The following is a 57,671-nucleotide window of genomic DNA, read 5'->3' on the forward strand; positions in this document are numbered from 1 at the left end:
TGATGCACCAACTACAATTAAATTAATTAATATTAATAGGTTGTGTAACTATTTTGGTGGGAGAATGACGGCTATAAATTCGATGTTATGCAACTTTCCAATGCTTTCTCCCGGTAGTTAACAAGTTTGTCCACAGATATTGTGGATAGTGTGATAGACATAGGAAGCGGCGTAATTGATGTGCATAAAGTGGCGACAGATAGCGAAAGCTTTGATAACTGCTAATTGCTGCCACGCAAGCTTTGTGAAACAATCGATGCATTGAAATTTCTGAAGTTTTCGGAGTCCATGTGATTGACGGCGATGGCTTTCGCGCAAATGTGGGCATAATCATCTGTAATAAAATTGGGCAAGTGATGTGGGCTCGCCGTTTTGGCCAACATTCATGGCAATTTCCACAAGGTGGCGTGGATGAAGGCGAATCGGTAGAAGAAGCTATGTACCGGGAACTCTATGAAGAGGTCGGTCTGAAACCTGAACATGTACAGATCCTCATGTCTACCCGCTCCTGGCTCAGGTATCGCTTACCCAAACGACTGGTACGACAGGATAGTCAGCCTGTGTGTATTGGACAGAAGCAAAAGTGGTTTTTGCTACAGTTGAAAAGCCAAGACAGCACGGTAAATCTGAACGCATCAGGTCACCCTGAATTTGATGATTGGCGCTGGGTCAGTTACTGGTACCCGGTGCGGCAGGTGGTGTCGTTTAAACGTGATGTTTATCGGAAGGTGATGAAGGAGTTTGCTGCAACAACGTTGGCACTGCAGCAGCAACGGGAACCCTATCGCCGCAAGGGCCGAAGTCGGCCGTCTCGCTGACAGGAATAGCGTGGGAGGGAAGCGTTGTTAAATACACTCAGGGATATTACTCAGGCAGTTGCCAGTGCCGGAGATTTAGATACAGCGCTGGAATTACTGGTTAAGCAGATAAAAACTGCCATCGCAACCGAGTGTTGCTCTATCTATATTCTTGATAAAGACGAATTGGTTCTGTCTGCAACCGACGGTTTGGAGCCTGCTGCTGTTGGCAATGTGCGAATGTCAATTACTGAAGGGCTGGTAGGATTGGTCGCGCAAAGAGAAGAAGCCATCAATCTGGCCGATGCTCGTCAACACCCGCGTTTTAAATTGTTCCCCGAAGCTGCCGAAGAGGAGTATCGCGCTTTTCTTGCGGTTCCTATCATCTATCAAAAACAGCTGCTGGGTGTCATTGTGGTGCAGCAAGCCAGTGCTCGCCAATTTAGCGAAGGCGAAGAAGCGTTCCTGATGACGCTGGCGGCGCAATTGGCCATGGCGGTGCGAGGCTTGAAACAGAAAGCCAGCGTTAAAGGGCGGGAGAAACAGATCCTGTTTCAGGGAACCCCGGCGTCTAACGGTATTGCTATTGCTCATGCGCTGGTACTTGGTGGCGAAATCTCGTTGCAACAGCCTAACCGCAAAGCCGCCGATATTAAGGTTGAATTGGAACGTTTAAGCACGGCGGTGAGCCGCTGTCGCAATAATCTGGGCAATCTGTCACAACGTTTTGATCGAGAGCAAGATCAGGAAGTGGTGGCAATCTTTTCGGCGTTAACGCTGCTGTTGGATGACTCCAGTCTCGGCGGTGAATATATCCGGGAAGTGGAGCAGGGCTGGAGTGCCGAGTCGGCTATCAGCCGGGTTTCGTTGCGGTACATCGAACAGTTTCAGTCGATGGATGATCCCTACATCAAAGAGCGCGCCAGTGATATCCGGGATCTTGGGCAGAAAGTCCTGCGTCAGTTAATTGAACCTGACAGGTTAGTACTGGATTCTGATAAGCCGGTGATCCTGGTAACCAAGGAAGCGGATACAACCTTACTGGCCGAATTCCCTCGCGCTAAGTTGGCGGGCATTGTGACTGAACTTGGCGGTGTCAATTCCCATGCGGCAATTTTGGCTCGCGCCTTGGGACTACCGGCATTGACCGGTGTACAGCAAGTGCTGGCCTCCAATATTGATAAAAAAATGGTGGTGTTGAACGCGACGCGTGGGCAGTTGATGGTGTCACCGTCAGTTGCAGTCGTAAGTGAATATCGCAGTTTGCTCAACGCTGAAAAAGCGCTACAACGGCAGTATATGCAGGAGGTGCATCTACCGGCGCAAACACTGGATGGTGAGCGGGTTAATCTGTTTATCAATGCCGGATTGCTCAGTGGCTTGGCCTCGGAACTGGCGGAGGGGGCGGACGGTGTCGGGCTTTATCGCACCGAGATCCCGTTTATGTTGCAGCAGCGTTTTCCCAGCGAATCGGAGCAGATCAAGGTTTATTCCCAAGTTTTCAAGTTGGTTGCCGGCCGTCCGGTGGTGATGCGGACATTGGATGTTGGCGGTGACAAACCTTTACCTTATTTCCCCATTAAAGAAGACAACCCTTTCCTCGGTTGGCGCGGTATTCGTATGTCGCTGGATCATCCTGAGCTATTTCTGGTACAGATCCGCGCGATGTTGCAGGCTAATGGCAATAGTGAGCAGTTGAAAATCCTGTTGCCGATGGTCAGCAACATCGAAGAGATTGATCATGCGTTGGAGTATTTTGAACAGGCCTATCAGGAGCTAAAATCCGATGTTAATCCTGACTTGTCCAAGCCACAATTTGGGGTGATGTTAGAGGTACCTGCGCTGTTGTACCAGTTAGATGAAGTCGCCAAACGGGTGGATTTTGTTTCGGTAGGTTCTAACGATTTGACTCAGTATCTGCTCGCGGTAGATCGCAATAACCCACGGGTCAGCTCGCTGTTTGATAGCTATCATCCCGGGGTCTTGCGTTATCTAAAATCAGCGTTGGAGCTTTGCCAACAGTATGGGTTGGGGATCAGCGTCTGTGGTGAAATGGCTGGCGAGCCGAGCGGCGCTTTGCTGCTGTCGGCTATGGGGTATCGTGAACTCAGTATGAATCAGGGGGCGTTGGCGAAAATTAACTACCTGATGCGGCGCGTTCGTATGGATGAACTGCAGGCGCTATTGCAGCAGGCGCTCAACATGCGTTGTGGCGCTGACGTCAGGGAATTGTTACGTGATTATCTTGGCGAAAAAGGGCTGGCGGCCATTCTTAACTAGCCATTGGTCCGTTTTTATCACTCAAAGTGAAAGTGAGGCGTTAGTGGAAAGCCTGTTATTGTTGCTAGGAGCCTGTTTGTTGCTGGGGATTGCCGTCGGTTTTTCGGCCGGATTATTGGGCATTGGCGGCGGCTTGATTGCGGTACCAGCATTAATCTATCTGCTACCGATGGTGGATGTTCCCGCTAATAACTTGCCTCATGTCGCTATTGCCACATCTTTAGCCGCGATTATTCTTACCTCTTTTGCATCCGCCAGAGCTCATCATCAGCGTGGCAACATCGATTGGTCGCTGTTTAAGCCAATGTTGCCAGGGACTATGTTGGGCGCATTGGGCGCCGGCTTTATTGCTGAATTTATCTCTGGGGCGGATTTGAAGCGTGGCTTTGCCGTATTCGTGATCCTCATGTCAATTAATATGGCGTTTCCTTATAAACCCGTTTCCACGGAAAAAAAAATGCCGCCAGCGCTGGTTTTGTTCCTCGTCTCAGCGCTGATAGCGGTGGTTTCAGGCTTGATGGGCATCGGCGGCGGGACGTTGACGGTACCTTTCCTGTGTTGGTGTGGGTTGCAGATGCGACAGGCCGTTGGGTTCTCCTCGGCTAATGGTCTGGTCATCGCGCTTTGGGGCAGTTTAGGGTATGTTATTGCGGGCTGGGATGTTCAAGGAATGCCGTTCGGTTCGCTCGGGTATGTCTATATTCCCGCTCTGGTTGGCATTGTGATAACGTCAATGCTGATGGCGCCGGTTGGCGCCAAGGCCGCCAGTACCTGGCCAACCCCCGTGTTAAAGAAAATCTTCGCGGCCCTGCTGCTTGTGGTAGGTCTCAAGCTGATGCTGGGCTAACAATAATCATAATTTCCAGGATGTAATCTTCTGTTATGGCGTTGCAATTTCCCAATATCGATCCTGTGATCGTTTCTTTTGGCCCGTTTGAACTTTTCGGCCAGACATTCCATCCAGCACTGCGCTGGTATGGTTTCATGTATCTTGTAGGCTTTATGGCGGCGATGTTTTTGCTTAACCGTAAAGCTGATCGATCTCATGGGTTGTGGAGCCGTGAACAGGTATCTGACTTGTTGTTCTACGCCTTTTTAGGGGTGATTCTCGGTGGCCGTATTGGCTATGTGCTGGTATATCATCTGGATTATTTTCTGGCTGACCCTTTGTATATATTTAAGATCACTGAAGGTGGAATGTCTTTCCACGGTGGTCTTGTCGGTGTCATTCTGGCGATGTTGTATATTGCCTATAAGCAGCAGCGCAGCTTTTTTGCGGTGGCGGATATCGTGGCACCAGTCGTTCCCATCGGTCTAGGGGCTGGGCGTATCGGTAACTTTATCAATGGTGAGTTGTGGGGCCGAGTAACGGATTTGCCTTGGGGCATGGTATTTCCCTCTGGTGGCCCGTTGCCGCGTCATCCTTCGCAACTGTATCAGTTTGCCCTCGAAGGCGTGGCGTTATTTATTCTGTTGCAGTGGTATAGCCGTAAAACTGACAAACGCGGTGCCGTGTCAGGTATGTTCCTATTAGGTTACGGTATTTTCCGCTGTGTTGCTGAATTGGTTCGTCAGCCAGATCCTCAATTGGGATTTTTCTTGGGTGATATTACCATGGGGCAGATCTTATCTGTGCCAATGATTATTTTTGGTATTTATCTGCTGGTTCGTAAGGCTCCGGCAAACACTCCGGTAAAAGGAAAACAGTAATGCAGCAATATCTTGACTTGATGCGCCACATACTGGAAAACGGCACGGAAAAGACCGATCGCACTGGTACCGGTACCTTGTCGGTTTTTGGTTACCAGATGCGCTTTGATTTGAGCAAGGGCTTTCCACTGGTGACCACCAAGAAATGTCATCTAAGATCGATTATCCATGAACTGTTGTGGTTTTTGAAAGGTGATACCAACGTCAGTTACCTCCGTGATAACAAGGTTTCTATCTGGGACGAATGGGCTGACGAAAACGGCAATCTTGGCCCAGTCTATGGTGCCCAGTGGCGTAGCTGGCCAACCCCCGACGGGCAGCATATCGATCAGATCAGCCAGGTCATCAATCAGATTAAACAGCAACCAGATTCACGGCGACTCATCGTGTCAGCGTGGAATGTTGCGGAGTTGGACAAAATGGCGCTGGCACCTTGTCATGCCTTTTTTCAATTTTATGTTGCTGATGGCAAGTTGTCCTGCCAACTGTATCAACGTAGTTGTGATGTTTTTCTCGGGTTGCCATTCAATATCGCCAGTTATGCTTTGCTGACGATGATGGTGGCGCAGCAGTGTGAGCTGGCGCTGGAAGATTTTGTCTGGACGGGCGGCGATACCCATCTTTATTCCAACCATCTGGAACAGACCCGCTTGCAGCTTACACGTGCGCCTCGGGCTTTGCCGACTATGAAGATAACCAGAAAACCAGCATCGATATTTGATTATCAATTCGAAGATTTCGAATTATCAGGGTATGACCCGCATCCCCATATCAAGGCTCCAGTTGCCATCTAGCCATGTTGATTTTTGCTATTAAACTCGGTAATTCCGAGTTTAATAGCAATTACTTTCGATTTTTCTTACTTTAAACTATCGACTACACTTTGACGAATTACGGTTTTTTGGAGTTTGTCATGGAGAAAGTGATTCGGGATTTCCTGAGCCAGGAATCTGCTGGTGGTATTTTGCTGCTGGTTGCTGTGGTGTTGGCGATGGTATTAGCTAATTCTCCTTTAGTCGGCATCTATCAGGGACTTCTGGATATGCCGTTACAGCTGCGAGTCGGTGCGCTGGATATTCATAAGCCCTTGTTACTGTGGATCAATGACGGTCTTATGGCATTGTTTTTCCTCCTTATTGGTCTGGAAGTAAAACGCGAGCTGGTGGAGGGCGCATTATCCAGTGTGGCGAAGGCGTCACTCCCTACTTTTGCGGCAATTGGTGGCATGATTGCGCCCGCGGCCATCTATCTATTATTCAACTATCATGACCCAGTGACCTCCGGCGGCTGGGCGATTCCGGCTGCTACCGATATAGCCTTTGCTCTGGGGATCATGGCGTTACTTGGTAGCCGGGTGCCCGTTGCCCTGAAAGTATTCCTGCTAGCGTTGGCAATCATTGATGATCTTGGCGTGATTGTCATCATCGCGCTGTTTTATAGCAGCGATTTATCTGTTATCAGTCTGATGGTGGCGGCGTTTGCGGTGCTGGGACTTATTTTGCTTAACCGTAAAGGTGTCACTGCGCTAGCTGCTTATGGTGTGTTGGGTGCCATATTGTGGGTTGCGGTACTTAAATCCGGCGTACACGCCACCCTAGCGGGCGTGATTATCGCCTTTGCCATTCCGTTGCGGGCGGCCGATGGTACGTCTCCTTCTCGTCATCTTGAACACGCTTTGCATCCCTGGAGTACATTCCTGATTTTGCCAGTGTTCGCCTTTGCTAACGCGGGGGTGTCACTGGTTGGCATGTCAGTGCAGAGTGTGTTATCGCCGGTACCTATCGGTATCGCATTGGGATTGCTACTGGGTAAACCGCTCGGCGTCATGTTGTTCAGCTATGTCGCGGTGAAGCTGCATCTGGCAGAGTTACCAGTCGGTATAGGTTGGCGGCATATCGCGCCGGTAGCCGTTATGTGTGGTATCGGTTTTACCATGTCGATGTTTATTGCGTCGCTGGCATTTGAACACGGGGGCGTGCTGTATGGCGATTTGGCCCGACTCGGTATTCTGCTCGGCTCAATGATGGCAGCAACATTGGGGTATTTATGGCTATCGAAGGTTTTACCTGAAACAGGAGATAACACATGAGAACTATCTATTTAACCAGCATTTTGCTCGTGAGTATGATACCGGCAGCGAACGCTTCACCCATCGAAAATTGCAAAGCCGCCAGTGATAATGCGTTATGTCAGAGTTACCTAAAAGGTGTGGTGGAAGGGGCATTGATGTATAAACCGCTGGCCGTTGGGGCGCGGCTTGAAAGCAACGATTATCAGTCGCGAGCGCTGAAATATCGTGGGGGCAAACGTTTTCAGGAAGCCAATCGACAATTCTGTTTAGAGCGATTGCCAGACCCAGAGCAGCTGGTGACCGGACTTACAGAGGCTTTTGATAGTGGCGAGGTGACCGACAGTGCTAGCTTGCAGGTCGCGGTATTTAGCTTACTGGATTGCCAGCGCTTGCAATAATAGGAGTGTCTGACACCTATGTCCCATCTTAACTACAACCATTTGTATTATTTTTGGATGGTGCAGAAAAAGGGCTCGGTGACCAAAGCGGCAGAAGCTTTATGTTTAACCCCGCAGACGGTCACCGGTCAGATCCGGGCCTTTGAAGAACGGCTGAAAGGCAATTTGTTTAAACGTAACGGTCGCCGCCTAGAACCCACTGAGTTGGGGGAATTGGTCTTTCGTTATGCCGACAAGATGTTTGCCTTGTCCTATGAAATGTTGGATGTGCTTAATTACACCAAGGATGACAGCCTATTGTTTGAAGTAGGCATTGCTGATGCGTTATCTAAAACCCTTGCCAGTCGCGTATTAATGTCGGTGATCCCGCGTGATGGCACGATGCAGCTTGCCTGTTATGAGGCGACTCACGAGAGCTTAATGGCGCGGTTGCGGGAACATAAACTAGACATGATCTTGTCTGATTGTGCCGGTGAGTCGCTAAAATATCCTGAGATCCTCTCGAAAAAACTGGGGGAGTGTGGCGTGGCTTTTTTTTCCGCCATGCCATTGCAGCGACCTTTCCCCGCATGTCTCGAAGAGGTACCGATTTTGTTGCCAAGCAAACGTTCATCTTTGGGACAACAACTATACCGCTGGTTTGACGAAAAGAATCTCAATGTGACCATTCTTGGCGAGTTTGATGATGCCGCCATGATGAAGGCCTTTGGCTATTTTGGCCGCGGCATTTTTGTGGCACCGGCCATCTATCAGCAGGATATTCTCAATCATGATGTCCGATTGTTAGGGGTGACGCGGGAGGTACGTGAAGAGTATCACGTGATGTTCGCCGAGCGGATGATCCAGCACCCTGCAGTAAAGAGTCTACTCAATACTGATTTTGACGAGCTTTTTTCGGGAATGGATGTGCAACTTCAGAAACTTTAGTGATTCGACAGTTCCTAGCGCAAGCGGTAAACTTGCTGCTGCATTCATTTTGGGGAGTTAACTGGTGGCTGATTTGATGAATTTTGCCCGGGTCAAGTGGGCATGCCGTCGTGGTATGTTGGAACTGGATGTGTTGTTCCAGCCGTTTGTGGAACAGTATTATCAGGATTTGAGTGACACCGACAAAGCCTGTTTTGTGCGTCTGCTGGAATGTGAAGACCCACAGTTATTTGCTTGGTTTATGGGACACGAAAAATGTCCTGATCCATTGTTGGCGGACATGGTTGCCAAGGTTCGCGGGCGTGCAGCGCCATAGATTTACTGCGAAATCTTCAGTGGGTCAATATTTGGCTCTAGGTGTGCTAGCAGTCATCTGTTTGCTGAGTTTTAGGTTGTGGCCAGCGCTGGATTTTCGTTATTACCAACCGCTGCGTTGGGGACTGATGTTATCTGTGATCAGTTATTTCGCTTATCAGTTATGGCAGTTACGTGATTGGTCGGTAAGTTTCTGGCTTAACGGCAAAGGTCAGGGGCTGTTTGATGCTGACCAGATGTTTACCGTAGGTGAGCCTGTGCTCGTAACCCCTTGGCTAGTGAGTTTCAAATGTATACAAGCGAACAGGTTTCAGCGTTTATACCTGTTTCGCGATATGTTTGACGACACAGATTATCGCCATCTGTGTCGTCTACTGCTCAATCGTGATAGCCCCTATTCCGGCTGAAGAATGGTGGGCAGTGGCTGTGGTAGTTTATCAGGGTAGTCAATATTGTAATGTAACCCACGGCTTTCTTTACGGTGCATAGCGCAGCGAATAATTAACTCCGCCACTTGCACTAGGTTGCGCAATTCCAGCAGATTATTACTGACCCGGAAGTTGCTATAGTACTCTTCAATTTCTTGCTGCAGCATTGAGACTCGCCGTAACGCACGTTCGAGCCGCTTGTTAGAGCGGACAATCCCCACATAGTCCCACATAAATAATCGTAGTTCGTGCCAATTGTGGGCAATTACCACTTCTTCGTCAGAATTAGATACTTGACTTTCATCCCAGGGCGGAATTGCACCGGGCATCTGCAGTTTATGCAACTGACCGACAATATCGCTGGCAGCAGCGCGGGCAAATACCAGACATTCCAACAGCGAATTAGATGCTAGACGATTGGCACCATGCAAACCGGTATAAGCCACTTCACCAATTGCGTACAGTCCGTTAAGGTCGGTTTGCCCATGTAAGTCAGTCATCACACCACCACAGGTATAATGCGCTGCAGGCACCACGGGGATAGGTTGCTTGGTGATATCAATAGACAGTGCTAGGCAGCGACGATAAATCGTCGGGAAGTGCTTGATAATGAACTCTGGATCCTTATGGGAAATATCCAGAAATACACAGTCAGCGCCAAGTTTTTTCATCTCGTGGTCGATGGCTCTAGCGACAATGTCTCGCGGCGCCAACTCGGCACGTTCGTCATATTCCGGCATAAAGCGACTGCCATCGGGCCGTTTGAGTAACGCACCTTCCCCACGGAGTGCTTCGGTCAGCAGGAAGTTACGAGCATCGGCGTGATAGAGACAGGTGGGATGAAACTGATTGAATTCCATATTGGCAACCCGGCAACCGGCGCGCCAAGCCATAGCGATGCCGTCACCCGATGATACATCGGGATTAGAAGTATATTGATATACTTTGGAACTGCCTCCCGTTGCTAATGCGACAAAACGGGCTTTAATCGTTTCGACCTGTTCCTGGGCGCGGTTCCAGACATACGCGCCTAGCACTCGGTTACCTGGTCGACCGAGTTTTCTGGTGGTGATCAGATCAACCGCGTTATAACGCTCCAGCACAGTGATATTGGGATGTGCCAATATTTGCTGTTGTAACGTTGTCTGCACTTCCTTACCGGTGGCATCTGCGGCATGCAGTATGCGGCGGTGGCTATGACCGCCTTCTCGGGTCAGATGATAGCTGGTTTCATCTACGCTGCCGTCTGGTCGCTCATCTTTATCGAAGGCAACACCACATTCAATGAGCCACTTCATTGCGGCTTTGGCGTTTTGGGCGGTAAAGGTCACAGCTGTTTCATCGCAAAGACCCGCGCCTGCAACCAAGGTGTCAGCAACATGGGATTCTATGGTATCCTCCTCATCGAAAACCGACGCTATGCCTCCCTGGGCATAATAGGTTGAGCCTTCGCTGAGAGCGCCTTTGGAGAGTACGATAATATTGCCATGTGCAGCCAAGTGCAGCGCTAATGTCAGGCCAGCGGCGCCACTGCCGATAATCAAGATGTCGGCTTGGTGTTCAACTGCTTGTTTCATAGGGTATCATGAGCCGATTGGTGGAGGGCATATCCTAAACCAACTGTTTTATGTTGGGTATAAATTTTGACCTAAAACACATTTCTGGTGAGATTTTAAAATTTCATTAAGAACTTTTCATAAAGGCGCTGGTCTACATATGTGAATATGATTCGAGCGACTGAAAAATCAGCATTATAAGAGTTGGGAGAAGTCGGCTCGGATGAGTGGACAGACTAGTGATCAACAATTAGTTGAGCGCGTACAACGGGGCGATAAAAACGCATTTAACCTTTTGGTGCAGAAGTACCAAGGGAAAGTGATAAATCTGATTTCCCGCTATGTGAGAAATCAGGCCGATGTAGCAGACGTAGCGCAAGAAGCTTTTATTAAAGCCTATCGCGCGTTACCGAATTTCCGCGGTGAAAGTGCGTTTTATACTTGGTTGTACCGCATAGCCGTGAACACGGCGAAGAATCATCTGGTATCGCAAGGGCGCAGAGCGCCAGCTAACGATGTCGATGCCGATGAAGCAGAATATTATGATGGTAGTGATGCGTTAAAGGAGTTTGCGTCTCCTGAGCGGCTGATGTTATCGGATGAGATAAAAAAGGTTGTCTTCGAAACATTAGAGTCACTGCCCGAAGAGTTGAAGATGGCAATTTCTCTGCGGGAACTCGATGGTATGAGTTATGAGGATATTGCGAACGTGATGGATTGTCCGGTCGGTACTGTGAGATCGCGGATTTTCCGGGCTCGTGAAGCCATCGACAAAAAGCTCCAGCCGTTGCTGGAAAGATGACCCTTAAACTAACAGGTGAGTTGAGTAATGGATAAATTAGGTCAGGAGTGGGTTTCCGCTGCAGTGGACGGTGAAGCCGGCCCTCAGGCTCTGGCAGATTTGGCCAGTGATAAATCTTCTCATGATAAATGGCGTAACTACCATCTTATCGGTGATGCCATGCGGGGTGAATTGCCGCAGACACTGCAACTGGACCTGTCCGACAGTATTGCTGCCGCTCTGGAGCGGGAACCTGCCATTTTGGCACCTGTTGCGCAGCCTCAGGAATCGGTATCGCGTCCGGCGAATGTGGTTCCCTTATTTAAACAGTTTGGTCAGTATGCGATTGCAGCCGCTGTAGCTCTGGTTGCTGTTGTTGGTGTACAGAACTATTCGGGGTCAGGCAGCAGTGATGAAGCCGCCTCACCCGTGTTGATGACTCGACCATTAGTGGGCGGTGCGTCTCCCGTGAGTTATCAGGAAGGCGAGTTTCAGCAACAGCGTCCCGGTTATACTAATGAGCAATTGAATGAACAGCGTCGTCGTATAAACAGTTATATTCAGGACCACATGTTGCAACAGAGATTGAATGCTGGTGTGGTTATGGATAACAATAACGAGGTCGTTACTGTTCCGCTGAATCAATAAGGAAGTCTTTTGCGCCTCATCCTGTTGGCTTTCCTGGCCTTTGCTCTGCCTGCGTTTGCGCAGGAACAACTCTCCGCTAAGGCTTGGCTCGAAAATATGAGTCAAGCCTTACGCGAAAAACAGTTCAAAATTTCCCTTATCCAGTTACAGGTAGATAGCATCCGGCCGCTGATCTATATCCATGGCAAAGTGGAAGGAAAAGAGGTGGCGTTTCTTGAACACCTCAATGGCCCTATCAAAAATGCAGTGCGTGTTGGTAATATTGTGACCTTTATTGAACATGACCAGCCTGCCTACAGCATGTTGGCTAATCGTATTCAAGGGGTCATTCCTGCGGCTTTTGCCGGCGATGTTGCCGAGTTGGAACAGGGCTATAATCTGGTTCTCGGTGGCCGTACACGTATAGCCGGACGTACCGGACAAATGATCCGCCTCGTTCCTAATGATGAGTATCGCTATGCGTTCCAGGTTTGGATCGACACTGATACTTATTTGCCGTTACGTTATGACATGTTGTCACAAGACAAACAGTTGCTGGAGCAGTTATTGGTTATCGAATTGGTAGAAACCAAAACGCCAGCGCCCATTCTGGAAGAGGCTTATAAGCAAGAATGGCCTCCGGTGATGAGTCCATCTGAGCGTGAAGATGGGCAGAACTGGCAGTTTAACTGGCTTCCAGCCGGGTTTAAGGTGATTGTGCGAGATCATCATCGTTTGATAGGCACACACGAACCCGTTGAATATATTGCGCTGACTGACGGCTTGAGCAATATTTCGATATACGTTGCACGCTCTGGTGATGCCCCCATACCAGAAGAGTTGATGACTCGTGATGGTATTTCGATGGCGTCAGAACGGGTAGGAAACTTAGAAGTGGTTGCCGTGGGTAAAGTGCCAACGCAGACGCTGGTGCGTATCGCTTCTGGATTAAGACTCGATTGAGGATCCGCTTATGATGGAGCAGGTAGCTAAAGTCATTGGTTCTGATTCCGACGGTTGGGTAACCGTACAGGTGGAAATGAAAAGCGCCTGTAGCCATTGTTCTCAGGGCGAAAGTTGTGGCACATCGGCGGTTGCCAAAGCATTCAGCAGTAAGTTTCAGGTATTTTCTTTAGCGACGACAGAATCCTATCCTAATGGTACGCTGTTGCGTTTGGGGTTACCTGAAAGCGTGGTGTTGAAGGCCGCAGCCTTGGTCTATCTGTTACCGCTGATTGGCATGTTTGTCGGCGGCACCTTAGGTAATATTCTGGCAACAGCGCTCGACGCTAACCATGATGCGATAAGCCTACTGCTGGCGGTACTGGTGGCGGTGTTCGCCTGGTCTCTTGGCAAACGTCAGGCGCGCGCGCTGGAAGCTACTGCGCAGCCGGTGATATTGGCCAATCTTGGGCGACCATTGGCAACGGAGAACGCTGATGCTAATGGTTGTTGTCATCCCTGATGCCCCCTGGCGATATCGCCGATTCTGATTGGTATTGGCTCCGCGATCAGTTACAATTCCGCACCTTTAACTGACACATTTAACCAAGAGCTTAGTCACTGCAGCATGATGAATCACATCAGAAACTTCTCGATTATTGCCCACATTGACCATGGTAAGTCCACGCTTTCCGACCGTTTGATCCAAGTTTGTGGTGGTCTGACTGACCGCGAAATGGCGGAACAGGTATTGGACTCAATGGATCTTGAGCGGGAACGCGGGATCACCATTAAAGCCCAGAGCGTAACGCTAGAATACAAGGCTAAAGACGGTGAAACCTACCAGCTCAACTTCATTGATACGCCCGGGCATGTTGACTTTTCCTATGAAGTTTCACGTTCATTGGCCGCTTGTGAAGGTGCACTCTTGGTGGTTGACGCTGGGCAAGGCGTTGAAGCGCAGACGCTGGCGAACTGTTACACCGCGCTGGACATGAACCTAGATGTGGTGCCAGTGTTGAATAAAATCGATTTACCGCAGGCCGATCCTGATCGGGTTGCTGCTGAAATCGAAGATATTGTCGGTATTGAAGCCAAGAATGCTGTGCGCTGTTCGGCCAAAACCGGTGTCGGTGTAGATGAAGTGCTGGAGATGATAGTCGCACAAATCCCGTCACCCAAGGGCGACCCTGAGGCACCGTTACAGGCATTGATCATCGACTCCTGGTTTGACTCTTATCTCGGCGTGGTGTCTTTGGTGCGCATCAAGAACGGCAGCCTGAAAAAGGGTGACAAGTTTAAGGTGATGTCCACGGGGCAAAACCATATTGCGGAGCGGGTCGGGATCTTTACCCCAAAACAAACAGATAAAGATGAGTTGAAAACCGGCGAAGTAGGTTTTGTTGTCGCGGGTATCAAGGAGATCCACGGTGCCCCGGTAGGGGATACCTTAACACACGCTAAAAATGGTGCTGATAAACCACTGCCTGGCTTTAAAAAAGTTAAGCCGCAAGTGTACGCCGGGGTGTTTACTGTATCGACCGATGACTATGAAAGCTTCCGTGATGCACTGAACAAACTGAGCCTCAATGATGCGTCACTGCAATTCGAGCCAGAAACCTCTTCGGCTCTCGGTTTTGGGTTCCGTATAGGCTATCTTGGTCTGCTACATATGGAGATCATTCAGGAGCGTCTGGAACGTGAATATGACCTGGATCTGATCACAACAGCACCGACAGTAGAGTATGAAGTGGTGATGACAAACGGTGATACCGTCTATGTAGATAACCCATCAGAACTACCACCGATTAATAATATTGAAGAAATTCATGAACCAATTGTTGAAGCCAACATTCTGGTACCGAAGGACTACTTAGGGAATGTGATTACCCTGTGTGTGGAAAAACGTGGTGTACAGAAAAACATGGTGTATCACGGCAATCAGGTGGCATTGACGTATCATATTCCCGCTGCTGAAGTGGTGATGGATTTCTTTGATAAACTGAAGTCTACCAGTCGAGGCTATGCGTCACTGGAATATAATTTTGTGTATTTCCAACCGGCGGACATGGTGCGTCTGGATGTACTGATTAATGGCGACCGTGTTGACGCCTTGGCGATGATCCTTCATCGCTCCAATATCCGCCACCGCGGTATTGCGTTGGTAGACAAAATGAAAGAGCTGATCCCGCGGCAAATGTTTGATATTGCTATTCAAGCAGCGGTTGGCAGTCAGGTAGTCGCACGTTCAACTGTCAAAGCATTGCGTAAGGATGTGACTGCCAAATGTTATGGTGGTGACGTTTCCCGTAAGAAAAAACTGCTGCAGAAGCAGAAAGAAGGTAAAAAGCGGATGAAGCAATTGGGTAACGTTGAAGTGCCACAGGAAGCTTTCCTAGCAGTATTGAAACTCAACGAGTGACCTCGGTATTGCTTTGCGGATAATATCGTTTGTCCTGGCGCCGCAATATGCGGCGCTTTGGTTAGTATGCCTGATGGGGGACTCCCCGGCCGCTGCAGGTACACTAACCAAAGTTGACAGGAATGGTTTGTATTTATTGAATTCAAGGCAGGAGTATAACTGACCCATGGCAGCCTACTTTTCGATTTTCCTGGTTTTAGTTACTTTGGTTACTGGCATCATTTGGGCGTTGGATGCTTGGCTGCTGGCGCCGAAACGCCGGGCACGTTTAGCGTTAGCAGAAGCGCAGGGCGAATTGCCGGAACCAGCCAAAGCGCAGATGTTACAAGAACCTGCATTTGTCGAAACCGCGAAATCTATATTCCCGGTTATCGCGTTCGTGATGATCTTGCGCTCTTTTCTGTACGAGCCTTTTCAAATCCCATCTGGCTCGATGATGCCGACGCTGTTAGTAGGCGATTTTATTCTGGTTGAAAAGTTTGCCTACGGCCTTAAAGACCCAGTATGGCGTACCAAAATGATCAGTACTGGAGAGCCAAAGCGAGGCGATATTATTGTCTTTAAATACCCCAAAGATGAGTCCATTGACTACATCAAACGGGTGGTTGGTTTACCCGGTGATCGTATTATTTACCGCAATAAACAGCTGTATATTCAGGAGGCTTGCCAGCAGCAGAGTCCATGTCCTGAACCGCGGTTGGTTGCCCGAGCTGAGGTGAATCGTGGTGAATTTAGTTTAGATGGTGTGCCGCAGATCCGTTATCGCGAGCAATTAGGGGATGTGACGCACGATATTCTTATTGATCCGGCGCGTGGTGAGCCTACAGCATTTTATTTCCGTGACGGTGATTTACCTGCTGGAGAGTTTGTAGTGCCTCAAGGTGAGTATTTTGCCATGGGTGATAACCGCGATAACAGCACTGACAGCCGCTTCTGGGGCTTTGTTCCCGAAAAGAATCTGGTTGGGCGTGCCGTATGTATCTGGATAAGCTTTGAGTTCGATCGTAAGCCGGATGACTTTTTGCCAACCTGGATCCCGACCGGTGTGCGTTTTAACCGTGTTGGGGGCTTACAGTGATGGAACCTATCAAGAATCTTCCCAGATTGTGTCGAACACTTGGCTATGAGTTTAAAGATCTGTCATTGCTGGAACAGGCGCTGACGCATCGTAGCGCCGCCAACAAACATAACGAACGTCTGGAGTTTCTCGGTGACTCCATCCTGTCAGTGGTGATTTCCGACAAACTGTTTCACCAGTTTCCGAAGGTGACTGAAGGTGATCTCAGCCGTATGCGGGCCACATTAGTCCGTGGCGATACATTGGCCAAAATGGCGAAAGAGTTCAAACTGGGCGATTATCTAACATTAGGCCCAGGTGAGTTGAAAAGCGGTGGCTTCCGACGCGAGTCCATTCTCGCGGATGCTGTAGAAGCGATTATCGGCGCTATTTATCTGGATTCTGATCTGGAAGTCGTGCGAGGGTTATTGCTTGGCTGGTATGAACAGCGTTTGCTGATGATTAAACCGGGGGAAGGGCAGAAGGATGCCAAGACCCAACTGCAAGAGTTGCTGCAGGGCCATAAAAAGCCGTTACCGGAATATTTGGTGCTGAAGGTCGAAGGCGAAGCGCATGATCAGACCTTTACTGTTGAGTGTCGGGTGGCTGAATTGTCTGTAGCGGTGACCGGTACTGGCAGTTCACGACGCAAGGCTGAGCAGCAGGCCGCAGCCCAGGTACTGGAGTTAATGAAACATGAGTAAACCCCCACAAGTGCCACAACAGGAACCGAGCCTGGATGAGTTGCTGGCAAAATTGCAACAGCCACAAGCCCAGCATTTTGATAAAACCTACTGCGGCATGGTGGCAATTGTTGGTCGGCCTAACGTGGGTAAGTCCACATTATTGAATCGGCTGCTGGGGCAGAAGGTCAGTATCACTTCCCGTAAACCGCAAACGACACGGCACCGGATTATGGGGATCCATACTGAGGGTGATTCTCAGGTGGTTTTTATCGATACGCCAGGGCTGCATATGGAAGAGAAGCGGGCTATCAACCGCTTGATGAACCGTGCGGCTGCTAGCTCAATTGCTGATGTGTGCATGGTGATCTTTGTGGTCGATGGTTTGAGCTGGACCGCCGATGATGAAATGGTATTGAACAAATTACGGCGTGGTGCCGATGAGCGTAAAACTATTCTGGCCGTTAACAAAGTCGACCACATTAAAGACAAAGAAGCGCTGTTCCCGCATTTGCAGGAACTGGCTCAAAAATTCCCGTTTGATGACATAGTGCCGATTTCCGCCAAGTCAGGTACCAATGTTGGCAAATTGATGTCGCTGGCGCGCCAGAGTTTGCCTGAGAGCGTGCATTTCTTTCCCGAGGACTACATTACTGACCGTTCACAGCGGTTTATGGCGTCGGAGATTGTGCGTGAAAAACTGATGCGTTATCTAGGTGATGAGCTTCCCTATGATGCCACGGTTGAAATCGAGCAGTTCAAATTGATGGAAAATGGTGTCTATCAGATTAACGCCTTGATCCTGGTTGAACGTGAAGGCCAAAAGCGCATGGTGATTGGTAAAAATGGTGAACGTATCCGTACTATTGCGACTGAATCCCGTTTAGACATGGAGAAACTCTTTGAGAATAAAGTGTTTCTTGAAGTATGGGTGAAAGTGAAATCCGGTTGGGCGGATGATGAACGGGCACTTCGTAGTCTGGGATATGGCGACGATTGACCTTTTATGTATCGGGGATATGTGCTGCATGCTAAACCTTATCAAGAAAACAGTGCACTGCTGAAACTGTTGGTTGATGGTTTAGGAAGAGTTGATGCCGTTGCCAGATTAGGTAGTGGCAAACGCTCACTGAAGAGCATAGTGCAGCCATTTCAACCTCTGCTATTTGCATTATCTGGCCGAAGCGAACTGCGTAACCTAAATCAGATTGAAACTGCTTCCCCAGCGGTACCTCTGAGTGGGGATGCGTTATATTCGGCAATCTATCTTAACGAATTGCTGGTTAGAGCGTTGGCTCAGGTACAAAGCGGCGAATCTCTATTTGTGCCCTATCATCAAACATTGATAGCGCTGGCACGCGAATTCAGTCAAACACCACTGCGCTTTTTTGAGCTGACGTTACTGGAAGAGCTGGGTTGTATGCCATCGCTGACCCATGACGCCAATGGGGTAGCATTGGACGCAGCTCAGCTATATCGCTGGTTGCCTGAATCGGGTTTTTTACCGGGCGATGGCGTGTTCCCAGGACGGGTGTTGCTAGCACTTGCGGCCAGAGAACTTGATGCCGCAGACTGGTCATATGCCAAGCGCTTAACCCGAGTATTGTTGCAACCAGTGGTAGGTGAGCGGCCACTGCTGAGCCGACAGTTGTTCAGCAACAGAGCATTACCGAAGAATCAAGAATAACAGATGCTAATGGCATAGCATTGTGATCAGGAGTGAAAGGTTATGGGAAGAATTCTGTTAGGCGTTAATATTGACCATATCGCCACGCTGCGTAATGCCCGCGGTACGGATTTCCCGGATCCGGTACATGCAGCGGCAGTCGCGGAACACGCCGGGGCCGAAGGCATTACCGTCCATCTGCGGGAAGATCGCCGTCATATTAAAGATCGCGATATTTATCTGCTGGCAAAAACCTTACAGACGCGCATGAATCTTGAGATGGCTGTTACCGAAGAGATGCTGGCAATCGCCTGTGATATTAAGCCGCCACATTGTTGTCTGGTCCCAGAAAAACGCGAAGAGCTGACCACTGAAGGTGGGTTGGATGTTGCTGGACAGCTAGATAAGATGAGTGCGGCGGTGCGGCGGTTAAACGAGGCGGGTATCTGTGTGTCACTATTTATCGATGCTGATAAACGGCAGATTGATGCTGCTGTCGCCGTTGGAGCGCCGGTGATAGAGATCCATACCGGGCATTACGCCGATGCAAAAACGGCAACAGAAGCCAACAATGAACTGCGCCGGATAAGCGACATGGCGGCTTATGCGCACAGTAAAGGGTTGGTAGTGAATGCCGGGCACGGCCTGCATTATCACAATGTGAAGCCCATTGCTGCTATCCCAGAATTGTATGAGCTGAACATCGGTCATGCCATTATTGCTAGAGCGGCCATTGATGGTTTGGCTAAGGCTGTCACTGATATGAAACAACTGATGTTGGAAGGGCGCAGAGGCGAATAATGGCAATTTTGGGACTGGGGACGGATATTGTCGAGATTAGCCGCTTCAGTGACATGTCGGCAGCGGCGTTGCAGCGTTTGGCGGCACGGGTGCTGACCCCTGTCGAGCTGCAACAATTCAGTGCTCACAAACAACCCGCGCGTTTTCTTGCGAAGCGTTTTGCTGCCAAAGAAGCTGCCGCCAAAGCGTTGGGCACTGGTATTGGTCGCGGCGTCTCATTTCAGCATCTACAAGTATCCAACAATGGCGCTGGTGCGCCGCAGCTCAGTTTATCTGATGGTGCGGCGGCACAGTTACAGTTATTGGGTGCGACAACAGCGTTGCTTTCTATTGCGGATGAACGCCACTACGCGGTTGCTACTGTGATCCTGAGTTAATAAACTCACTATCGACAATTAACAAAGGGCCTAGAGGCCCTTCTGAATTGGGCAAGTGTCAATCCGCACCGTTATACAGTTGTCCACCATTAGCCACATAGCTTTCAAGCACTGCGCGCCCCTCTGCCTGTAACAGCTGGCGTTGTACTTGAACACCCGCATTTTGCAGGTAGTCATATGAGCTCTCAAAAACTGGACCTTCATCAAAGCCTATGGCTCTGGCATCATCGCCGGTGGCGGCACACACTAGGCGTTTTACACCTGACCATAATACGGCGCCCATACACATGGCACAGGGCTCACAGGAGGTAAACAATTCGTACTCTTCCGCAAGCCCGAGGCTGAATTGTTGCAAACGCTGTTCTCCGAACATAATCGCCAGTACTTCTCCGTGCAGGGTCGAGTTATTTTGTGGCACCACCTGATTAACGCCCACACTCAGTAACAGCCCTGAGTGCCGATGGACGATGATACTGGCGAATGGACCACCGGTTTTGCGCCTGACATTTTCTTGGGCCAGCGTCAGTGTTAACGCCATTTTTTCCTGATCTGATGTTAATGGACGTTGCCACTCCACCCGCTCGTTTATCCACTCCGGCAGATGGATGCTGACAGTGGTTGCCGGAGACCGAGAAAAAATGTGGGAATGCGAACCACACATGTTATTACCTCTAACTATCGTTCAGCCGCTCAGTTTAACATGCAGCCAAGCCTGGTAAAGCGCGGGCGGATTATTTCCTGTTTCACTTTGCTTTAGTTAGAGGATTACCGCTATGGTATATATCACGGCTAAATAATAAATCGGCAGGTGATGGATGAAATCGGCAATTGAACAGCTTTCAGATTATAAAAGCGTACATCTCAACGCGACCAATTTGAAAACCCATTTTGTGGGAATTCCGCTGATTATTTGGTCGATATTTCTGTTGTTATCGCTGCTGCGACTCGAAATAGCCGGGCTTGTGGTCGGCGGTAGTGTACTGCTGTTAATACCTGTGATGCTGTATTACCTGTTATTGCATTGGCGTCTGGCGATTGGCATGGCAGTGTTTATGGTACCGATCGTTGCCAGTACTGAATGGCTTTACCATTCAGGAGAGGCCTCCGTTTGGCTGGCGTTGTTGGTCTTTGCTGTGGGCTGGGTGTTTCAGTTTATTGGACATTATTATGAAAAAGCCAAACCTGCTTTTCTGGACGACATTTCACAGCTATTCATTGGTCCTTTTTTTCTGATGGCTGAAATCTACTTTATGCTAGGTTGGGCAAAGAGTTTGGAACACAGTATTACGCCCTTGGCCAAAGATAAGCGCTTATTGCTGGAACAAACTAAAGCAGTTCGAGCGACGAACTGATAGTGGCAAAAATTAAGGCACCTAGGGTGCCTTAATTTTTATGCTGTGGGGTTACTGTGGGCGGTAATACTGCGGCATAACCCGGACTGTTTTTATCATATTGTCTGCAACTTCCATGATCTCCATTGGATAACCCGCCAAACGCAGCCCGGTGTTGGCTGCAGGAATATCTTCTAGGTACTCCAAGATCAGCCCGTTAAGCGTTTTAGGACCATCAGTGGGAAAATTCCAATGCTTTTCTTTGTTCAGATCACGGATATTGATGGTGGCATCTATCAGGAAAGTGCCATCCTGCTGCGGCGTAATTTCCTCACTAGCCGTTGGGATCATTGACGTAGTGAAATCACCAACAATCTCCTCCAGAATATCCTCCAGGGTCACTAAGCCCTGGATGTCGCCATATTCGTCAACCACCAGTCCGATGCGTTCTTTATTTTTCTGGAAATTAGCCAACTGCACACTCAAGGGGGTGCCTTCCGGCACGTAGTAAATCTCTTTCACTGCGCGTAGCAAAGAAGATTTACTGAATTGGCCTTTAGATTGTAATCGCAACGCATCTCGCAGATGCACAAAGCCAACGGTGTCGTCGATGTTATCGCGGTAAAGTAGCACCCGCGTGTGGGGACTTTGGATAATCTGTTTGTTGATGCTTTTAAAGTCATCGTTGATATTGATGGCGTATAACTCGTTACGTGGCACCATAATATCTTCTACCGAGACATTGCCCAGATCCAATACTGACAGCAGCATATCACGGTTACGACGGGGGATTAGCGCCCCGGCTTCATGCACAACTGTTGCAAGCTCTTCCTGACTCAACGCATCACTGTGCTTAACCGATTTCACGCCAATCAGTCTTAATATGAAAGAGGTGATCCAGTTCATCACCTTCACGAGTGGCAACATCACCCATAACAGCCACTTCAGTACAATGCTGGAGGGGAAAGCCACTGGTTCTGGTCGCAATGCGGCAAGGGTTTTGGGAGTGACTTCTGCGAATACCAGCACCACAAAAGTTAATACGCCGGTGGCAATAGCGATGCCAACATCACCATACAAGCGCATCCCTAACACTGTGGCCACCGCTGATGCAAGGATGTTGACTAGGTTGTTACCGATCAAGATCAGCCCAATAAGTCGGTCAGGACGTTCCAGTAGTTTCAGCGCCCGTTGGGCACCTTTATGGCCATTGCTAGCGAGGTGACGTAAGCGATAACGGTTCAGCGTCATCATAGCGGTTTCTGAACCGGAGAAATAAGCTGAAATCAAGATCAGGACTAGCAGGATCAGTAGCAGCGCGCCGGTCGATATAGCGTCCAAAAATGGGCTCCGTAAAGAATAATAAGCCTAGTAAATACTGGGAATTATTTGAGGTGTCAAGACAACCGATAGCAGATTGACTGCCATCGGTCATTTCCTATCAGTTGAGGATGAGTTCTTTTACCGCGCGGGCGCCAAAATAAGCGAGTGACAACAACACTGCTCCAGAAATGGTATAAACCACTGCGGTTTTAATACGGCAACCCACGGTGTATTGCTGCCACAACATGGCGATATAAACAAACCATGCGATGATGGACAACACCGCTTTGTGTCCTTGCCCGCTAGCGAACATAGAGTCCATAAAGATGAACCCCGTTGCCAGTGCCAGACTGAGCAAAATAAGACCGATGATCACCAGATGGTACAGTTGTTTCTCAACCGTCAGTAATGGCGGAATCGCATGGGTCATCAAAGGCTGTTTCTTTTTCAGTTTGTTCTGGATGAACATCAACTGTACTGCGTACAATGCTGCGATCAATAAAGTGCTGTAGGCCATCAATGACAGCACCACATGTACCAGCACTTCTGGATGTTGGCCGAAGTGCAGAATGTACTGTGGTGGTACCAACCACAGCAACGCTACCCCAATGATGGAACAGGCAAACACCACAGGTACCAGCACTATTACCCTGATATGCGGCATTACTATGGTGAACGTCAGCGCAATAATCCAGCACACCATAGAGATTACATTGGTCAGACTGAAATTCTGTCCATGATCAGTGAAAATAGCGGGATACAGGGCAAAAGCATGTAATACCACACCAATGGCGGCAAAAATTGTCACTAGTTTCCTGTTCGGGCCTTCTGGATGAAAAAGGCGACTAGTCACCAAAATCAGTGCCACGGCGTAAAACACCATTGCAACAGCAGGAAGAATGACCATTAGACGTTACCCTATTCCTTTATTGATAAAGATTACTGCGGTAATCCGCAAGAAATTGCTGCCGTAAGAATAACATGAGTGATATATGCTTGGGCAGTGACATAACCAACAAAAATTAAGTTGCTCGCAATCTTTAGTGGCAGATTTGCGCGATAAGTTCCGCCTTTAGCGATTATGCTTACTGCTACCACCTTGCTTGGTGGCATCTTGGCCGCACATAGTTATAATACGCCCCAACTGCAGAAATTGAAAAACGGAACAGGTCACACCATGTTTGAGAATCTTTCTGACCGCCTTTCCCGGACGTTGAAGAATATCAGCGGCCGCGGTCGTCTCACTGAAGACAACGTCAAGGACACCTTGCGCGAGGTGCGGATGGCGCTGCTAGAAGCAGACGTTGCGCTGCCCGTGGTGCGGGAATTTGTTAACAGCGTTAAAGAACGCGCTGTGGGGCAAGAAGTTAGCAAGAGCCTGACGCCGGGACAAGTGTTTATCAAAATCGTCCAGAGTGAGCTTGAAAAAGCCATGGGCGAAGCCAATGAAGCGCTGAATTTAGCAACCCAACCGCCAGCCGTATTGATGATGGCGGGCTTACAAGGGGCCGGGAAAACCACCAGCGTTGCTAAGCTGGCAAAATTTCTGCGAACACGTCAGAAAAAATCAGTGATGGTTGTCAGTGCTGACGTTTACCGCCCGGCCGCTATTAAACAGTTGGAAACCTTGGCGCAGGAAGTGGAAGTGGAGTTCTTCCCCTCGGATGTCAGCCAAAAGCCGGTTGATATAGCGCTCGCCGCTATTGCGCATGCTAAGCGTAAGTTCATTGATGTCATCATTGTCGATACTGCCGGACGCTTGCATGTTGATGAAGCGATGATGGATGAGATCAAAGCGTTACATGCGGCAGTTAATCCTATCGAGACCTTGTTTGTGGTAGATGCCATGACGGGGCAGGATGCGGCTAATACTGCCAAAGCGTTTAACGATGCGCTACCTCTCACCGGGGTAATTCTCACTAAAGTTGATGGTGATGCTCGCGGTGGCGCGGCACTGTCTATTCGCCACATTACGGGCAAACCGATTAAATTCCTTGGCGTTGGCGAAAAGACTGATGCATTGGAGCCGTTCCATCCTGATCGTGTTGCTTCGCGTATCCTGGGTATGGGCGATGTGTTGTCGCTAATTGAGCAGGTGGAACGTGGTGTTGATAAAGAGAAAGCGCTGAAACTGGCGCAAAAAGTAAAATCAGGTGGTGGTTTCGATCTGGAAGACTTCCGTGAGCAACTGCAGCAAATGAAGAACATGGGCGGCATGATGAGCATGATTGAAAAAATGCCCGGTATTGGCAAACTGCCACCTGATGCTATGGCGCAACTGCAAGGCGGTAAGCTGACAGGGCAAATGGAGGCTATTATTAACTCCATGACTCCGGGCGAACGCCGCAATCCCGATGTTATTAAAGGGTCTCGTAAACGCCGTATTGCTGTGGGTTCTGGGACGCAAATCCAAGACGTTAACCGTTTGCTGAAGCAGTTTACCCAGATGCAGAAAATGATGAAGAAAATGTCTGCCAAAGGCGGTGTCAGCAAGATGATGCGCGGCTTGGGGGGAATGATGCCGCCAGGAATGCGTTTCCCTGGGCGTTAAACACGCTTGAAATAAAGGTTTTAACGGGGAGTATTTTGGCCTGATGCGGTTGCAATTGGCTAAAAGTCAGGTAAAATTCCCCGGCTTTCTATGCTGGGACTCTTTGCGAACACAGAGTTCCAGTTTTTATTTTGCTGGCAAGCAAATCAAACAGAGGAACTAGAACGCATGGTTACCATTCGTTTATCTCGTGGTGGCGCTAAAAAGCGTCCATTTTACAACATCGTAGTGGCAGACAGCCGCAATGCACGCAACGGTCGTTTTATCGAGCGTGTTGGCTTCTTCAACCCACTGGCTCGTGGCCAGGAAGAAGCACTGCGTCTGGATATGGACCGTGTTCAGCATTGGCTGTCTAACGGTGCAGCTACCAGCGATCGCGTTGCAAAACTGATCAAAGACGCTACTAAAGCTGCTTGATTGTAATATAGGTATAGATTGATGAGCAGTAACCCCGAACCTATAGTGCTGGGCAAAATTGGCGCCAGTTATGGTGTAAAAGGTTGGCTGAGAATCACCGCCTATACCGACGCTGTTGAAGGTATTTTTGAGTATTCTCCCTGGCTGATCCAGCAACAGGGCGAATGGCGTGAGGTGAAGATTGACCGCTGGCGTTTTCATGGCAATACAGTAATTGCATTACTGGATGGTGTGGAGACCCGCGAGCAGGCGCAGATGCTCACTAATTGTGACATTGGCATCCTGCCTCAACAGATGAAATCGCTGCCGGAAGATGAGTTCTATTGGCGTGATCTTATTGGTTGTGAAGTCATAAACACCCAAGGCTACAACATGGGCATAGTTGATCAGATCGTGGAAACAGGATCCAACGATGTTTTGTTGATCAAAGCTAACGCCAAAGATGCCTTTGGCAAAGAGGAACGTATGGTCCCCTTTGTCACCGACCAGTTCATCAAACAGGTGGACATGACGGCAAAACAGATAATCGTGGATTGGGATCCGGACTTTTAAATCGAGGAAACAGCTTATGTGGTTAGGGGTTATCACCCTGTTCCCGGAGATGTTTCGAGCAGTAACCGATTTTGGTGTTACGGGTCGGGCCGTTAGAAATGGCCTGTTGGAACTTAACACGTGGAATCCCCGTGATTTTACGTATGACCGCCACAACACTGTAGACGATCGGCCTTATGGCGGTGGTCCGGGGATGTTGATGATGGTACAGCCGCTTCGCGAAGCTATTGATGCTGCCAAGGCAGCGGCGGGCGAAGGTGCTAAGGTGATTTATTTGTCACCTCAGGGGCGCAAGCTGACACAGCAAGGCGTGGCTGAGCTGGCACAGGCTTCTAAGTTGATTTTGGTGTGTGGTCGCTACGAAGGTATCGATGAGCGCATCATTAAGACAGAAGTCGATGAGGAGTGGTCGGTGGGTGATTACGTGCTTTCGGGCGGGGAGTTACCAGCCATGACCTTAATCGATGCGGTTTCAAGGCTAGTCCCCGGCGTGCTGGGAAAACAAGCCTCGGCAGAGCAGGATTCCTTCTCTGACGGATTGCTCGACTGTCCTCATTTCACCCGGCCGGAAGTGCTCAACGGTTATGAAGTTCCGGCAGTGTTGCTCAGTGGCAACCACGAACAAATTAGACGCTGGCGTTTGCAGCAGAGTCTTATTAGAACTCTTAAGCGAAGGCCGGAATTGTTTGAAACTCTAGCTCTGACTGACGAACAAAAGACTCTGTTAGCACAGTTCGTTGAGCCAATGGATTAGTGCGGTCAAGCTCAGTTAATTCTAGAACGGAGATACAAATGAACAAAATCATCAAAATGCTCAACGATGAGCAAATGAAACAAGACGTACCAGCCTTTGGCGCCGGTGACACCGTTGTCGTGCAGGTACGTGTTAAAGAAGGTGACAAAGAACGTCTGCAGGCGTTCGAAGGTGTGGTTATCGCTAAGCGTAACCGTGGCCTGCACTCAGCGTTCACTGTACGTAAGATCTCTAACGGTGAAGGCGTTGAACGTGTGTTCCAGACTCACAGCCCTCTGGTTGCCAGCATCGAAGTTAAACGCCGTGGTCGCGTGCGTCGTGCTAAGCTGTACTACCTGCGTGATCTGTCAGGTAAAGCTGCACGTATCCGTGAAAAACTGGCGACTAAATAAGCCAGTTACTTTAGATAACGCAAGTGTTCGCACAGAAGCCCGCCTATATGGCGGGTTTTTGTTTGTCTGTAAAAATTAAAAACAAAGCTTGATCCCTCATTGAAATAGGGGCAGACTGCTATCTATCGTAATGGTGTAACATTACATCGGTACAATAATCTTGGTTATCCATTTAATGCAGGTGAAGTAAGTGTCAGAGCAATTAGTACCCATCAATCCGCTGGAAAATGTGCGGATCCATGCTGAAAAAGTATTGTTTACCCCCGAGCAATTGAAACAAGAATTACCACTTCCCGAAAAGGGGCATCAGTTTATTCTCAACGCCCGCAAAACTGTTGCTGACATTATTCACAAACGAGATAGCCGCTTGTTGGTCATTGCCGGTCCTTGTTCTATTCACGATTTGGCGGCTGCTAAAGAATATGCGCTAAAGTTAAAAAAACTCAGTGATGAACTTCAGGATCAGTTTTACATTTTAATGCGGGTGTACTTCGAAAAACCGCGCACTACCGTGGGTTGGAAAGGCATGATCAATGACCCAGACATGGACGAATCTTTTGATTTGGAGAAAGGTCTGCGCCAAGCCCGCGAACTGATGTTGTTTCTAGCTGAACTGGAACTGCCGGTAGCAACCGAAGCGTTGGACCCTATCAGTCCACAGTACATTTCCGAGCTTATTAGCTGGTCAGCGATTGGCGCGCGTACCACCGAGTCACAGACCCATCGTGAAATGGCGTCAGGTTTGTCTATGCCGGTTGGCTTCAAGAACGGCACTGACGGTAATCTGGATGTTGCCATAAATGCGCTCAAATCAGCCGCAAGCAAGCACCGTTTCATGGGCATTAACCAGCAAGGGCAGGTGGCATTGCTGCAAACTCGCGGCAATCCCGATGGACACGTGATCCTCCGCGGGGGGGCTCATCCCAATTATGATGCCGACAGTGTCGCCCAGAGTGCCGAAGCACTGCATAAAGCGGGGTTGACCGCGCGCTTAATCATCGATTGCAGTCACGGTAATTCCAGCAAAGATCATCGACGGCAACCGTTAGTATGCCGAGAGATTTTCCAACAAATCACTGACGGCAATAAATCCATTATCGGCGTCATGTTAGAAAGCCATCTGTTTGAAGGTAATCAGAAATGTGATAAGCCATTGGCTGAACTGCAATACGGTGTTTCAGTTACCGATGCCTGCATCGACTGGGTGGCAACTGAGTCTCTGTTACGTCAGGGAGCGGAGCAACTCGCTTCGATCCTGCCGGGTCGATTTGATATGCTCAGAGCTGCCAATGCCTGATGGAAGATTTGATATGAACGAAAAGACCACCACCGAGTTAGAAAAACTCCGGGATCTGATTGATGGTGTGGATCAACAGCTGTTGTTGTTGCTACGGAAGCGGCTGGATTTGGTGGCGCAGGTGGGGGCCGTTAAGCACAGTGCTGGCTTGCCAATATATGCCCCGGAGCGTGAGGCCGCTATGCTGGCTAAACGTCGGGCAGAAGCCGAAACCATGGGGATCCAACCGCAACTGATTGAAGATGTGCTGCGGCGTTTGATGCGCGAATCCTATCTCAATGAAAAAGACGTTGGATTTAAGCAAGTTAAAGAAGATCTGGGCAAAATTGTCATTGTGGGTGGTAAAGGGCAGTTAGGGCAACTGTTTGCCCAAATGTTCAGTTTATCTGGCTATGAAGTGCATCTGTTAGATAAAGACGATTGGCAGCGGGCTAGCGCCATGTTTGAGGGTGCTGGACTGGTGTTGGTCACCGTGCCAATTGCTGTCACCTGCGAGCTTATTCGCGATAAGCTGACTCAACTGCCCACTGGCTGTATCCTAGCGGATTTGACATCTATCAAAACCGCACCCATGACGGCAATGCTAGAGACGCATCAGGGACCAGTGGTGGGATTGCATCCCATGTTTGGTCCAGATGTGGGGAGTTTTGCCAAACAGGTGGTAGTAGTGTGCCATGGTCGGCAAGCGCAGGCCTATGACTGGTTACTGGAACAGATAAAAATCTGGGGCGCCAGACTGGTTGAAGCTGAAGCGATAAAACACGACAAAGCGATGCAACTGGTACAGGCAATGCGCCATTTCTCCACTTTTGTATATGGCCTCAATCTGTGTCGGGAACAGGCAGATATGCAAAGTTTGTTGCAATTCAGTTCGCCTATTTATCGGCTGGAATTGGCAATGGTTGGGCGCTTGTTTGCCCAAAGTCCTGAGCTATATGCCGACATTATTTTTGCGCAAAAAGACAGCCTCAAAGCCATCTCGGATTATCTGGCAAATTATGCCGAGGCGTTAACGGTACTGGAGTCCGGCAACCGTGATGAATTCATTCGACGTTTCCGCGAGGTTGCGCAATGGTTTGGTGACTTGGCACCACAGTTCCAGCATGAAAGTCGCGCAATGCTGCAATCCGTAAACGATATGAAGAGCCACTAAACAATTATTCCTTGTTCTAACCTTCCTGGTTATTTAGTTGTCCTTAATATTTCGATATTAAGGACATTTTTCTATTTAATTTCAATTTATTAATGCTCTATTCCCTCGTTACTACTGAAAAAGTAAAGTGATCAGCCTCTCTCTTTTGCACACCTGATGTTGGCCTAGAGACTGAATTCTGTACACTAAGCTAAAACATGCAAAATAAATGCATGATAAAAAGGAGACCAACCGTGTTTTGTATTCAGTGTGAGCAGACTATCAGAACCCCAGCAGGCAACGGCTGCAGTTATTCTCAGGGCATGTGTGGCAAGCTGGCCTCAACTTCAGATTTACAAGATTTATTGATCTATATGCTGCAAGGCGTTTCCCTTTATGCCGCGCGTTTAAGGCCATTTGGCATTATCGATACGGAAGTGGATACCTTTGTACCGAAAGCCTTTTTCTCCACGTTGACCAATGTAAATTTTGATGATGAACGTATTGTGGAATATGCGCGCACCGCAGCGACATTGCGTGAGCGTTTACAAGCGCAATATCAATCACTCTGTAGCGAAAACGGCATCGCGGTAGAGACCTTTCCTGCGGCCGCCACGCTATTGTTGGCAACAACCAAACCCGAGTTACTGGCACAAGCCAAGCAGGCGCTGCCTAATCGTGGAGAGGTAAATGAAGATATTTTAGGGTTGCGTTTGCTATGCCTGTACGGCCTTAAAGGCGCTGCAGCGTATATGGAACATGCGCGCGTGCTGGGACAAACCAGTAGCGACGTTGCTGGAAAATTCCACGAAATCATGGGTTTTTTAGCAACCGATAGTGAAGATGCCGACAAGTTATTCAGCACTGCCATGGACATTGGTCAGCTTAACTATCAAGTGATGGCCATGCTGGATAGCGGCGAAACTGCCGCATTTGGTCATCCAGAGCCGACTCAGGTGAATACCAAACCTGTGAAAGGTAAAGCAATACTGGTTTCTGGGCACGATATGAAAGACTTGGAACTTATTCTGCAACAGACCCAGGATAAAGGCATCAATGTTTATACTCACGGTGAGATGCTGCCAGCATTGGCATATCCGCAGTTAAAGAAATACCCGCACCTCGTCGGTAATTATGGCAGCGCCTGGCAAAACCAGCAGCAAGAGTTTGCTAACTTCCCTGGCGCCGTTGTGATGACCTCAAATTGCATCATTAATCCTAATGTTGGCCATTATGCTGACCGGATCTTCACTCGCAGTATTGTTGGCTGGCCTGGCGTGTGTCATCTGGAAGGTGATGATTTCAGCCCAGTTATTGATAAGGCGTTGGCGCTGGAAGGCTTTAAATATGATGAAATCCCCCATCTGATCACCATAGGCTTCGCCCGTAACGCTTTGATGAATGCCGCACCTGCCGTGGTGGAAAACGTGAAAAATGGCAGTATTCGTCATTTCTTCCTAGTGGGAGGCTGTGACGGTGACAAGGCTGAACGCAGTTACTTTACCGACTTTGCCAAGGCGGCCCCGAAAGATAGCGTGATCCTCACTTTAGGCTGCGGTAAGTATAAGTTTAACAAGCTGGAGTTTGGTGATATCAATGGTATCCCACGGCTGTTAGATATCGGTCAGTGTAACGATGCCTATTCGGCCATTCAATTGGCGCTAGCATTGTCTGAAGTGTTTGAGTGCAGCGTGAATGAATTGCCGTTGAGTCTGGTGTTATCTTGGTTTGAGCAAAAAGCTATTGTCATTCTGCTGACGCTGCTCTCCTTAGGCGTAAAAAATATTCGTACTGGGCCAACGCCTCCGGCATTTTTAACACCGAATCTGCTGAACATCCTCGAAGAGAAATTTGGTCTGCGTAATGTCAGTACCGTCGCGGAAGACCTCGACAGTATTCTGGGCGCTGCCTGATTGAAGTATGGGCGTGGCAATGAGCTGCGCCCGTTTTTTAGAGGAGGAGTCAGATGACTATTTCTGCACAGGCGCTTAATGCTGCAACTGCGCATTTTATGGCTAAAGACTGGCAGGCAGAGCCGCTCCGGTTAATTTGTACTGCACGTTGGATGGAAACCTCAGACGTCATGAGCTTCCGTTTCCGGGCAGCAGAACCGCTGAAGTTTCGCTTCAAACCCGGACAATTTATCACTTTCCAATTGGAGATTGGGGGTGAGATATTGCATCGTTCATACACGATATCGTCATCACCTTCGCGGCCGCATTCATTGATGGTGACTATTAAACGGGTTAGCGGCGGTAAGGTTTCTAACTACTTGCTGGATAACTTACAACCCGGCCACAGTCTGCTCGCTATGGGGCCCTTTGGTGAGTTCAATCTGATAGATATTCCGGCAGCGCGCTATCTGTTTCTCAGCGCGGGTTGTGGCATTACCCCTATGTATTCCATGAGCCGTTATCTCACTGATACGCTTGGGCCAGAGGCCGATATCTGCTTTATTCACAGTGCAAAAACGCAGCAAGATGTGATCTACCGTGACAGCTTACAGGCAATGGCCAACCATCATAACGGTTTCGCACTCGGCTTATTGCTGCAACATGAGGCACCTTCCAGATTATTGGCAGCCGCTCGCTGCTACCAGGGCTATCTAGATGAATCTGTACTGCGCCAATTAGCACCGGATTTTTATGAACGCACAGTCTATGTCTGTGGCCCTGAACGTTTTATGGTTGCTTGCAAAAAACTATTTGAGTCGCTTGGGTTTGATATGGACCACTACCATCAGGAAAGTTTCGGTATGGTGATGGCGACGCATCCCAACAATACCGCCACCAATGCCTTCTACTCTCTGCGTGTGGCAGAGCAGTCAACACAGTTGCGGGCGGAGCAAACGTTGCTGGAAGGGATCGAGGCGATGAAGCTACCTATCATTGCGGCTTGTCGCAGCGGCGTATGCGGTGCTTGCAAATGTCGAGTAGCGGAAGGCGAGGTGACTTCTAGCAGCCAACAGACGCTGACGGCGGAAGAAATTGCTGCCGGGATGGTGCTGGCTTGCTCTAGCCGACCGCTATCTGATGTTAAATTAGTCTTGTGAACCACCGACAAGTACAAGATTTGACACGGGAGCATTGCACAATCTGAGATCACAAAGTATGGTTAAGTTACGGGCTACTGCAGGCCCTCTCTTCACAGATGTTAGCTGGAGAAAACGATGACCGGATCCCCCTCGCAATTGATACTCGCTGAAGATCGCAGCCTCGGACATCTACTATACGGACTGATGTGCGCGTTCCCGCTGTTTCTGTTGCCTGTAGTATTGAGTTTGCTGATTAATTTCAGTCAACGACATATTGCGTCAACATCATTGCTAGGGAGTCACTTGCGCTGGCAGCGCCATAGTATTTTCGGGCTGTTGTCTCTGATGGTGTTGGGTTATTGGAGCAATGCGTTGTGGTTAAGCCTGAGCTTTTTTGCGTTAGGTGTTATCTGGTTCAGCTACCGGATCTTTAAAGGATGGCTGAACCTGACGGACGGTGTGTCCATGTGAACCTATCAACTAAATTTTACGCGTATATTATAAAGTGAAGCCCTGATTTTCAGGGCTTTATTGTGTCGACATCAGGCTAACTGCAACGCTGTTGATAGAGTTGGGTTAATAACAGTCTTTGTGCTGCCAGATCTGTTACGGGCAGCACTATGCCATCGGTTTGTAAGTGGTTGGCTGCACAAGCGAGTTGTGCTCGCTGCTGCGGTTTGATGTAGCAGAGATTAACCAATATCGGCAGATGACTGTGCGCTTTTATGTTGACCAACGAGGCAAGATCGAGTGTTAACTCCTCGGGATTACTAAAGCTACGAATTCCCGCTTCACACAGCACTAATTGCTGATTTCCGCAAGAAAGTAGTAGGTCTGCGGCCGTCAGCCAGTCTTGCTCACTCGCCATGGTATTGCGCTCAAGAATTACCGGTATATGCAACGCTCCCATCTGGCTTAGCAGCGCTTTATTGAACATCTGTTTACCCGTGAGCAACAACATATCGGCATGGGGTTGTAATACTGCTAAATCTGCTGGTTGTAATACACTGAGAATACATTGTAACCCGGCATGATTAAGTTGCTGTTTGAGTTGCACTAATGCATCTGGAGTTACTTGCTCAAGACGATTAATAAGGACGGCCTGGAACCCAGCTTCGCGCAGGGCCAGCGCTTGTTGTCCCACACTTGGCAACAAATCCTCCGCGTTGATGGCGGTCATGGCGGTCAAACTGCCATTGCCCAAATGCAGTTCACCACTGAGCACTTCTGTCACGTTGGTTTTGAATTCACGGGAGTAACGGGCACTGTCACATTCGGTGACTGCTTCTTGTTCTTGCCTAGAACTGTTGGGCTCTATCATCAACTGGCTGTTTTCCAGTCGGGTAGGTTTTACATTTTCTGAAGCGTAACATCCTAGTACTTTGATGAAGCGGGTAATGCGCTCCAACTCATGTAATGCTTGTTGCACATCGGTATGACTGATATTGCCGTCAATATCAAGATAAAACATTTCCTCCCATGGCGTGCCGGGAATAGGCCGAGACTCCAGCTTGCTCATATTGAGATTGTGCGCTTTTAATACTAAAAGGGCTTCTACCAGCGCTCCTGGCTTTTGCGCCGTGGCCATGATCAATGTCGTTTTGGCAGGAAGTTGCTCTGGCACAACCACGGTTTTACGTGCCACGACGATGAAACGACTCTGGTTGACTTTCTGGTTTGCCAAATGTCGCTCTAACGGCTCCAGCTGGTACAGCGCGCCACCTTCAGCACTGCCAATGGCGGCCATCGTATGATCACCTTGGCTGACCAACTCCATCGCTTCGGCGCTGCTAGCACAATAGTGCAGCTTTATTTGAGGATGATGAGCCAGATAGCGACTGCACTGGCTTATGGGTTGTGGATGGGCATAAATGGCGGAGATTTGTTCACTGGTGGTTCCAGGCTTTGCCAGCAGACAGTGGCTAACGTCGATAGTTGTTTCGCCAACAATCGACAGATTAGTGTGCTGCAGCAGATCGTATACTTCATTGATCGAGCCTGATGAGGTGTTTTCAATCGGTAGAAAACCATAATCGGCATGACCGGACTCTACCGCTTGGGCGATTTCGTCGAAGCTGTGACAGCCCATATCCTGCATCTCCATCTCTCGTCGCTCACAATAGCGGTGAGCTGCCAGAAAGGAGTATGAACCGCGCGCCCCTAAATACGCGATGGTGTAGCTTGGCTTGCGGCCGTCCTGATCTGCACGTAATTGCAGGTAGGCTTGCTGGTTCAGCACTGAGTCTTCAATGATGGTCTGATACAGGCTGAGCACATAATGCGCATCCAATCCTTGCTCACGTCCCAGCTTAACTAATCGAGACAGTAGCTCTTTTTCGCGTTGCGTATCGCGGATTGGGCGAACATCGACTTCTTTACTGCGAGCCACTTCTAAGCTGAGTTGACGCCGTTTCGACAGCAGTTCTAGCAGCGATTTGTCTACGCTGGTGATTTGTTCGCGGATGTGGTTAAGTTGCGGCGTTTTTTTCATTCCAACCTCTGTACTTGGTCGTCACGGCTAAAGACGAAAAAGCCTCCCGCTTGGGAGGCTTGGTGTTTTTCACTGTCATCGTTACACGCTAACACCGCCTCCGGATCTGAGGTGTAAAAAAGAAAGTGAAAAAGAATACTTTTATTGTGTGCATAGGCTTAAAACTAAAGTGAAGGACGTACCCTGTCAACGAAAAAATCTGCACATTGTTTCAAATATAAAAAAGCGCCCCCTAAGGGGCGCTTGAACGCTGACTCACGTTAGGCCGCGTATTCAGTGGCATACTCTTCTGCCGGTTCCCCATTTAACAGGGTGCGTTTGGCGGGTTTGTGTGTCAGTCGATTCAGTTGCTTTTCCAGTTTCTGCCCCATAGCGTTGATGGCCGCGTAGAGATTTTGGTGCTTGGCCTGGGCAAATAACTGGCCGTTCCCCAATTTGATAGAGGTTTCGATTTTAAACAATGGTCCTTCGGTAAGGATGATGACATGGGGGTTAATTAACTGCACATCGTAACGATCAAGCTTTTCAAGCCGACTTTCGATACGGTTGCGGATAGCATCGGTGACATTAAATTCTTTGCTGGTAATTTTAAGCATATTGTCTAACCCTCTTTCATTTCCGTGGTTTCAGATTACCAATTGTGCCAAGTTGAAATGTGATCTTGATCAACAATTGTTTTGGCAAAAATAGCCTAGCTGTAGAAGTTTGATCCCTTATACAAGATCTACATCTGATGCACTAAAAAGCTTGAATCCTAGGGTGTAACTGGGCATATTTGACTGAATAGCTCCCGCTACTACTGCTTTTACTTCCTGCCGTTATTGTTCAACATCACATCAATTTGTCAGTCCCTGTCTGCTTTAGTTAAGCTTAGGTGAATATTTTATGGTTAGCATTAAAGCTAAACATAAAACTTATTGGATAGATTTTAAGGATGAATATGGCGCAAAAAGTACGGGTGTGGGATCTGCCTGTGAGGGTGTTCCATTGGCTAACTGTGCTGTTATTTGGGTTGCTATGGTGGACCGCTGAACAAGGCGAGATGCAATGGCATCAGCTATGCGCCTATCTGCTGCTGATAAATTTGTCGGTCAGGATTGTTTGGGGATTCATCGGTAGTCTGCCTGCGCGTTTCAGCCATTTTGTTGTGTCACCGCAAACAGTTGTTAAGTACTGGCGACAGCAATATCGTCAACACCATGCAGGTCACAATCCGCTGGGAGGCTATATGGTGTTGGCGCTTATGTGTTTGTTGGTATTACAGCTTGGCAGTGGCATGTTTGCGACAGATGATATCTTTATTGAAGGGCCGTTGTATTCGTTGGTCAGTGATGAAGTTGCCCATGGTTTTACTTGGTTGCACAAGCGTAACTTTGACCTGCTCTTGATATTGATTGCGGTCCATATCAGTGCGGTATTGGTGCATGAATTTTATGGCAACCGATTGGTTTGTGCTTTGATCAGTGGTAATAAAACGCTGCCTGATGGTGTGATGATAGCAGAACAACCTGGCCTTGGCTGGCGTTGGTGGTTGCTGCTATTACTAATAGCGGTTCCTATTACTTACTGGTTGATCCTACCGTTGCTAGCTTCTTGGTGACCTATCATCCCTAAAACAGCAGCGTCGGGGGGCAGACACTGCTGTTGTTCATATCGGTGAATGTTATCAGTCCTTTTTATAAACATCGTGGCAGGCTTTGCAGCTTTTGGCCGTCATGGCAAATGCCTGTTTTACCTTAGATTCATCACCACTCTTCGCAGCGCTAAGAAGTTTTAGTGTGTTTTGCTGCATATCACTAAGTTTACTTTCAAAATCCGTTTTATTTTTCCACAGTGTGGCGCGTGCTTCCGTATGGCCAGTCTCTGTACCGTCGATAAAACCTTCTAGGGGTAACTTAGCCAGCACGGCGATGTTTTCCGCACGGTAAACTACGGCGGTTTTATCAAAAGGCTTTTTCCCCTTAACCATGGCGCCGATATCAGCAAAATTGTGGCCTAGGACTTCAAATACGGCTTGGCGATAATGAATCGCATCTTCAGGTTTTTTAAATTCACCAGCCTGTGCGGTAGCCAAAACTGAACTCGCTATTGTTGCCAGCACTAACATTTTGAATCGCATCTAATCCTTCCTATTAACTATGTGATTTGTGTCACATATGTAAACAGAGGAAACCTTAAGGCGTCAACTGTTACTGATGCTTGAAAGCGATGGCAGGGCGCTTTTTTTTGGTATCACCACAAGATATACTGTCTTCACGTAGCATTACATGAAGACAGCGTAATTTATGCGACCACTTTGGCATGATGTGCAGCGATTGGTACTGCAAAATCCTCAGCAATTGGACTGCCTATTTGAACTGTTATTAACCGAGGATGAGCGTCAGGCAATTGCCGGGCGGTTAAAAGTGTTTCAATTATTACTGGCGGGTACGATGAGCCAACGGCAGATTGCCGCAGAATATGGCGTGAGTATCGCCACTATTACACGTTGTTCTAATTATCTGAAAAATATGCCGGAAGAGCTGCGTCAGCAGATAAGGCAATTGATATTATGAAGGCAAAACAACAAGAGCCCATTAGGGCTCTTGTTGTTTTGGCAGTTAGCGGTTTAACCGTGGCAACCACAGCCACCGTTACCACCACCACCGCAACAACCTTCTTCTTTATGATCGTGACCACCACAACAGCCATCGCCGTGCTGGTGTTCACCGCCACAGCAACCGCCTTCGTGATCATGACCACCACAGCAACCACCTTCATGGTCGTGGCCCCCAGCGTGAATATGGCCGTGAGCCAACTCTTCTGCGGTAGCTTCGCGTACTTCGAGAACCTCTACGGCAAAAGTCAGCGACTGGCCAGCAAGTGGGTGATTACCATCAACAATGACGGAGTTTTCCAGCACTTCGGTCACTTGTACCGGACGCTGGCCCATTTCTGTCTCAGCAATAAAACGCATACCGGGAACGATATCCTGAATATCACCAAAGGCTTCTAAAGGAACTTCCTGACGCAGACCATCATGGTATGGACCGTAAGCATCTTCGCAATCGATTGTGACTTCAAGCTGTTCGCCCTGAGTTTTGCCTTCCAGCGCTTTTTCAAGACCAGGGATCAGGTTTCCCATGCCATGAAGATAAACTAGTGGATCGGCGTCAAAGGAGCTCTCAAGCAGTTGGCCTTTGGCGTCAGTCAAGCGGTAGTGAATGGTTACCGCATGGTTTTGGGTGATTTGCATATCGCCTCCCGTTAATCGTGTCGGCGCATAATAACGTGGAAATGCCAAGCTGGCGACCATTGTTATTAGCGAATGCTAGCTGCTGCACATAGTTTGAACTCAGGGCATTCTTCTTATCGAGGAATCATCGGATAGCGAACGTATTTTTGAGAAACAAAAACGATTGTTGTGGCGGCAGTGTAAATCTGCTCATTAATAATTATTTAGTAAAGTAGTGCGTTTAGTGATGTTCTTTTAAGTGAATGACAACTTTGTTGATGGAGATATCAACAAAGCGCTTGACAATGGCAAAGGAAAAAAGCAATTCTGTGCGACATACTTATTTACACATTCAATTAACACTCAACACAGAATCCTTATGATGTACGTCAGCGTTGTGATTACCACCATTATTACAACCACCACCATTACCGGTGTGGGGGCGGGCTGACACATTCTTAAGGAAGTGTAAAAAATCAGGCCCGCTCCCATCAAAGGAGCGGGTTTTTTGTTTCTGGGGCGGCGGGTTACAGGAGATAGGCAATGAAGGTGATGAAGTTTGGTGGTACATCTTTGGCAAACTGGCAACGGTTTGATATGGCGGCTGGTATTATTGCCGATGCAGCCAAGGACGAAAGCGTTGCGACAGTGTTATCGGCACCTGCCACAGTGACCAACGGGCTGTTAGCAATGGTGGATACTGCCCTGGAAAAAGGTGATGTCGCTGCCGCACTCGGTAACGTTGAAGCGGTTTTTCGCAGTCTTTACGGTGCCGCTTTTGCCGTGTTAAACAACTCGAAAACTCAGCAGTCCCTAGAACAGTTACTGGACTCACAATTGGCCTATTGGTCTGAAAAACTGCAGGGCATCATGTTGCTGGGTGAATGTCCCGATGGCGTCCGTGCTGACATTGTTGTGGCTGGTGAAAAGTTATCAGCGGCGCTCATGGTCAAGGTTATGGAAGCCAAAGGACTGAGTGCTGGGCTTTTGGATCCCAAAGTACTATTTCTTGCGCACGGAACGCCGATGGAATCAACGGTGGATATTGGGGTCAGCAAGCCACGCTTTCGTTTGTTAGGGCTTGATGAAAAACGTGTTTGGGTGATGCCAGGTTTTACTGCCGCAGATGAACAGGGCAGAGTGGTGACGTTGGGGCGCAACGGTTCAGATTACTCGGCGGCGGTACTGGCCGCGTGTCTCGATGCATCAAGCTGCGAGATCTGGACCGATGTCGACGGCATCTATAATACCGATCCGCGGGTGGTGCCTGATGCTAAACTATTGTCTCAATTGAGCTATCAGGAAGCGATGGAGCTTTCCTATTTTGGGGCCAAGGTACTACATCCCCGCACTATTTCCCCCATCGCTCAGTTTCAAATCCCCTGTTATATCAAGAATAGTTTTAATCCGGCAGCGCCGGGAACCTTAGTGTCCAGCCATCCAGATCAAACGGGTTTACAGGTAAAGGCCATTTCCAACCTCGATAATCAGACCATGGTGGATGTGTCTGGACCCGGTATGAAAGGGATGGTCGGGATGGCTTCTCGGATCTTGGCCTCGATTGCTCGTAGCGGCGTTTCCGTGACGCTGATAACACAGAGTTCCAGTGAGTACTCTATTAGTTTCTGCGTGCCAACTGTAGATGCCAAACGTGTGAAGCGGGCGCTGGAACAAGAATTTGAACTGGAACTTAAAAGTGAATTGCTGGAACCATTGGTGATGCGTCACCAGTTAGCAATCGTGTCACTTATCGGCGATGGCATGCGCACACACAAAGGTGTGGCGGCAAAGTTTTTTCAGGCATTAGCCCAGGCAAGCGTGAATATCATCGCCATCGCTCAAGGATCTTCTGAGCGTTCCATCTCGGCGGTAATTGAACAACGTAAAACGCCACATGCGATCAAAGCCTGTCATCAGGGATTCTTCGATGTTCAGCAATATCTAGACGTATTTCTGGTGGGGGCTGGCAATATCGGTGCTGGCTTGTTAGCGCAGATTGCTCACCAGGAACAGATGTTACGCAGTCAAAATATCAGCATCAGGGTCTGTGGTATTGCTAACTCCAATCAAATGTTGTTACAAGCGAGCGGTATTGAATTAGCCCAATGGCAGTTACAGCTAAGCGAACAGGGTGAGTTATTTGATTTGCCTAAAATGTTGTCATGGGCCAAAGAGCAACGACTCTTAACGCCGGTGTTTGTGGATTGTACTTCTTCTGATGACATCGCTTCCCTGTATCCAGAGGTGATGGCGGCCGGTTTCCATGTGGTTACTCCCAACAAGAAAGCTAACACCCGCGACATGGCATTTTATCGGCAGTTACGTCAGACAGCGCTAGCCCAACGGCGCCAATTTTTGTACGAAACCAATGTTGGCGCAGGTTTGCCAGTGATAGATAACCTCAAAAAGCTGATGTTTGCCGGGGATAAATTGCTGCATTTCAAAGGGATATTGTCCGGTTCTTTGTCCTATATCTTCGGCAAATTGGAAGAGGGGATGACCTTATCAGAAGCGACCACCCATGCCCGTGAAAAATGTTTTACTGAGCCTGATCCCAGAGAAGACCTGAACGGGATGGATGTTGCGCGTAAGGTGCTGATTTTAGCCCGTGAGGCCGGAATGCCTTTAGAGATGAAAGACATAGTGGTGGAGTCAGTGTTGCCGCCAGATTTTGACAGCAGTGGTGATGTCGCAGATTTTATGCAGCGACTGACCGCGGCCGATGCTTGGATGGCGGCAAACGTTGCGTCAGCGCAGGCGCAAGGAAAAGTGCTGCGCTATGTCGGTGAAATTACTGCTGAAGGTTGCCGGGTTGGGATCCGTGCGGTAGACGAACATGATCCACTATTCCGGGTGAAAGAGGGGGAAAACGCACTGGCTTTTTACAGTCGTTATTATCAACCTATTCCTTTTGTTTTGCGTGGTTATGGGGCGGGCACAGAGGTGACGGCCGCTGGGGTGTTTGCCGACCTGTTGCGTACGCTGAACTGGACTCGGGAGGTGGATCTATGAGTCTGCCAGATTCATTAACCGTTTATGCCCCGGCATCTATGGGAAACGTGGGCGTTGGTTTTGATCTCTTGGGTGCCGCGTTAGCGCCCATTGACGGTAGTCTGCTAGGTGATACCGTCACCATTACTCATGCTGATGCAGGTGTACATCTGCAGCAACAAGGTGTCTGGGCGCATAAACTGCCCGATTCACCGCAACAGAATATCGTTTTTCAGTGTGCTGAATTTTTTCTGCAGCGGTTTGCCGTTAAAGGTGGTGTTTCACTAATACTGAGTAAGAACTTGCCCGTCGGCAGCGGTCTGGGTTCCAGTGCCAGTTCCGTGGTAGCAGCGCTGTTTGCACTGAATGAGTTCTTTGGAAAGCCCTGCAGTCCACAACAACTGCTGGCATTGATGGGCGAATTTGAAGGGCGCATCAGTGGTTCTGTGCACTATGATAATGTGGCTCCATGTTATTTGGGGGGAATGCAGTTGATGCTGGATTTGCCACAACGGATCTGCGAGCCGATCCCAGCGTTTGAACAATGGTATTGGGTGGTGGCTTATCCTGGTATCTCACTTTCAACGGCTAAGATGCGGGCACTCATGCCGACGCAATACGAACGACCTGTGGTCATCGATTTTGGTCGCAATCTCAGTGCGTTTGTGCACGCCAGCTATCGTCAGGATGAAGCTTTGGCGATTGCGGTGCTTAAAGATGTGCTGGCCGAACCTTATCGCGCCCCTGCTATTCCTGGCTATGAACAGGCGCGAGCAGCATTAGCGGAATTAGGTATGATGACCACGGGCATCTCTGGCAGCGGACCAACGCTCTTTTCTATTTGCCGGGATCTGCCAACCGCCGAGTTAGCAAAAGACTGGCTGGAGCAACATTATTTGACGGAGACTGGGGGCTTTAGCCACATCTGTCGCTTGGACAACTTGGGGGCGAGAGTATTGCCGCAAGGTCAATACTAATTAAGAGCAAGGGCTAAATGATATGGAACTGTACAATCTCAAACATCCTGCGCAAAGGGTGAATTTTTCGGAAGCGCTTAAATTAGGGCTCGGTATCGATCGTGGACTGTTTTTCCCATCGCGGATTCCCCGTTTGCAGAATGTCGAAGCGTTACTGGCACTGCCTTTTGTTGATCGCAGTAAACGTGTGTTAGGAGCTTGGCTTGCAGACGAGTTGGGGCAATCGCTGGTCGATGAACTGGTTGAAAAGGCGTTTAATTTCCCACTGCCGATGGTGCCCGTTGATGAACAACGTAGCAGTCTTGAACTGTTTCATGGCCCGACACTGGCGTTTAAGGATTTCGGGGCACGCTTTATGGCGCAATGTCTTAACGCGCTTGGCGGCAATCAACCCCTGACTATTTTAACCGCAACTTCAGGTGATACTGGTGCCGCGGTGGCCGATGCTTTTTATGGCCTAGAGAATGTCAGAGTGATGGTGCTGTACCCTAAGGGCAAGATCAGCGAACTACAGGAAAAAATGTTTTCCACCCTTGGTGGTAATATCCATACGGTTGCCGTTGAGTCGGATTTCGATGACTGTCAGGCCTTGGTGAAGCAGGCATTTGAAGACAGTGATATTCGGGACGGTTTGCGTTTAAATTCTGCAAACTCAATTAATATCAGTAGGTTACTTGCGCAAATCTGTTATTATTTTGAAGCGGTAACCCGCTATCGCCAGCAATATCAAGACTCCCCGGTGATTGCCGTACCCAGTGGCAACTTCGGTAATTTGACCGCGGGTCTGCTGGCTAAAGCGATGGGCTTACCGGTGAAGCGGTTTATCGCAGCAACCAACAGTAATGACACTGTGCCACGTTATCTCACTTTTGGTGATTGGGCACCAAGGCAAACAATGGCAACGATGTCAAATGCTATGGATGTTTCTGAACCGAGCAACTGGCCGCGGGTAGAAGCTATTTTCAGTGAGATGAAATGGCCGTTGAGCGAGTTGACCGGATTAGCAATCTCTGAGCAGCAGACACAGGCGTCGATGCAGGCGTTGCAAGCGCTGGGTTATCAGGCGGAGCCACATGCTGCTGTGGCTGCGGAAGCGCTTCATCTTTGCTTAAAAGCGGATGAACGCGGGATTTTCTTGGCAACTGCTCACCCTGCGAAGTTTAAAGAGGTGGTGGATCGGCAGTTAGGAACTCGTTTACCGCTGCCGCCAGCGTTGCAGCGCGTGAAGGACAAGCCTGTCCTGTCGGCGGTATTACCTGCAGATTTTGCAGCACTGAAAGCGCATATGCTTGCGGTGTTGTGATACGAGGAACGAGACATTCAACCCCGCTTGGTCGCGGGGTTTTTTATAACTGCGGTAATACCGTTAGCTACTTTGAGATTGTAGCCACGCTATCTCGTCGGGCCAGATTTCTGGACGGATAGTTTCCAATATGAGCGGAATTTGCACCGTTGCCGGATGCGCCATGATGGCACTGAAGGCATCTTTACCTATCGCGCCATAGCCTAATGAGTCATGGCGATCGACATGGCTATTGAAAGCGCTTTTACAGTCATTGAGATGCATCCCTTTGAGATATTTGATACCGACTATCTGCGCAAATTCCGCAAACACCTGAGCCACGGAATCATTGGTTCGCAAATCGTAACCTGCAGCAAACAGATGACAAGTATCCAGACATACCCCGACTCGTGACTTATCTTCAATATGTTCAATGATTTCTGCCAACTGTTCAAAACGGTGACCAAGATTGGAACCTTGCCCGGCGGTATTCTCTAGTACTGCGGTAACACCTGTTGTTTGTTCTAATACCAGGTTAATAGAGTCGGCAATGTTGCGCAGACATAAGGATTCACTTATTTCCCGCAAATGGCTCCCCGGATGAAAGTTAAGCAGCGTCAAGCCTAATTGTTCGCAGCGCTGCATTTCGTCCAAGAAGGCTTCCCGAGATTTCTGCAACATATTTGGATCTGGGTGACCTAGATTAATCAAGTAGCTGTCATGTGGCAGAATTTGTGCTGCACTGAAGTGTTGTTCAATGCAATTCTGCTTGAATTTTTCTATCTCCGCAGCCGTTAACGGCGATGCATTCCAGCGGCGTTGGTTTTTAGTAAAAAGTGCGAACGCCGTTGCACCTATGGCAGCAGCATTGAGTGGCGCATTGGCAACACCACCTTGAGCGCTAACATGGGCACCCACCCATCTTTTATCCAACATGTTATTTGTCTCGTGTTGTCATTATGGTGCCAGTCTACTCAAGCTTGGGGGGGGGGGCACGGGTAACCTTCTGTTGTGATTAAATAAACTACAGTTGAGGCCGATAATTACTGGCTAATTATGTGAGTATGAGCGGTGCTTTATGCAATTTGTAGCCAGTTTTCCTTGATCTTTGTCATGTATTAAATAAACAACACTGGTTACCATTAAAATTCGCTGGGTTGTTTACTGCTATTATTGAGTAAACGGCCCCCAAATGAAGGAGAGCCTCTATGCTGCAAAGATTAATGAATGATCACAAGCATATAGCTGTATTGCTCAATTTGCTTAAAGGAAAGTACCAAAAGCTTTCAGAAGGTGAACCGGTCAATTTTTGCTTGGTTCGTGACGTTGTTGAGTATATGCAGGAATATACCGAGCACAGTCATCATCCTGTTGAAGATATTGTGTACGAGTACTACGTGGGGAAATTTGCCAAAGAGGAATCTACCAAACGTCTGACTGAAGAACATCATAAGGTGGTGGCAGCGTCTGCCGCGCTGGCGTCGACTTTAAACCTCATTCTTAATGATATTGTGGTGGCTAAAGATAAGTTGGTTCAGGAGCTAAGAGACTACGTCACTCTGCAGGAGCAGCATCTATTGTATGAGGAAGAACATATTTTCCCAAAATTGCAGCGCAAGCTGACAGCGTCGGATTGGCAACAAATTGAGCAAAATTGTGCTTTGAAGTTGATAGAGGATCCGCTGTTCAGTAGTAACGATCAAATGTTTGATGAACTGCGTCAGTATATTCAGACAATAGAGCCATCTTCTGCGGCAACTTTGAGCCATTGATGTCCGTAGTCAGCGCTGGTGCCGGGGTATCCCGGCATTTTCTTTTCTATCATTATCAGTATTTTTAACGGATAGAAATCATCAACTTATTCTTAGTTAATACGTGGATTTGACTCTCTTTTAAGCGTTCTGGCGCTTGGTTATTTCTATTTTATCTAACCCACTGGATTTAGCTCGATCTTTATTACTAGATAATCACAACTTCATTAACTATTATTAACTGATACTTTTGCGTCATCTTATAACTGACAGAAAAATAAAGAATATTTAACAATTTTATGGTCATGGGTTTGGCAGTCGCCGGAGATTTGACGTTAATGAAAAGTAAGCGGTCGGGATTCTCTCTTATCGAAGTGATGGTGGCTTTGGTCATCTTGGTGATTGGCCTCATAGGAATATTTAATCTTCATATTGTGGCAAAACGTGCCAGTTTTGAGTCTTTTGAACAAACGCAGGCAGCATATTTGGCAAACGATATTCTTAATCGTATGAAGTTAAATCAAACGGTATTAGACAGTTACGTTGGTGAATACGGCGTGCTTAACGGTGATACGGCTCCAACTTCGTGTGATGGTGCAGGCGCTGCGTGTTCTCCCGCAGAAATGGAACTGTGGGACATTTACCAGTGGCGTTGGTTGTTCTCCGGTGGGGCAGAGACCAACAGCTCGGGTGTTAATGTTGGTGGATTAGATTCAACCACTGCCTGTATTACCTTTGATAACGTTAACAATGTCATCTCCATTGCCATTGCCTGGAAAGGTATGCAGGCAACCGCTGGCACCACCAATACAACATCTGACTGTGGTGCAGCCATTGGTGATAAACGCCGGCTTTATGTATTAAATACTGTTGTCGACCAGGGATAATCGACCATGCTAACGAGAACATATGTTACAGGTTTCTCTCTGGTCGAACTGATGGTTGCGATGGTCATCAGTTTGTTTTTGACCTTGGGGGTTTTTGCCATGTTCAGCATGTCGGCGACCAATGTCACAACCACTGGCCAGTATAACCAATTACAGGAAAATGGCCGTATTGCGTTGGCAATTATGTCCCCAGATATCGAGCAAGTGGCCTTTTTCGGGGATGTGACCGGGACTGATTTTATCCCCGGTACGAATACTACAGTAACGGGTGTCATTGCTACAGATTGTGTTGGGGGTGGGTTGAATAATGCCACCCTACCGAACAATCAACCTGCACATTTTCGAAGAATTTGGGGCTATGAAGCGGGTGTGAGTGGGCAGTCAGTGAGTTGTGTGAACGATGCGATAGAAGATACGGATGTTATTCAGATAAAGCGGCTGGTCGGACCCGCCGGGGCAACCTCGGGCTTTCGTGTTGCCACCACTTCCTCTGAGATCGTATTTTTTGGAGCCGCCGCCGATCCCGCACTGATTAATGAGCGGGTCTGGGAGTACCAACACCACATTTATTTCATTCAGAATTTAAATGGTGTGCCGGTACTCAGTCGTAAAGCCTTGTCTGAAACGGGTATGAATAATGAAGAGCAGTTGGTTGAAGGCATAGAGAATATGCGGATCCTCTACGGTTATGATGACGATGGTGATGATACTGCCGACAGTTATTTGCCGGTGGAAAACGTTACCGACATGATGTGGGATAACCAGTCATTTCAGCGCATTGTTGCCGTCAAGATTTTTCTGTTAGTGCGCACGGTAGATCAGGACAGCAGTTATACCAATGACATTACCTATGAGCTTGGTGACAAGGAGCTTGGTCCTTTTAACGATCATTTTCGTCGCAAAGTGTTGTCCACCACCATTCTGCTCGAAAATCCGGTATTGATTAGGAATTGATATGAAAGGTTTAAAGCGACAATCTGGCATCGTCCTTTTTTTTGCACTGATCTTACTTGTTGTGATGACGGTGATAGGTGTGGCGCTGGCGGTAAATGCCGGACAGTCTTTGCGCATGGCGGGTGCTGGTTCCGAACGAATGGAAGCTAAGGCTGCTGCGGATGGCGGTTTGGCGGCGGTTATGAATGCAACTACTGCAGCAACTCTGGCGACACTATCAGACGTACAAAACAGTGCGCTATTTGGCGGAGAACAGACACTTACACCGTTACCAGAAGGGGTAACACCTGAAAATGTTGGTTGTCAGCGTTCAGGGGCCGCGAGTGGTACCAATATTATTGTATGTCGGCGGTTACAAGCCAACAGCACTGTCACCTATGGGCGTGACAACATGGGTGTTATTGAGGTAACACAAGGTATGGAACAAGAAGTACTGAATGGGAGTGGATCATGAAGCTCAAGCAAACAATTTGTACTTTCATTGTTGCCTTGGTGGTAAGTTTTGGGAGCAGTTGGGCCGATGATACTGAACTATATTTACTCGCTCCCGCAAATAACGGTAAATCTAAGGTATTAATTATTTTTGATAATTCGGCATCAATGGATACCTTAGAAACCGAGATTAAAGGTAGCTATGATCCAACCGTTACTTATCCCCCCATCGGTAGTTCTCACTCCTACCAAAGTAATATGATCTATGCGACGGTTGGTACGGGCACTGACAACATGTCACTTCCGAATCCTGATAGTCCATCCCAATCTACACGTTTTAATGAATTGCTAAACGGTTGTGCTGCTGCCAGAGAAGCATTAGCGACCTACGGCCGCTTTACCGGATATGTGCGAGAGTATTACAGTTCTGGTAGTGATCGTGGAACTTGGCAACCTTTAGCAAATAACAGCGGTGCCAATACGAATAATCCAGTCGAGTGTTTTGAAGATATTGAAGCTGGCAATGCCAGTAATAATAATGATTTAACTGGATATGATGATGGCTTTCCTCAGAATAACGTCTATACCAGTTCCGGCGGACGTTGGGGAACGCGAACATATTATCCTTGGGGCAGCCCCTCTCAGCAAAATCTAAGTGATCTGTTTGCAAGTGGGCCATTAGTGACTTTATACACTGATAACTATTTACGTTGGTATCACGGCACTGATACCGGTGCTGTAGATATTTCTCGGTTAAATATAGCCAAAGAAGCCATTACGGGGGTTATTAGCAGTATGTCTGCCGTAGACTTTGGCTTGGCGATATTTAACCTCGATTACCCTAATGAGGGAGATAGAGATGGCGGACGTATTATTGCAGGTATCCGTCCTAGAAATGCTTCAGAAAAACAAGATCTCATTGATACCATCGTAGGTCTTCCAGCCGAAACGAACACGCCACTTTGCGAAACACTATATGAGGCATACAGTTATTTTAGCAATAATAGTGTGACCTTTGCTCATGATGATAGTAATTACAGTAGCCTCAACTATAAAGGGAATAAACCACCTTATGATGCCAGTATTGAGTCTGGTGGTCTCTATAAATCGCCAATGAGTAACTGTAGTGATATTGCGTATATTATATATATTACTGATGGTGAACCCACGCTAGATAACTCCGCTGATCAGCGAATTCAAAACTTAGTTGGAAGTCGCAGTTTGGATACGACTCAGGATAAAAAGACAGATAATGGTGATTATGCTGCCTATACCTATGATTATGATAAATATGGTCGTCCAATAAAAAGTTATATGCCGGCGTTAGCGAGTTATATGTATTGGCATGACCAGGTACTGTCGACAGATACTTTCCAACAAGTGAAAACTTATACAATAGGCTTTGCTTTAGATGAAAACTCAGTTGCGGAACCATTGTTAATTGAAACCGCCAAAAGAGGTGGCGGTAAGTATTACGCAGCCAATAACGTAACCACTTTACAAAATGCCATTAGTAATGCGTTAGATCAAATTACCTACGAAGGTCAGCGATTTTCGGCTCCAGGGGTGGCATATAGTAATGCTGATCCGACTCGAACACTGGATGCTGCATATTATGCCTTGTTTGAGCCTAACCATGGACCACGTTGGGCTGGTAATTTGAAGAAATTTAAAATTAATGCCAGTGGCACATTAGTCGATGTAAATGGCAATAATGCCATTTCAGCAACGGGTGGTATTAAAGAAACTGCCTGTAGTTTTTGGAGTAGTTGTAGTCCTAAACCTGATGGCTTTTATGTAGAAGATGGTGGTGCGGCTCGGCAAATAGATCCCGCACATAGGAAGTTGCTAAGCAACATTGGTGCCGCTGGTGCGTTAGCCGCATTAAATAAATCAACAGCATCAAGTTATGCTGGGGGAGATGCAAATCTCTTCTCGTTAATGAATATGAGTGAAGACCCTAATTCAACTACTTCCGCTCAGCTCGATAAAGCTTTTGAGTGGCTCAAGGGCTTTAACGTTGATCTTGATAGTGACGGCACCCCTATGTCTACCGACTATGGCGGTATTCGCGGTGATATTATGGGCGACCCAATGCACTCTCAGCCACTGGCGATAGATTATGGTGGCACTAATGGGGTTTATATTTTTGTTGGCACTAACGAAGGTATGTTCCATGCGTTTAAGGACGCTGGTGCTTCTGTTAGTGAAAGCTGGGCTTTTATGCCCTTTAATATGCTAGCGAATGTCCAAACCCTAAGGGACAATGATTATTCAAATGGTCACAGTGTTTACGGTATTGACGGCTCTCCCGTTTCATATATTAAAAGAGCTAGTGATGGTTCTATAGAAAAAGCTTGGCTCTTTGTTGGATTGCGTCGCGGGGGAAGTTCTTATTATGCATTAGATGTGACCAATCCCGAAGCTCCTAGTTTAATGTGGCATATAGATAGTAGTTCAACTGGTTTCGCTGAACTCGGGCAAACCTGGTCAACCCCGGTTGTGACTAAAGTCCCAGGGAATGACAATCCGGTTATTATCTTTGGCGGCGGTTATAACATCGGCTATGACGCTGGCAGTGGTAGTAACTCTTTGGGGCGGGATGTTTATATTGTCGATGCAGAAAAGGGGACTTTGAAGTACACCTTCGGTATTGGAGGGCAAACAGCATTACCTGGCATTACTGATAGTATTGCGGGGTCGATAGCGTTGCTGGACAGTAATAGCGACGGTGTTACCGATAGAATGTATGCGGCTGACTTAGGTGGTAATGTCTGGCGTATGGATATGCCATCAACTGACACTAGCGCATGGAGCGCCTTTAAATTTGCGTCATTAGGTGGCTCACTTACAAACAATAGACGTTTTTTCTACGAGCCGGTTATTGCTCAAACTGAATTTACTAACGTTTCCACAATTACTTACACCGATGCTTCAGGCAGTACTACCTCCACTGTCGCATCTCAGAATGTGCCTTACGACGCGGTAACGCTTGGTAGTGGTGACCGGGCGTCGCCATTAGGGACAACGACCGACGACATGTTTTTTGTATTGCAAGATCGTAATGTTGTGACCAAGACCTTCGGTGCTAGTGGAGCATCGATACCGGATCCGATTGATTTAACCAACTTGTACGATGTGACTTCTGCATCACCCACCACCGATGACGATAATTTGGCTTTTGGGACCAAATTGGGCTGGTATTTTAATTTCAGTGGCGTTGGCGAGAAAAGTCTGTCACCTGCGACAATTTTTAAGGGGAAAGTGTATTTCACCTCCTTTACGCCGTCCTTGGATAATCCGCAAAATACCTGTCAAATCTCTTCTGAAGGGCGCCTTTATATCTTTGATTTACACAAAGGAGGACGCTCTTCTCAGGAATATATTGATATTTGCGAGAATTGTATCCCGCAGCCGCCTAAGCTAATAACGCCTCCGCTTGCTGATGACATTGCTGACAATCCGCCCTTGTCGCTGATCATCGGCCGGGGCAATTGTGTTGACGGACAGTGTTCTGGAACGGTTAATCTGGATGTCGGGCTAACAACTAATAAGATTTATTACCATGTTAATGAACATTAAACGTAAGACAACAGCTGCTGGATTCACCTTGATTGAAGTGATGATCGTGGTGGTGATTATTGGGATCTTGGCGGCAATTGCATACCCCTCGTACATTGACTATATAACGCATAGCAATCGTTCTGAGGGACAGGCGGCATTGCTGCGAGTGGCTAACCTACAGGAACAGTATTATCTGGATAACCGTTCTTACGCTGAAGATATGACTAAGCTAGGATTGAGCGCAGATCCCTTCCTAACCGACAACAAGTTGTATCGTGTGGATTCGGTTGGCACCGATAGTTTTACTTTAACAGCGACCCCGCAAGGTTCTCAGGCAACGCGGGATACTAAATGTCCTACCATTACGCTAACTGATACCGGGGTTAAAGGCCCCTCTGCGGAGTGCTGGAAATGAGTAAATATATGATTTTGAGTCTATTGCTGTGGCTTGGCAGCACTCCGGTGATAGCAGCCAAACAGAGTTATAAGTGTTATTTGCTGACGACAAATGGGCCGGAGATTGCCTTTTATCGTTGGAAGGAACAGGACTTGCCGACTAAGCAAGCGGAGCTGGTCGCATCGAAGCGTAAAGATAACCGAGGTAAAGCCTATTACGTTAAGGACGTAAAAGAATGCACTCTGTTATCGGAAGAATTCTCATCAGCCGAGGCCAAAGCGCTGGATAAAAAGACACTTAGATAAGCCAACTGCCATTTGTGACAGCATATCCAGCCATAGACGTTCTAAATTTGCTGCCCATGAATGTAACGCTGGCGCTTTTTATCTTTTAATTTTTCAAGATCGACTAACACCAGCCCATCAAGGCAATCTGCAAAAGCCGCATCAATGCCAAATGCCAGAAATTGTACGCCGTGGGGTTGGCACAGTTCACCATACTGTTTGTATAGGGTTGGCACCGCTGCCCCCATGCTGGCTAATGTTTGTTTTAGTTGCTTAAACGCCTGTTCATAGTCCATCCCTTGATACATCTCATCCAGTTCCTGTTTCCTTGTTGGTGGTAAAACGTAAGGGTGGAAAGAAACTGCCAGTGGCTGTGCTGGAAACTGTGACAGGTAGAAATGCACTAGCATCTCTTTCGCAGGCGTTGGTAACTGATTGCTGATGGTCACTGGACCAAACAGATAGCGATATTGCGGATTTTTAGCGAGATAAGCGCCAATTCCATACCACAGATAATCAAGGCTACGTTTACCCCAGTATTTAGGTTGCACAAAACTACGGCCTAGCTCTAAGCCAAACCTAAAATACTCAGAAAATTGCGGTTGATATTGGAATAGTGATTCGCTGTAAAGCGACTGTCCTCGGTCATGAAGTAGTTGCGCACTGGCAAAACGGTAAGCCCCCACAATTTCCATTTCTGACCGATCCCACAGCACTAAATGTAAGTAGTGGGGATCATACTGATCGGTATCTCGACGCTCACCGGTACCTTCGCCGACAGCTCGAAAAGCAATCTCTCTCAAACGGCCAATTTCCCGCATAATGGGATTGCTACCTTGATGGCAATACAAATATATCTGTTTATTGTCCTGTGTTTCGCCAAGAAGTTCACACTCAGCTAGCGCTTTATAAAGGGCTAATCGGTCTTCAGGGTGGGCGATAGCTCGTTGTGTCCGAAACAGCCCAGGACGGTTTTTGCCGATGCGATATAAATGGTTTTTCAGCAACGTCACTTTGGTTTTCAGCGGGAAATCGTTACCGTTCACGGCCTCTGCAGGTATCAGTTCCCCAATACGAACCGGCAGGGTAGCGTTAGCCTGCTTAAACATCTCCTTAACCAGTAACAGCGTTGCCAACGGTTTGTACAACATCGAGGCCCCGTAGAAGGTAGGCGAGTTGCGTGCATCAACAAACATGGGGAGTAATGGGGCATCACAGTTGATCGCCATCCTCAGAAAGCCGCTGTGCCAACGGGTATCTCGTACACCATTTGGACGCAACCTAGAAACTTCACCGGAGGGGAAAATCAATACCGCACCTTCATTCATTAGATGCTCATGGATATTTTCCAGATAGTGTCTGGGGGTACCGCCTGTCATGTTGCGAACTGGCAGTAGCAGGTTGTGCAAAGGTTCCAGCGCCATCAACAGCTCATTGGCGACCACTTTGAGATCGCAACGTACTTCACTTAACAGTTTTATCAACACCAGCGCATCAAGAGAGCCAATAGGGTGATTCGCAAAAATGACGACTCTTCCTTGCGGCGGCACGTTTTCCAGTTGTACGTCGGGGACGGTGTAACTGATATTAAAGGTTTGTAGCACCTGTTCTACAAAATCTATTCCCTTTAAGTGGCTGAACTGGTTTGCTATTTCATTACACTGCCGTTCGTTGAGCAGATAGCGCAACATCGCTTTCGTCGGCTTCGCCAACCAAGGTGCATTATTCAGTCGCGGTAGGTTGTCTTTGATGACTTTATCGACAGTAAATATCATGGTGATGTCCCAAACTGAAGCGTTAGGTGGCCTGAAGCGAAAACACTTTAGGCAGATTCAGTCAGACAATAAGCCCAGATATTGACCGTCGTATGAACGATGGATGGCAGTCTTATGACAAACAAGAGCGCGGAGGAACAACTCGCGGTTCCTCCGGTATGTTAGAAAAACAGATGTGCCATACCGGCAATTACCGGTAATGTAACGAGTGTACGCAGTAGGAAAATAATGAAGAGTTCCCAAGCGTTAACCGGAATTTTACTGCCAATCAGTAATGCACCGACTTCACTCATGTAAATCAGTTGCGTCACTGACAGCGCCGCGATGATAAAGCGGGTCATTTCAGCCTGTATGCCATTACTGGCGAGAATTGACGGAATAAACATATCGGCAAACCCAACCACGATGGTTTTGGATGCCGCGGTTGCTTCAGGAATATGCAGCCATTCAAGCAACGGAATGAAAGGCATGCCGAGGTAGTCAAAAACCGGCGTATATTGCGCAATCATTAATGCAATAGTACCGATGGCCATTACCACAGGGATAATGCCAAAAATCATGTCGATGACATTTTTGAAGCCTTCTTCCACAACCTTGAGTGGGCCACCGGTGTGCGCCGCTTTGTTTAACGCTAACTGTATTCCCCAAGATAAGGCATGGTGGCCAGCAGGCACGGCTTCATCATCTTTTTTTCGCGAAGAGCCATTTAGATACAGATCTTTTTTCAAAGACAGAGGCGGCAAACGGGGAACCACAACCGCTGCTACCACACCCGCTAGGCATACTGTTAGATAGAAGGGCACAAACATGGCTTCCAGCCCTACCTGCGTTATCACCACTAGACTGAAAGTGATTGATACAGCCGAGAATGTTGTACCGATAATGGCAGCTTCCCGTTGTGTATAAAAATTGTCTTCATATTGTTTACTGGTGAGCAGAATACCAACGCTACCATCGCCAAGCCAGGATGCCATACAGTCAATAGCGCTGCGCCCAGGTAGATTGAATAACGGCCGCATAATGGTGGTTAACAGCGTGCCAAACAGCTCTAGTAAGCCAAAATTCAGCAGCAGTGGCAGTAGCAATCCGGCAAAGAAAAACACGCAAAATAGCACGGGTAATAGATCATTCATTACCAGCCCGCCAGTATCAGCAGAGCGAATAGCTTCAGGACCAATACCAAAAAAAGTCAACGTGATAAACACTGCCCCCGTAAGCCTAACCACTAGCCAGAACGGGTTGATGTTCAGCAATGCATTGAGGAAATGGTGAGTACGAATTGCTTTCGGCCGAAACAGTTTAGTTAGCAAGGTTGCCAGTGCCATCAACAACGATATTGTCAGGATAATCGTGGTGAGCCAGTCGCTTAACAGGTGCTGCAATGCTTTTGCCAAGATTGCCACTGGAATGGTAATCGCCCCCTGAAAACTGATGGGGGTCATAAACAGCAACACCCCAATTAATGATGGGATGATAAAGGTTAGTGCTGTCTTCAGACTATGAGTTTGAGATTTGGTCACGTTAAGGCCTGTTGTTATTATGTAAATCTGGCCTGTCGGCCATGCAAATTTATGCAGAATTGTTTGCAATAAAGGCACAAGGTTACCGCCTCTCGCTGACCGTGTAAATTTGTCTGTTATCCTCGCGACACTATCTGTGAGTAACTGTTATTTTTATGCACTGTATTGTCACTAAAAATGCGTTATGGAATCTGGAATATGCTAGCGACCTGGACTGTTATTGACTTCCCGGGAGTGTAGCGGCAGTCAGTTGTAATTAAAAAAGTTTTCAATATTTTTTGTCATAAATGAGCAAAAGTCCTCATTTGTGCAACGATCATCGTGAATTGTTACTTTGCTAGGTGGCATATCAGTTTGTAACAATGTACCTTTGCTTGACGCTATCCGGTATATTATCGGAATCAGTGACGCGTTTGAGGCATAGACAGTTCACTGGCATAGTGGGGACGATAATTACGATGGAAAAAAAACAGCGTCTGATCAAACTAGCGCTGGGGTTCGGGCTCATCGGACTGCTGGGGCTATTGCTTGGCCTGATAATTTCGATTATTGGTTACGATGCTTTTGGCGACGAATGTTTCGGACTGACCAATCACACCATGAGCGAATTGGGCAATTACGGTCATTCTCCTTTTGCAGTCGCATTAAATGGCGGGCTGTTTTTTGGTAGTTTGTGCCTAGTGCTTTTCTGTCTTTACTCGTTACAGCTTTCCCGAAGTATTACTGGCGCTATGAGCTTTCTGTGTCTAGCCGTTAGCTGTATGACGTTAGCTGGTATCGGGCTGTTTCCGGTTAATGTTTATCACCTGCATGTGTTCATGCTGAAGTGGTTCTTTATCTTCGGTTGTATTAGCACACTGGTTTACTTGGTGAATCAGACATTAACACTCTCTGCAAGTAATGGCCGTTGGGGATGGATTACCGCCTTGTTGAGTTGTATTAGTTTCGGCATCTTTCTGTTTTTGCCACTATTCGGGCTGGATTTTACCGAGGGCAACCGACCTTTTTATCACGAGATGGTGCTGGAAGGTGTCCGGCCAACACTATGGTGGCCGGCACTGCTGCAATGGATTAGCTTGGGATGTTTTCTTCTGTGGTTAGCGGTGTTGCTTTTTGAGCGTTTGCGCTCACTGGAGCAATCTTAGGATTAGACAACCCGCCTCATTCCCGCTTCATTGAACCAATAGCCGTTGCAAGCGTCAGCCGTTAACGGCGCGGTTTCTCCTGCTATTAATGCGTTAGCAACGCTAATGCAATCCTGAGAGTAGGGCGATACCCTGAACCATGAAACGCCCATCGTTTCCATTTGCGCTAATTGCTGACGTAAATCACAACAGCTCGCAGATTGTGTTTGAATACCATTTAATCGTAGCAAAGGTTGGTGTTCTTGTGTCTGTGCCAATATTCCGCGCGGGTATTGTGCACAGGCAATGTCGCAACCGTCTTTCGTTAGTCCCTTAAGCCTAGCAGTAAAGCATCTGGCAGAATGTGCTAGCGGTAAATGACCATAGCCAATGACTTCTGCTTCATAACTGGGGCTGGGGGTTAATACTTGCCTTAACCATTCACCTGACAGGTCTACTGGCATTACAAAGCGTTGCATGCCCCAAGTTGCCATTTTGTCCAGCGTGGCGCGGTTATAATTATTGATACTCGGGCCGCAGACAAATGGTTGGTTCAATTCTTGAGCTATAGCAACGGCGGCCATATCGTTGGCCTCAACCATAAACTCCCCATTTGCTACCTGTTTACGCAATTCAGGCAGTTCCGAGCTGTTTTCGATTAGCGCCATCGTAGAAAGTACTACCTGTTTACCTGACGCCTGCAGCAGCTTCGCCAGCGCTAAGTAATCACTCCATTTTACTTGGCGACGCCGAGTGCAGACGGTCTCTCCCAGATAGACTAATGGGATATTGCTGTCAGCAACTTTCTCATAAAATGCATACACATCGGATTTGGGCCAGCAGTACATCAGTGGCCCTAACGAAATTCTCATGAACTACTTCCTATTGCCAGCTGCGCTCATAGGCGCCAAGTGTGGTGGTTTGCCCTTCCGATACCTTGGCTAACGCCGCTTGCCAATTTTCCTGGGCTTGATAACGCTCGGGAGCGGCAAGATATTTATCTAGCGCTGCCCGCCAGACTTTGGTTACTTGTTCTACATATGCAGGGCTTCGTTGCCGTCCTTCGATTTTCAACGACACCACGCCTGCTGCCGCGAGTTCTGGGATCAGATCCAGGGTGCTGAGGCTTGTCGGTGACTCCAGTAGAAACTGTGGCGCCTCTGTGTCTTCGGTGAGGTATCGGCCTTTACAAACTACTGGATAGCCCATCTGCTCATTAATGCCCGAGCAGTCAATCAACACATCATTGAGTCGGGTCAGTCGGCTGTTACCTTGTTCTTGCCAGCGCACATGGCGAGCTGGGGAGCAGGAACCTCCGGAATTGGGTGATTCGCCTGTTACATAAGAGGATAACTGGCAACGGCCTTCCGCCATGATGCACAGACTGCCAAAGGCAAAGACTTCGAG

The 57,671-nt window shown here is 48.1% G+C and carries 58 protein-coding genes and 1 other annotated feature (1 of these 59 running past the window's edge); of the genes, 45 read left to right on the plus strand and 13 right to left on the minus strand.

Annotated features, from left to right (window positions below; all coding sequences use genetic code 11):
* Nucleotides 1-290: 290 nt before the first annotated feature.
* The 10 genes from rppH to J3L11_RS10505 all read left to right on the plus strand — a co-directional run bounded on the left by rppH (nt 291) and on the right by J3L11_RS10505 (nt 8,905).
* On the plus strand, nt 291-818 hold the full coding sequence (gene rppH / locus J3L11_RS10460) for an RNA pyrophosphohydrolase (protein ID WP_189617564.1): 528 nt from the start codon (nt 291-293) through the stop codon (nt 816-818).
* A gap of 24 nt (nt 819-842) precedes the next feature.
* Nucleotides 843-3,077: a phosphoenolpyruvate--protein phosphotransferase gene (gene ptsP / locus J3L11_RS10465; protein ID WP_189617565.1), complete on the plus strand. Its 2,235-nt coding sequence runs from the start codon at nt 843-845 to the stop codon at nt 3,075-3,077.
* A 43-nt stretch (nt 3,078-3,120) separates the two neighbouring features.
* On the plus strand, nt 3,121-3,924 hold the full coding sequence (locus J3L11_RS10470; RefSeq protein WP_133038033.1) for a sulfite exporter TauE/SafE family protein: 804 nt from the start codon (nt 3,121-3,123) through the stop codon (nt 3,922-3,924).
* A 35-nt stretch (nt 3,925-3,959) separates the two neighbouring features.
* Entirely contained in the window at nt 3,960-4,787 is an 828-nt protein-coding gene (lgt, locus tag J3L11_RS10475; protein ID WP_207570954.1) for a prolipoprotein diacylglyceryl transferase, read from the plus strand.
* Complete coding sequence (thyA, locus tag J3L11_RS10480; protein ID WP_207570955.1) at nt 4,787-5,581, plus strand: thymidylate synthase; 795 nt, start codon at nt 4,787-4,789, stop codon at nt 5,579-5,581. Before lgt ends, thyA begins: the two co-directional genes overlap by 1 nt.
* A gap of 119 nt (nt 5,582-5,700) precedes the next feature.
* Nucleotides 5,701-6,876 (plus strand): Na+/H+ antiporter NhaA, encoded by a 1,176-nt coding sequence (gene nhaA / locus J3L11_RS10485; protein ID WP_207570956.1) that lies wholly within the window; start codon nt 5,701-5,703, stop codon nt 6,874-6,876.
* The gene (locus tag J3L11_RS10490) at nt 6,873-7,256 is read left to right on the plus strand and encodes a hypothetical protein (protein ID WP_207570957.1); all 384 of its coding nucleotides are present in this window, start codon (nt 6,873-6,875) and stop codon (nt 7,254-7,256) included. The genes nhaA and J3L11_RS10490 overlap by 4 nt, the downstream gene beginning before the upstream one ends.
* 18 nt (nt 7,257-7,274) lie before the next feature.
* Nucleotides 7,275-8,183, plus strand: a complete 909-nt coding sequence (gene nhaR / locus J3L11_RS10495; protein ID WP_133038038.1) for a transcriptional activator NhaR — start codon at nt 7,275-7,277, stop codon at nt 8,181-8,183.
* 76 nt (nt 8,184-8,259) lie between these two features.
* Entirely contained in the window at nt 8,260-8,499 is a 240-nt protein-coding gene (locus tag J3L11_RS10500) for a succinate dehydrogenase assembly factor 2 (RefSeq protein ID WP_189617640.1), read from the plus strand.
* Entirely contained in the window at nt 8,486-8,905 is a 420-nt protein-coding gene (locus J3L11_RS10505; RefSeq protein WP_207570958.1) for a protein YgfX, read from the plus strand. The genes J3L11_RS10500 and J3L11_RS10505 overlap by 14 nt, the downstream gene beginning before the upstream one ends.
* Here J3L11_RS10505 and nadB read toward each other — a convergent pair.
* Nucleotides 8,893-10,503 (minus strand): L-aspartate oxidase, encoded by a 1,611-nt coding sequence (nadB, locus tag J3L11_RS10510; RefSeq protein WP_207570959.1) that lies wholly within the window; start codon nt 10,501-10,503, stop codon nt 8,893-8,895. The two genes, J3L11_RS10505 and nadB, sit on opposite strands and share 13 nt — an antisense overlap.
* Before the next feature lie 202 nt (nt 10,504-10,705).
* On the opposite strand from nadB, the gene rpoE reads away from it, so the two are divergent.
* From rpoE to acpS, 11 genes are all read left to right on the plus strand, one after another.
* Nucleotides 10,706-11,284 (plus strand): RNA polymerase sigma factor RpoE, encoded by a 579-nt coding sequence (gene rpoE, locus J3L11_RS10515; protein ID WP_133038041.1) that lies wholly within the window; start codon nt 10,706-10,708, stop codon nt 11,282-11,284.
* Between the two features lie 27 nt (nt 11,285-11,311).
* Entirely contained in the window at nt 11,312-11,911 is a 600-nt protein-coding gene (locus J3L11_RS10520; protein ID WP_189617572.1) for an RseA family anti-sigma factor, read from the plus strand.
* Nucleotides 11,912-11,920: 9 nt separating this feature from the next.
* Nucleotides 11,921-12,853: a MucB/RseB C-terminal domain-containing protein gene (locus J3L11_RS10525; RefSeq protein WP_133038043.1), complete on the plus strand. Its 933-nt coding sequence runs from the start codon at nt 11,921-11,923 to the stop codon at nt 12,851-12,853.
* 10 nt (nt 12,854-12,863) lie between these two features.
* Nucleotides 12,864-13,355: a SoxR reducing system RseC family protein gene (locus J3L11_RS10530; RefSeq protein WP_207570960.1), complete on the plus strand. Its 492-nt coding sequence runs from the start codon at nt 12,864-12,866 to the stop codon at nt 13,353-13,355.
* Nucleotides 13,356-13,463: 108 nt separating this feature from the next.
* Nucleotides 13,464-15,254 carry a translation elongation factor 4 gene (lepA, locus tag J3L11_RS10535; protein ID WP_207570961.1) on the plus strand — a complete coding sequence of 597 codons (1,791 nt, stop codon included), beginning with the start codon at nt 13,464-13,466 and terminating at the stop codon, nt 15,252-15,254.
* A 166-nt stretch (nt 15,255-15,420) separates the two neighbouring features.
* Complete coding sequence (lepB, locus tag J3L11_RS10540; RefSeq protein ID WP_189617574.1) at nt 15,421-16,332, plus strand: signal peptidase I; 912 nt, start codon at nt 15,421-15,423, stop codon at nt 16,330-16,332.
* The gene (rnc, locus tag J3L11_RS10545) at nt 16,332-17,015 is read left to right on the plus strand and encodes a ribonuclease III (RefSeq protein ID WP_133038046.1); all 684 of its coding nucleotides are present in this window, start codon (nt 16,332-16,334) and stop codon (nt 17,013-17,015) included. Before lepB ends, rnc begins: the two co-directional genes overlap by 1 nt.
* The gene (gene era, locus J3L11_RS10550; RefSeq protein ID WP_207570962.1) at nt 17,008-17,994 is read left to right on the plus strand and encodes a GTPase Era; all 987 of its coding nucleotides are present in this window, start codon (nt 17,008-17,010) and stop codon (nt 17,992-17,994) included. Before rnc ends, era begins: the two co-directional genes overlap by 8 nt.
* A 6-nt stretch (nt 17,995-18,000) precedes the next feature.
* Nucleotides 18,001-18,681, plus strand: a complete 681-nt coding sequence (gene recO, locus J3L11_RS10555; protein ID WP_207570963.1) for a DNA repair protein RecO — start codon at nt 18,001-18,003, stop codon at nt 18,679-18,681.
* Nucleotides 18,682-18,723: 42 nt separating this feature from the next.
* Complete coding sequence (gene pdxJ, locus J3L11_RS10560; protein ID WP_189617576.1) at nt 18,724-19,461, plus strand: pyridoxine 5'-phosphate synthase; 738 nt, start codon at nt 18,724-18,726, stop codon at nt 19,459-19,461.
* Complete coding sequence (gene acpS / locus J3L11_RS10565; RefSeq protein ID WP_189617577.1) at nt 19,461-19,838, plus strand: holo-ACP synthase; 378 nt, start codon at nt 19,461-19,463, stop codon at nt 19,836-19,838. Before pdxJ ends, acpS begins: the two co-directional genes overlap by 1 nt.
* A gap of 58 nt (nt 19,839-19,896) precedes the next feature.
* Here acpS and J3L11_RS10570 read toward each other — a convergent pair whose 3' ends face one another.
* Nucleotides 19,897-20,499: a nucleoside deaminase gene (locus J3L11_RS10570; protein WP_207570964.1), complete on the minus strand. Its 603-nt coding sequence runs from the start codon at nt 20,497-20,499 to the stop codon at nt 19,897-19,899.
* A 154-nt stretch (nt 20,500-20,653) separates the two neighbouring features.
* Between J3L11_RS10570 and J3L11_RS10575 the strand changes: the two genes are divergently transcribed.
* Nucleotides 20,654-21,190, plus strand: a complete 537-nt coding sequence (locus tag J3L11_RS10575) for an Mpo1-like protein (protein ID WP_207570965.1) — start codon at nt 20,654-20,656, stop codon at nt 21,188-21,190.
* 51 nt (nt 21,191-21,241) lie between these two features.
* Here the strand turns inward: J3L11_RS10575 and J3L11_RS10580 are convergent, their stop codons facing one another.
* Nucleotides 21,242-22,510, minus strand: a complete 1,269-nt coding sequence (locus J3L11_RS10580; protein ID WP_189617580.1) for a CNNM domain-containing protein — start codon at nt 22,508-22,510, stop codon at nt 21,242-21,244.
* A gap of 100 nt (nt 22,511-22,610) precedes the next feature.
* Entirely contained in the window at nt 22,611-23,399 is a 789-nt protein-coding gene (ccsA, locus tag J3L11_RS10585) for a cytochrome c biogenesis protein CcsA (protein WP_189617581.1), read from the minus strand.
* Between the two features lie 270 nt (nt 23,400-23,669).
* Here ccsA and ffh point away from each other — a divergent pair, with 270 nt between their 5' ends.
* The 10 genes from ffh to J3L11_RS10635 all read left to right on the plus strand — a co-directional run bounded on the left by ffh (nt 23,670) and on the right by J3L11_RS10635 (nt 33,092).
* Nucleotides 23,670-25,043: a signal recognition particle protein gene (gene ffh, locus J3L11_RS10590; protein WP_207570966.1), complete on the plus strand. Its 1,374-nt coding sequence runs from the start codon at nt 23,670-23,672 to the stop codon at nt 25,041-25,043.
* Nucleotides 25,044-25,211: 168 nt separating this feature from the next.
* Nucleotides 25,212-25,460: a 30S ribosomal protein S16 gene (gene rpsP, locus J3L11_RS10595; protein ID WP_133038056.1), complete on the plus strand. Its 249-nt coding sequence runs from the start codon at nt 25,212-25,214 to the stop codon at nt 25,458-25,460.
* A 21-nt stretch (nt 25,461-25,481) separates the two neighbouring features.
* Nucleotides 25,482-26,012 (plus strand): ribosome maturation factor RimM, encoded by a 531-nt coding sequence (gene rimM, locus J3L11_RS10600; RefSeq protein ID WP_207570967.1) that lies wholly within the window; start codon nt 25,482-25,484, stop codon nt 26,010-26,012.
* Between the two features lie 16 nt (nt 26,013-26,028).
* Nucleotides 26,029-26,766 carry a tRNA (guanosine(37)-N1)-methyltransferase TrmD gene (gene trmD, locus J3L11_RS10605; RefSeq protein ID WP_133038058.1) on the plus strand — a complete coding sequence of 246 codons (738 nt, stop codon included), beginning with the start codon at nt 26,029-26,031 and terminating at the stop codon, nt 26,764-26,766.
* 38 nt (nt 26,767-26,804) lie between these two features.
* On the plus strand, nt 26,805-27,158 hold the full coding sequence (gene rplS / locus J3L11_RS10610) for a 50S ribosomal protein L19 (RefSeq protein ID WP_133038059.1): 354 nt from the start codon (nt 26,805-26,807) through the stop codon (nt 27,156-27,158).
* 190 nt (nt 27,159-27,348) lie between these two features.
* Nucleotides 27,349-28,455: a 3-deoxy-7-phosphoheptulonate synthase gene (locus tag J3L11_RS10615; protein ID WP_207570968.1), complete on the plus strand. Its 1,107-nt coding sequence runs from the start codon at nt 27,349-27,351 to the stop codon at nt 28,453-28,455.
* Nucleotides 28,456-28,468: 13 nt separating this feature from the next.
* Nucleotides 28,469-29,608: a bifunctional chorismate mutase/prephenate dehydrogenase gene (gene tyrA / locus J3L11_RS10620; RefSeq protein WP_207570969.1), complete on the plus strand. Its 1,140-nt coding sequence runs from the start codon at nt 28,469-28,471 to the stop codon at nt 29,606-29,608.
* A 233-nt stretch (nt 29,609-29,841) separates the two neighbouring features.
* Nucleotides 29,842-31,500, plus strand: coding sequence for a hydroxylamine reductase (gene hcp, locus J3L11_RS10625; protein ID WP_207570970.1), 1,659 nt, complete (start codon nt 29,842-29,844; stop codon nt 31,498-31,500).
* Nucleotides 31,501-31,553: 53 nt separating this feature from the next.
* Complete coding sequence (locus tag J3L11_RS10630) at nt 31,554-32,639, plus strand: hybrid-cluster NAD(P)-dependent oxidoreductase (protein ID WP_207570971.1); 1,086 nt, start codon at nt 31,554-31,556, stop codon at nt 32,637-32,639.
* Nucleotides 32,640-32,756: 117 nt separating this feature from the next.
* Nucleotides 32,757-33,092 (plus strand): hypothetical protein, encoded by a 336-nt coding sequence (locus tag J3L11_RS10635; protein ID WP_133038064.1) that lies wholly within the window; start codon nt 32,757-32,759, stop codon nt 33,090-33,092.
* 76 nt (nt 33,093-33,168) lie between these two features.
* Here the strand turns inward: J3L11_RS10635 and pheA are convergent, their stop codons facing one another.
* Both pheA and raiA read right to left on the minus strand, forming a co-directional pair.
* Entirely contained in the window at nt 33,169-35,112 is a 1,944-nt protein-coding gene (pheA, locus tag J3L11_RS10640) for a prephenate dehydratase (protein ID WP_189617588.1), read from the minus strand.
* 32 nt (nt 35,113-35,144) lie between these two features.
* Nucleotides 35,145-35,259: a sequence feature (Phe leader region), on the minus strand.
* A 113-nt stretch (nt 35,260-35,372) separates the two neighbouring features.
* The gene (gene raiA / locus J3L11_RS10645; protein ID WP_133038066.1) at nt 35,373-35,708 is read right to left on the minus strand and encodes a ribosome-associated translation inhibitor RaiA; all 336 of its coding nucleotides are present in this window, start codon (nt 35,706-35,708) and stop codon (nt 35,373-35,375) included.
* Nucleotides 35,709-36,052: 344 nt separating this feature from the next.
* Here raiA and J3L11_RS10650 point away from each other — a divergent pair, with 344 nt between their 5' ends.
* Complete coding sequence (locus tag J3L11_RS10650) at nt 36,053-36,712, plus strand: cytochrome b/b6 domain-containing protein (protein ID WP_242695191.1); 660 nt, start codon at nt 36,053-36,055, stop codon at nt 36,710-36,712.
* A 66-nt stretch (nt 36,713-36,778) separates the two neighbouring features.
* Here J3L11_RS10650 and J3L11_RS10655 read toward each other — a convergent pair whose 3' ends face one another.
* Nucleotides 36,779-37,231: a cytochrome c gene (locus J3L11_RS10655; protein ID WP_207570973.1), complete on the minus strand. Its 453-nt coding sequence runs from the start codon at nt 37,229-37,231 to the stop codon at nt 36,779-36,781.
* 166 nt (nt 37,232-37,397) lie between these two features.
* Here J3L11_RS10655 and trpR point away from each other — a divergent pair, with 166 nt between their 5' ends.
* A complete protein-coding gene (gene trpR / locus J3L11_RS10660) occupies nt 37,398-37,667 on the plus strand; it encodes a trp operon repressor (RefSeq protein ID WP_189617591.1) in 270 nt (89 codons plus the stop codon).
* A gap of 53 nt (nt 37,668-37,720) precedes the next feature.
* Here the strand turns inward: trpR and slyD are convergent, their stop codons facing one another.
* Nucleotides 37,721-38,347, minus strand: a complete 627-nt coding sequence (slyD, locus tag J3L11_RS10665; protein ID WP_133038070.1) for a peptidylprolyl isomerase — start codon at nt 38,345-38,347, stop codon at nt 37,721-37,723.
* A 522-nt stretch (nt 38,348-38,869) separates the two neighbouring features.
* Here slyD and thrA point away from each other — a divergent pair.
* The 3 genes from thrA to thrC are packed head-to-tail and all read left to right on the plus strand — an operon-like array spanning nt 38,870 to nt 43,597.
* Nucleotides 38,870-41,338, plus strand: a complete 2,469-nt coding sequence (gene thrA, locus J3L11_RS10670) for a bifunctional aspartate kinase/homoserine dehydrogenase I (RefSeq protein WP_207570974.1) — start codon at nt 38,870-38,872, stop codon at nt 41,336-41,338.
* The gene (gene thrB, locus J3L11_RS10675; protein WP_133038072.1) at nt 41,335-42,294 is read left to right on the plus strand and encodes a homoserine kinase; all 960 of its coding nucleotides are present in this window, start codon (nt 41,335-41,337) and stop codon (nt 42,292-42,294) included. Before thrA ends, thrB begins: the two co-directional genes overlap by 4 nt.
* 22 nt (nt 42,295-42,316) lie before the next feature.
* Nucleotides 42,317-43,597, plus strand: coding sequence for a threonine synthase (gene thrC / locus J3L11_RS10680; RefSeq protein WP_207570975.1), 1,281 nt, complete (start codon nt 42,317-42,319; stop codon nt 43,595-43,597).
* Nucleotides 43,598-43,660: 63 nt separating this feature from the next.
* On the opposite strand, the gene nfo is transcribed toward thrC, so the two are convergent.
* Nucleotides 43,661-44,512 (minus strand): deoxyribonuclease IV, encoded by an 852-nt coding sequence (gene nfo, locus J3L11_RS10685; RefSeq protein ID WP_207570976.1) that lies wholly within the window; start codon nt 44,510-44,512, stop codon nt 43,661-43,663.
* A 272-nt stretch (nt 44,513-44,784) separates the two neighbouring features.
* Here nfo and J3L11_RS10690 point away from each other — a divergent pair, with 272 nt between their 5' ends.
* The 7 genes from J3L11_RS10690 (at nt 44,785) to J3L11_RS10720 (ending at nt 51,866) form a co-directional block, all read left to right on the plus strand.
* A complete protein-coding gene (locus J3L11_RS10690) occupies nt 44,785-45,348 on the plus strand; it encodes a hemerythrin domain-containing protein (protein ID WP_189617594.1) in 564 nt (187 codons plus the stop codon).
* Nucleotides 45,349-45,665: 317 nt separating this feature from the next.
* Entirely contained in the window at nt 45,666-46,214 is a 549-nt protein-coding gene (gene pilV / locus J3L11_RS10695) for a type IV pilus modification protein PilV (RefSeq protein ID WP_207570977.1), read from the plus strand.
* Nucleotides 46,215-46,220: 6 nt separating this feature from the next.
* Complete coding sequence (locus tag J3L11_RS10700; protein ID WP_133038077.1) at nt 46,221-47,168, plus strand: PilW family protein; 948 nt, start codon at nt 46,221-46,223, stop codon at nt 47,166-47,168.
* 1 nt (nt 47,169) lies between these two features.
* On the plus strand, nt 47,170-47,622 hold the full coding sequence (locus J3L11_RS10705; protein WP_133038078.1) for a PilX N-terminal domain-containing pilus assembly protein: 453 nt from the start codon (nt 47,170-47,172) through the stop codon (nt 47,620-47,622).
* Nucleotides 47,619-51,182: a PilC/PilY family type IV pilus protein gene (locus J3L11_RS10710; RefSeq protein WP_207570978.1), complete on the plus strand. Its 3,564-nt coding sequence runs from the start codon at nt 47,619-47,621 to the stop codon at nt 51,180-51,182. The genes J3L11_RS10705 and J3L11_RS10710 overlap by 4 nt, the downstream gene beginning before the upstream one ends.
* Nucleotides 51,172-51,579 carry a type IV pilin protein gene (locus J3L11_RS10715; protein WP_133038168.1) on the plus strand — a complete coding sequence of 136 codons (408 nt, stop codon included), beginning with the start codon at nt 51,172-51,174 and terminating at the stop codon, nt 51,577-51,579. Before J3L11_RS10710 ends, J3L11_RS10715 begins: the two co-directional genes overlap by 11 nt.
* Nucleotides 51,576-51,866: a TapY2 family type IVa secretion system protein gene (locus tag J3L11_RS10720; protein WP_207570979.1), complete on the plus strand. Its 291-nt coding sequence runs from the start codon at nt 51,576-51,578 to the stop codon at nt 51,864-51,866. The genes J3L11_RS10715 and J3L11_RS10720 overlap by 4 nt, the downstream gene beginning before the upstream one ends.
* A gap of 41 nt (nt 51,867-51,907) precedes the next feature.
* Here the strand turns inward: J3L11_RS10720 and J3L11_RS10725 are convergent, their stop codons facing one another.
* Entirely contained in the window at nt 51,908-53,620 is a 1,713-nt protein-coding gene (locus J3L11_RS10725) for a lysophospholipid acyltransferase family protein (RefSeq protein WP_207570980.1), read from the minus strand.
* A gap of 161 nt (nt 53,621-53,781) precedes the next feature.
* A complete protein-coding gene (locus tag J3L11_RS10730) occupies nt 53,782-55,140 on the minus strand; it encodes a YjiH family protein (RefSeq protein WP_229799936.1) in 1,359 nt (452 codons plus the stop codon).
* A gap of 458 nt (nt 55,141-55,598) precedes the next feature.
* On the opposite strand from J3L11_RS10730, the gene J3L11_RS10735 reads away from it, so the two are divergent.
* On the plus strand, nt 55,599-56,285 hold the full coding sequence (locus J3L11_RS10735) for a DUF998 domain-containing protein (RefSeq protein ID WP_189617597.1): 687 nt from the start codon (nt 55,599-55,601) through the stop codon (nt 56,283-56,285).
* A gap of 2 nt (nt 56,286-56,287) precedes the next feature.
* Here the strand turns inward: J3L11_RS10735 and J3L11_RS10740 are convergent, their stop codons facing one another.
* Both J3L11_RS10740 and J3L11_RS10745 read right to left on the minus strand, forming a co-directional pair.
* On the minus strand, nt 56,288-57,136 hold the full coding sequence (locus J3L11_RS10740) for a U32 family peptidase (protein ID WP_207570981.1): 849 nt from the start codon (nt 57,134-57,136) through the stop codon (nt 56,288-56,290).
* Nucleotides 57,137-57,146: 10 nt separating this feature from the next.
* Nucleotides 57,147-57,671, minus strand: partial view of a peptidase U32 family protein gene (locus tag J3L11_RS10745; RefSeq protein ID WP_189617599.1) — the 3' portion only. 477 nt of this gene lie beyond the right edge of the window; only the last 525 of its 1,002 coding nucleotides appear in the window; its start codon lies beyond the right edge, outside the window; its stop codon occupies nt 57,147-57,149.

The sequence above is a fragment of the Shewanella sp. 4t3-1-2LB genome (assembly GCF_017368415.1).
Lineage (GTDB): Bacteria > Pseudomonadota > Gammaproteobacteria > Enterobacterales > Shewanellaceae > Shewanella > Shewanella fodinae.

Bases quoted from the DNA above. Each gene is read 5' to 3' on its own strand.
- J3L11_RS10575 (WP_207570965.1), top strand. From the start codon at position 20,654: ATGAAATCGGCAATTGAACAGCTTTCAGATTATAAAAGCGTACATCTC.
- lepB (WP_189617574.1), top strand. From the start codon at position 15,421: ATGGCAGCCTACTTTTCGATTTTCCTGGTTTTAGTTACTTTGGTTACT.
- J3L11_RS10725 (WP_207570980.1), bottom strand. From the start codon at position 53,620: ATGATATTTACTGTCGATAAAGTCATCAAAGACAACCTACCGCGACTG.
- recO (WP_207570963.1), top strand. From the start codon at position 18,001: ATGTATCGGGGATATGTGCTGCATGCTAAACCTTATCAAGAAAACAGT.
- trmD (WP_133038058.1), top strand. From the start codon at position 26,029: ATGTGGTTAGGGGTTATCACCCTGTTCCCGGAGATGTTTCGAGCAGTA.
- pheA (WP_189617588.1), bottom strand. From the start codon at position 35,112: ATGAAAAAAACGCCGCAACTTAACCACATCCGCGAACAAATCACCAGC.
- era (WP_207570962.1), top strand. From the start codon at position 17,008: ATGAGTAAACCCCCACAAGTGCCACAACAGGAACCGAGCCTGGATGAG.
- J3L11_RS10635 (WP_133038064.1), top strand. From the start codon at position 32,757: ATGACCGGATCCCCCTCGCAATTGATACTCGCTGAAGATCGCAGCCTC.
- ffh (WP_207570966.1), top strand. From the start codon at position 23,670: ATGTTTGAGAATCTTTCTGACCGCCTTTCCCGGACGTTGAAGAATATC.
- tyrA (WP_207570969.1), top strand. From the start codon at position 28,469: ATGAACGAAAAGACCACCACCGAGTTAGAAAAACTCCGGGATCTGATT.
- J3L11_RS10630 (WP_207570971.1), top strand. From the start codon at position 31,554: ATGACTATTTCTGCACAGGCGCTTAATGCTGCAACTGCGCATTTTATG.
- J3L11_RS10740 (WP_207570981.1), bottom strand. From the start codon at position 57,136: ATGAGAATTTCGTTAGGGCCACTGATGTACTGCTGGCCCAAATCCGAT.
- slyD (WP_133038070.1), bottom strand. From the start codon at position 38,347: ATGCAAATCACCCAAAACCATGCGGTAACCATTCACTACCGCTTGACT.
- ccsA (WP_189617581.1), bottom strand. From the start codon at position 23,399: ATGGTCATTCTTCCTGCTGTTGCAATGGTGTTTTACGCCGTGGCACTG.
- nfo (WP_207570976.1), bottom strand. From the start codon at position 44,512: ATGTTGGATAAAAGATGGGTGGGTGCCCATGTTAGCGCTCAAGGTGGT.
- J3L11_RS10490 (WP_207570957.1), top strand. From the start codon at position 6,873: ATGAGAACTATCTATTTAACCAGCATTTTGCTCGTGAGTATGATACCG.
- J3L11_RS10715 (WP_133038168.1), top strand. From the start codon at position 51,172: ATGAACATTAAACGTAAGACAACAGCTGCTGGATTCACCTTGATTGAA.
- acpS (WP_189617577.1), top strand. From the start codon at position 19,461: ATGGCAATTTTGGGACTGGGGACGGATATTGTCGAGATTAGCCGCTTC.
- rplS (WP_133038059.1), top strand. From the start codon at position 26,805: ATGAACAAAATCATCAAAATGCTCAACGATGAGCAAATGAAACAAGAC.
- rpsP (WP_133038056.1), top strand. From the start codon at position 25,212: ATGGTTACCATTCGTTTATCTCGTGGTGGCGCTAAAAAGCGTCCATTT.
- J3L11_RS10530 (WP_207570960.1), top strand. From the start codon at position 12,864: ATGATGGAGCAGGTAGCTAAAGTCATTGGTTCTGATTCCGACGGTTGG.
- pilV (WP_207570977.1), top strand. From the start codon at position 45,666: ATGAAAAGTAAGCGGTCGGGATTCTCTCTTATCGAAGTGATGGTGGCT.
- thrB (WP_133038072.1), top strand. From the start codon at position 41,335: ATGAGTCTGCCAGATTCATTAACCGTTTATGCCCCGGCATCTATGGGA.
- nadB (WP_207570959.1), bottom strand. From the start codon at position 10,503: ATGAAACAAGCAGTTGAACACCAAGCCGACATCTTGATTATCGGCAGT.
- lgt (WP_207570954.1), top strand. From the start codon at position 3,960: ATGGCGTTGCAATTTCCCAATATCGATCCTGTGATCGTTTCTTTTGGC.
- J3L11_RS10520 (WP_189617572.1), top strand. From the start codon at position 11,312: ATGGATAAATTAGGTCAGGAGTGGGTTTCCGCTGCAGTGGACGGTGAA.
- J3L11_RS10650 (WP_242695191.1), top strand. From the start codon at position 36,053: ATGGCGCAAAAAGTACGGGTGTGGGATCTGCCTGTGAGGGTGTTCCAT.
- pdxJ (WP_189617576.1), top strand. From the start codon at position 18,724: ATGGGAAGAATTCTGTTAGGCGTTAATATTGACCATATCGCCACGCTG.
- rpoE (WP_133038041.1), top strand. From the start codon at position 10,706: ATGAGTGGACAGACTAGTGATCAACAATTAGTTGAGCGCGTACAACGG.
- rnc (WP_133038046.1), top strand. From the start codon at position 16,332: ATGGAACCTATCAAGAATCTTCCCAGATTGTGTCGAACACTTGGCTAT.
- thrA (WP_207570974.1), top strand. From the start codon at position 38,870: ATGAAGGTGATGAAGTTTGGTGGTACATCTTTGGCAAACTGGCAACGG.
- nhaR (WP_133038038.1), top strand. From the start codon at position 7,275: ATGTCCCATCTTAACTACAACCATTTGTATTATTTTTGGATGGTGCAG.
- thyA (WP_207570955.1), top strand. From the start codon at position 4,787: ATGCAGCAATATCTTGACTTGATGCGCCACATACTGGAAAACGGCACG.
- nhaA (WP_207570956.1), top strand. From the start codon at position 5,701: ATGGAGAAAGTGATTCGGGATTTCCTGAGCCAGGAATCTGCTGGTGGT.
- J3L11_RS10735 (WP_189617597.1), top strand. From the start codon at position 55,599: ATGGAAAAAAAACAGCGTCTGATCAAACTAGCGCTGGGGTTCGGGCTC.
- J3L11_RS10690 (WP_189617594.1), top strand. From the start codon at position 44,785: ATGCTGCAAAGATTAATGAATGATCACAAGCATATAGCTGTATTGCTC.
- J3L11_RS10710 (WP_207570978.1), top strand. From the start codon at position 47,619: ATGAAGCTCAAGCAAACAATTTGTACTTTCATTGTTGCCTTGGTGGTA.
- thrC (WP_207570975.1), top strand. From the start codon at position 42,317: ATGGAACTGTACAATCTCAAACATCCTGCGCAAAGGGTGAATTTTTCG.
- J3L11_RS10500 (WP_189617640.1), top strand. From the start codon at position 8,260: ATGAATTTTGCCCGGGTCAAGTGGGCATGCCGTCGTGGTATGTTGGAA.
- J3L11_RS10705 (WP_133038078.1), top strand. From the start codon at position 47,170: ATGAAAGGTTTAAAGCGACAATCTGGCATCGTCCTTTTTTTTGCACTG.
- J3L11_RS10570 (WP_207570964.1), bottom strand. From the start codon at position 20,499: ATGTGTGGTTCGCATTCCCACATTTTTTCTCGGTCTCCGGCAACCACT.
- J3L11_RS10720 (WP_207570979.1), top strand. From the start codon at position 51,576: ATGAGTAAATATATGATTTTGAGTCTATTGCTGTGGCTTGGCAGCACT.
- J3L11_RS10655 (WP_207570973.1), bottom strand. From the start codon at position 37,231: ATGCGATTCAAAATGTTAGTGCTGGCAACAATAGCGAGTTCAGTTTTG.
- raiA (WP_133038066.1), bottom strand. From the start codon at position 35,708: ATGCTTAAAATTACCAGCAAAGAATTTAATGTCACCGATGCTATCCGC.
- trpR (WP_189617591.1), top strand. From the start codon at position 37,398: ATGCGACCACTTTGGCATGATGTGCAGCGATTGGTACTGCAAAATCCT.
- rimM (WP_207570967.1), top strand. From the start codon at position 25,482: ATGAGCAGTAACCCCGAACCTATAGTGCTGGGCAAAATTGGCGCCAGT.
- lepA (WP_207570961.1), top strand. From the start codon at position 13,464: ATGAATCACATCAGAAACTTCTCGATTATTGCCCACATTGACCATGGT.
- J3L11_RS10700 (WP_133038077.1), top strand. From the start codon at position 46,221: ATGCTAACGAGAACATATGTTACAGGTTTCTCTCTGGTCGAACTGATG.